This window comes from Streptomyces sp. NPDC017936 (genome assembly GCF_044328485.1).
Classification (GTDB): Bacteria; Actinomycetota; Actinomycetes; order Streptomycetales; family Streptomycetaceae; genus Streptomyces.
In genome coordinates, this window is sequence record NZ_JBIRHK010000004.1 from 275,118 (window position 1) to 330,289 (window position 55,172).

At 73.7% G+C, this 55,172-nt stretch carries 55 protein-coding genes (1 of these 55 only partly in view); 20 read left to right on the forward strand and 35 right to left on the reverse strand.

What is annotated here, in order from left to right:
• Positions 1-309: 309 nt before the first annotated feature.
• The 7 genes from ACH4F6_RS10670 to ACH4F6_RS10700 all read right to left on the reverse strand — a co-directional run bounded on the left by ACH4F6_RS10670 (position 310) and on the right by ACH4F6_RS10700 (position 8,739).
• Positions 310-2,010, reverse strand: coding sequence for a dipeptide ABC transporter ATP-binding protein (locus ACH4F6_RS10670; RefSeq protein ID WP_397959562.1), 1,701 nt, complete (start codon positions 2,008-2,010; stop codon positions 310-312).
• Complete coding sequence (locus tag ACH4F6_RS10675) at positions 2,007-3,005, reverse strand: ABC transporter permease (RefSeq protein ID WP_397959563.1); 999 nt, start codon at positions 3,003-3,005, stop codon at positions 2,007-2,009. Before ACH4F6_RS10675 ends, ACH4F6_RS10670 begins: the two co-directional genes overlap by 4 nt.
• Positions 3,002-4,156, reverse strand: coding sequence for an ABC transporter permease subunit (locus ACH4F6_RS10680; protein ID WP_397959564.1), 1,155 nt, complete (start codon positions 4,154-4,156; stop codon positions 3,002-3,004). Before ACH4F6_RS10680 ends, ACH4F6_RS10675 begins: the two co-directional genes overlap by 4 nt.
• 4 nt (positions 4,157-4,160) lie before the next feature.
• On the reverse strand, positions 4,161-5,879 hold the full coding sequence (locus tag ACH4F6_RS10685) for an ABC transporter substrate-binding protein (protein ID WP_397959565.1): 1,719 nt from the start codon (positions 5,877-5,879) through the stop codon (positions 4,161-4,163).
• Between the two features lie 245 nt (positions 5,880-6,124).
• Positions 6,125-6,220, reverse strand: a complete 96-nt coding sequence (locus ACH4F6_RS10690; RefSeq protein WP_397959566.1) for an Ms4533A family Cys-rich leader peptide — start codon at positions 6,218-6,220, stop codon at positions 6,125-6,127.
• A gap of 57 nt (positions 6,221-6,277) precedes the next feature.
• A complete protein-coding gene (locus ACH4F6_RS10695) occupies positions 6,278-7,540 on the reverse strand; it encodes a DUF3152 domain-containing protein (protein ID WP_397959567.1) in 1,263 nt (420 codons plus the stop codon).
• Positions 7,541-7,707: 167 nt separating this feature from the next.
• Positions 7,708-8,739 (reverse strand): alpha/beta fold hydrolase, encoded by a 1,032-nt coding sequence (locus ACH4F6_RS10700; RefSeq protein WP_397959568.1) that lies wholly within the window; start codon positions 8,737-8,739, stop codon positions 7,708-7,710.
• 197 nt (positions 8,740-8,936) lie between these two features.
• Here ACH4F6_RS10700 and ACH4F6_RS10705 point away from each other — a divergent pair, with 197 nt between their 5' ends.
• The 4 genes from ACH4F6_RS10705 (at position 8,937) to ACH4F6_RS10720 (ending at position 10,954) form a co-directional block, all read left to right on the forward strand.
• On the forward strand, positions 8,937-9,155 hold the full coding sequence (locus ACH4F6_RS10705) for a hypothetical protein (RefSeq protein ID WP_397959569.1): 219 nt from the start codon (positions 8,937-8,939) through the stop codon (positions 9,153-9,155).
• A 202-nt stretch (positions 9,156-9,357) separates the two neighbouring features.
• Complete coding sequence (locus tag ACH4F6_RS10710) at positions 9,358-9,999, forward strand: TetR/AcrR family transcriptional regulator (RefSeq protein WP_397959570.1); 642 nt, start codon at positions 9,358-9,360, stop codon at positions 9,997-9,999.
• Between the two features lie 230 nt (positions 10,000-10,229).
• A complete protein-coding gene (locus ACH4F6_RS10715) occupies positions 10,230-10,457 on the forward strand; it encodes a DUF3107 domain-containing protein (RefSeq protein WP_067248221.1) in 228 nt (75 codons plus the stop codon).
• Between the two features lie 224 nt (positions 10,458-10,681).
• A complete protein-coding gene (locus ACH4F6_RS10720) occupies positions 10,682-10,954 on the forward strand; it encodes a hypothetical protein (protein WP_397959571.1) in 273 nt (90 codons plus the stop codon).
• Positions 10,955-11,192: 238 nt separating this feature from the next.
• Here ACH4F6_RS10720 and ACH4F6_RS10725 read toward each other — a convergent pair whose 3' ends face one another.
• Positions 11,193-11,924: a ferritin-like fold-containing protein gene (locus ACH4F6_RS10725; protein ID WP_397959573.1), complete on the reverse strand. Its 732-nt coding sequence runs from the start codon at positions 11,922-11,924 to the stop codon at positions 11,193-11,195.
• A 521-nt stretch (positions 11,925-12,445) separates the two neighbouring features.
• Here ACH4F6_RS10725 and ACH4F6_RS10730 point away from each other — a divergent pair.
• On the forward strand, positions 12,446-14,998 hold the full coding sequence (locus tag ACH4F6_RS10730) for a DEAD/DEAH box helicase (RefSeq protein WP_397959575.1): 2,553 nt from the start codon (positions 12,446-12,448) through the stop codon (positions 14,996-14,998).
• Between the two features lie 194 nt (positions 14,999-15,192).
• The gene (locus ACH4F6_RS10735; protein ID WP_397959577.1) at positions 15,193-16,068 is read left to right on the forward strand and encodes an alpha/beta fold hydrolase; all 876 of its coding nucleotides are present in this window, start codon (positions 15,193-15,195) and stop codon (positions 16,066-16,068) included.
• Here ACH4F6_RS10735 and ACH4F6_RS10740 read toward each other — a convergent pair.
• A complete protein-coding gene (locus ACH4F6_RS10740) occupies positions 16,065-16,970 on the reverse strand; it encodes an NYN domain-containing protein (RefSeq protein ID WP_397959840.1) in 906 nt (301 codons plus the stop codon). The two genes, ACH4F6_RS10735 and ACH4F6_RS10740, sit on opposite strands and share 4 nt — an antisense overlap.
• Positions 16,971-17,186: 216 nt before the next feature.
• Here ACH4F6_RS10740 and ACH4F6_RS10745 point away from each other — a divergent pair, with 216 nt between their 5' ends.
• Positions 17,187-17,339, forward strand: coding sequence for a hypothetical protein (locus ACH4F6_RS10745; RefSeq protein WP_007384531.1), 153 nt, complete (start codon positions 17,187-17,189; stop codon positions 17,337-17,339).
• An 89-nt stretch (positions 17,340-17,428) separates the two neighbouring features.
• Here the strand turns inward: ACH4F6_RS10745 and ACH4F6_RS10750 are convergent, their stop codons facing one another.
• The 3 genes from ACH4F6_RS10750 to ACH4F6_RS10760 all read right to left on the reverse strand — a co-directional run bounded on the left by ACH4F6_RS10750 (position 17,429) and on the right by ACH4F6_RS10760 (position 19,938).
• A complete protein-coding gene (locus ACH4F6_RS10750; RefSeq protein WP_397959580.1) occupies positions 17,429-18,034 on the reverse strand; it encodes a MarC family protein in 606 nt (201 codons plus the stop codon).
• 51 nt (positions 18,035-18,085) lie between these two features.
• Positions 18,086-18,943, reverse strand: a complete 858-nt coding sequence (locus tag ACH4F6_RS10755) for a PHP domain-containing protein (RefSeq protein ID WP_397959582.1) — start codon at positions 18,941-18,943, stop codon at positions 18,086-18,088.
• A gap of 353 nt (positions 18,944-19,296) precedes the next feature.
• Positions 19,297-19,938: a DUF6758 family protein gene (locus tag ACH4F6_RS10760; RefSeq protein ID WP_397959584.1), complete on the reverse strand. Its 642-nt coding sequence runs from the start codon at positions 19,936-19,938 to the stop codon at positions 19,297-19,299.
• Positions 19,939-20,107: 169 nt separating this feature from the next.
• Between ACH4F6_RS10760 and ACH4F6_RS10765 the strand changes: the two genes are divergently transcribed.
• Positions 20,108-21,331 carry an MFS transporter gene (locus ACH4F6_RS10765; RefSeq protein ID WP_397959586.1) on the forward strand — a complete coding sequence of 408 codons (1,224 nt, stop codon included), beginning with the start codon at positions 20,108-20,110 and terminating at the stop codon, positions 21,329-21,331.
• 87 nt (positions 21,332-21,418) lie between these two features.
• Here the strand turns inward: ACH4F6_RS10765 and ACH4F6_RS10770 are convergent, their stop codons facing one another.
• On the reverse strand, positions 21,419-22,003 hold the full coding sequence (locus ACH4F6_RS10770) for a suppressor of fused domain protein (protein ID WP_397959588.1): 585 nt from the start codon (positions 22,001-22,003) through the stop codon (positions 21,419-21,421).
• A 566-nt stretch (positions 22,004-22,569) separates the two neighbouring features.
• Here ACH4F6_RS10770 and ACH4F6_RS10775 point away from each other — a divergent pair.
• Positions 22,570-23,685: a magnesium and cobalt transport protein CorA gene (locus ACH4F6_RS10775; protein WP_397959590.1), complete on the forward strand. Its 1,116-nt coding sequence runs from the start codon at positions 22,570-22,572 to the stop codon at positions 23,683-23,685.
• Positions 23,686-23,708: 23 nt separating this feature from the next.
• On the forward strand, positions 23,709-24,224 hold the full coding sequence (locus ACH4F6_RS10780) for a hypothetical protein (protein ID WP_397959592.1): 516 nt from the start codon (positions 23,709-23,711) through the stop codon (positions 24,222-24,224).
• Between the two features lie 121 nt (positions 24,225-24,345).
• On the opposite strand, the gene ACH4F6_RS10785 is transcribed toward ACH4F6_RS10780, so the two are convergent.
• A complete protein-coding gene (locus tag ACH4F6_RS10785; protein WP_397959594.1) occupies positions 24,346-25,101 on the reverse strand; it encodes a hypothetical protein in 756 nt (251 codons plus the stop codon).
• A 223-nt stretch (positions 25,102-25,324) separates the two neighbouring features.
• Between ACH4F6_RS10785 and ACH4F6_RS10790 the strand changes: the two genes are divergently transcribed.
• The 3 genes from ACH4F6_RS10790 to ACH4F6_RS10800 are packed head-to-tail and all read left to right on the forward strand — an operon-like array spanning position 25,325 to position 28,377.
• The gene (locus tag ACH4F6_RS10790) at positions 25,325-26,614 is read left to right on the forward strand and encodes a magnesium transporter MgtE N-terminal domain-containing protein (protein ID WP_397959596.1); all 1,290 of its coding nucleotides are present in this window, start codon (positions 25,325-25,327) and stop codon (positions 26,612-26,614) included.
• Positions 26,604-27,200, forward strand: coding sequence for a DUF1003 domain-containing protein (locus ACH4F6_RS10795; protein ID WP_397959598.1), 597 nt, complete (start codon positions 26,604-26,606; stop codon positions 27,198-27,200). The genes ACH4F6_RS10790 and ACH4F6_RS10795 overlap by 11 nt, the downstream gene beginning before the upstream one ends.
• Positions 27,201-27,243: 43 nt before the next feature.
• The gene (locus ACH4F6_RS10800; RefSeq protein ID WP_397959600.1) at positions 27,244-28,377 is read left to right on the forward strand and encodes an Mrp/NBP35 family ATP-binding protein; all 1,134 of its coding nucleotides are present in this window, start codon (positions 27,244-27,246) and stop codon (positions 28,375-28,377) included.
• A 91-nt stretch (positions 28,378-28,468) separates the two neighbouring features.
• On the opposite strand, the gene ACH4F6_RS10805 is transcribed toward ACH4F6_RS10800, so the two are convergent.
• The 5 genes from ACH4F6_RS10805 to sigE all read right to left on the reverse strand — a co-directional run bounded on the left by ACH4F6_RS10805 (position 28,469) and on the right by sigE (position 34,105).
• Positions 28,469-29,128, reverse strand: coding sequence for a hypothetical protein (locus ACH4F6_RS10805; RefSeq protein ID WP_397959602.1), 660 nt, complete (start codon positions 29,126-29,128; stop codon positions 28,469-28,471).
• Between the two features lie 170 nt (positions 29,129-29,298).
• Positions 29,299-29,742, reverse strand: coding sequence for a sec-independent translocase (locus ACH4F6_RS10810; RefSeq protein WP_397959604.1), 444 nt, complete (start codon positions 29,740-29,742; stop codon positions 29,299-29,301).
• Positions 29,743-29,942: 200 nt separating this feature from the next.
• Complete coding sequence (locus tag ACH4F6_RS10815; RefSeq protein ID WP_397959841.1) at positions 29,943-31,550, reverse strand: S1C family serine protease; 1,608 nt, start codon at positions 31,548-31,550, stop codon at positions 29,943-29,945.
• A gap of 873 nt (positions 31,551-32,423) precedes the next feature.
• Entirely contained in the window at positions 32,424-33,398 is a 975-nt protein-coding gene (locus ACH4F6_RS10820; RefSeq protein ID WP_397959606.1) for a zf-HC2 domain-containing protein, read from the reverse strand.
• A complete protein-coding gene (gene sigE, locus ACH4F6_RS10825; protein ID WP_397959608.1) occupies positions 33,395-34,105 on the reverse strand; it encodes an RNA polymerase sigma factor SigE in 711 nt (236 codons plus the stop codon). Before sigE ends, ACH4F6_RS10820 begins: the two co-directional genes overlap by 4 nt.
• 260 nt (positions 34,106-34,365) lie before the next feature.
• Between sigE and ACH4F6_RS10830 the strand changes: the two genes are divergently transcribed.
• The gene (locus tag ACH4F6_RS10830) at positions 34,366-35,040 is read left to right on the forward strand and encodes an O-methyltransferase (RefSeq protein WP_397959842.1); all 675 of its coding nucleotides are present in this window, start codon (positions 34,366-34,368) and stop codon (positions 35,038-35,040) included.
• A gap of 173 nt (positions 35,041-35,213) precedes the next feature.
• On the opposite strand, the gene ACH4F6_RS10835 is transcribed toward ACH4F6_RS10830, so the two are convergent.
• On the reverse strand, positions 35,214-35,381 hold the full coding sequence (locus tag ACH4F6_RS10835) for a DUF3117 domain-containing protein (RefSeq protein WP_003966491.1): 168 nt from the start codon (positions 35,379-35,381) through the stop codon (positions 35,214-35,216).
• 367 nt (positions 35,382-35,748) lie between these two features.
• Here ACH4F6_RS10835 and ACH4F6_RS10840 point away from each other — a divergent pair, with 367 nt between their 5' ends.
• Positions 35,749-36,552, forward strand: coding sequence for an enoyl-CoA hydratase/isomerase family protein (locus ACH4F6_RS10840; RefSeq protein WP_397959610.1), 804 nt, complete (start codon positions 35,749-35,751; stop codon positions 36,550-36,552).
• A gap of 33 nt (positions 36,553-36,585) precedes the next feature.
• Here the strand turns inward: ACH4F6_RS10840 and ACH4F6_RS10845 are convergent, their stop codons facing one another.
• On the reverse strand, positions 36,586-37,170 hold the full coding sequence (locus tag ACH4F6_RS10845) for a DNA-3-methyladenine glycosylase I (RefSeq protein ID WP_397959612.1): 585 nt from the start codon (positions 37,168-37,170) through the stop codon (positions 36,586-36,588).
• Entirely contained in the window at positions 37,167-37,523 is a 357-nt protein-coding gene (locus ACH4F6_RS10850) for a DivIVA domain-containing protein (RefSeq protein WP_397959614.1), read from the reverse strand. Before ACH4F6_RS10850 ends, ACH4F6_RS10845 begins: the two co-directional genes overlap by 4 nt.
• A gap of 125 nt (positions 37,524-37,648) precedes the next feature.
• Here ACH4F6_RS10850 and folP point away from each other — a divergent pair, with 125 nt between their 5' ends.
• Entirely contained in the window at positions 37,649-38,509 is an 861-nt protein-coding gene (folP, locus tag ACH4F6_RS10855) for a dihydropteroate synthase (protein ID WP_397959616.1), read from the forward strand.
• 66 nt (positions 38,510-38,575) lie between these two features.
• Here the strand turns inward: folP and ACH4F6_RS10860 are convergent, their stop codons facing one another.
• Entirely contained in the window at positions 38,576-39,334 is a 759-nt protein-coding gene (locus tag ACH4F6_RS10860) for a TIGR00730 family Rossman fold protein (protein ID WP_397959618.1), read from the reverse strand.
• 137 nt (positions 39,335-39,471) lie between these two features.
• Positions 39,472-40,551: a succinyl-diaminopimelate desuccinylase gene (gene dapE, locus ACH4F6_RS10865; protein WP_397959620.1), complete on the reverse strand. Its 1,080-nt coding sequence runs from the start codon at positions 40,549-40,551 to the stop codon at positions 39,472-39,474.
• A gap of 93 nt (positions 40,552-40,644) precedes the next feature.
• Between dapE and ACH4F6_RS10870 the strand changes: the two genes are divergently transcribed.
• Both ACH4F6_RS10870 and ACH4F6_RS10875 read left to right on the forward strand, forming a co-directional pair.
• Entirely contained in the window at positions 40,645-41,658 is a 1,014-nt protein-coding gene (locus ACH4F6_RS10870; protein ID WP_397959622.1) for a heavy metal transporter, read from the forward strand.
• A 335-nt stretch (positions 41,659-41,993) separates the two neighbouring features.
• The gene (locus ACH4F6_RS10875) at positions 41,994-42,428 is read left to right on the forward strand and encodes an ATP-binding protein (protein ID WP_397959624.1); all 435 of its coding nucleotides are present in this window, start codon (positions 41,994-41,996) and stop codon (positions 42,426-42,428) included.
• Between the two features lie 235 nt (positions 42,429-42,663).
• Here ACH4F6_RS10875 and ACH4F6_RS10880 read toward each other — a convergent pair whose 3' ends face one another.
• Positions 42,664-43,758, reverse strand: a complete 1,095-nt coding sequence (locus ACH4F6_RS10880) for a bifunctional succinyldiaminopimelate transaminase/glutamate-prephenate aminotransferase (protein ID WP_397959626.1) — start codon at positions 43,756-43,758, stop codon at positions 42,664-42,666.
• Between the two features lie 132 nt (positions 43,759-43,890).
• Complete coding sequence (gene fdxA, locus ACH4F6_RS10885; protein WP_003998156.1) at positions 43,891-44,211, reverse strand: ferredoxin; 321 nt, start codon at positions 44,209-44,211, stop codon at positions 43,891-43,893.
• Positions 44,212-44,352: 141 nt separating this feature from the next.
• Between fdxA and ACH4F6_RS10890 the strand changes: the two genes are divergently transcribed.
• Together ACH4F6_RS10890 and ACH4F6_RS10895 are read left to right on the forward strand one after the other, a co-directional pair.
• Positions 44,353-45,357: a GNAT family N-acetyltransferase gene (locus ACH4F6_RS10890; RefSeq protein WP_397959629.1), complete on the forward strand. Its 1,005-nt coding sequence runs from the start codon at positions 44,353-44,355 to the stop codon at positions 45,355-45,357.
• The gene (locus ACH4F6_RS10895) at positions 45,354-46,187 is read left to right on the forward strand and encodes a transglutaminase-like domain-containing protein (protein WP_397959631.1); all 834 of its coding nucleotides are present in this window, start codon (positions 45,354-45,356) and stop codon (positions 46,185-46,187) included. Before ACH4F6_RS10890 ends, ACH4F6_RS10895 begins: the two co-directional genes overlap by 4 nt.
• A 120-nt stretch (positions 46,188-46,307) precedes the next feature.
• On the opposite strand, the gene ACH4F6_RS10900 is transcribed toward ACH4F6_RS10895, so the two are convergent.
• The 9 genes from ACH4F6_RS10900 to ACH4F6_RS10940 form a co-directional block, all read right to left on the reverse strand.
• Positions 46,308-46,925: a response regulator gene (locus tag ACH4F6_RS10900; protein ID WP_397959633.1), complete on the reverse strand. Its 618-nt coding sequence runs from the start codon at positions 46,923-46,925 to the stop codon at positions 46,308-46,310.
• A complete protein-coding gene (locus ACH4F6_RS10905) occupies positions 46,922-48,085 on the reverse strand; it encodes a sensor histidine kinase (protein WP_397959635.1) in 1,164 nt (387 codons plus the stop codon). The genes ACH4F6_RS10900 and ACH4F6_RS10905 overlap by 4 nt, the downstream gene beginning before the upstream one ends.
• A complete protein-coding gene (locus tag ACH4F6_RS10910) occupies positions 48,082-48,822 on the reverse strand; it encodes an ABC transporter permease (RefSeq protein WP_397959637.1) in 741 nt (246 codons plus the stop codon). Before ACH4F6_RS10910 ends, ACH4F6_RS10905 begins: the two co-directional genes overlap by 4 nt.
• Complete coding sequence (locus ACH4F6_RS10915) at positions 48,819-49,742, reverse strand: ABC transporter ATP-binding protein (RefSeq protein WP_397959639.1); 924 nt, start codon at positions 49,740-49,742, stop codon at positions 48,819-48,821. Before ACH4F6_RS10915 ends, ACH4F6_RS10910 begins: the two co-directional genes overlap by 4 nt.
• Before the next feature lie 179 nt (positions 49,743-49,921).
• The gene (locus ACH4F6_RS10920) at positions 49,922-52,225 is read right to left on the reverse strand and encodes a hypothetical protein (RefSeq protein ID WP_397959641.1); all 2,304 of its coding nucleotides are present in this window, start codon (positions 52,223-52,225) and stop codon (positions 49,922-49,924) included.
• A gap of 154 nt (positions 52,226-52,379) precedes the next feature.
• The gene (locus ACH4F6_RS10925) at positions 52,380-52,790 is read right to left on the reverse strand and encodes a DUF6113 family protein (protein ID WP_397959643.1); all 411 of its coding nucleotides are present in this window, start codon (positions 52,788-52,790) and stop codon (positions 52,380-52,382) included.
• Positions 52,790-53,653, reverse strand: coding sequence for an N-acetyl-1-D-myo-inositol-2-amino-2-deoxy-alpha-D-glucopyranoside deacetylase (mshB, locus tag ACH4F6_RS10930; protein ID WP_397959645.1), 864 nt, complete (start codon positions 53,651-53,653; stop codon positions 52,790-52,792). Before mshB ends, ACH4F6_RS10925 begins: the two co-directional genes overlap by 1 nt.
• Positions 53,654-53,736: 83 nt before the next feature.
• The gene (locus ACH4F6_RS10935; RefSeq protein WP_397959647.1) at positions 53,737-54,606 is read right to left on the reverse strand and encodes a hypothetical protein; all 870 of its coding nucleotides are present in this window, start codon (positions 54,604-54,606) and stop codon (positions 53,737-53,739) included.
• 25 nt (positions 54,607-54,631) lie between these two features.
• Positions 54,632-55,172, reverse strand: partial view of a helix-turn-helix domain-containing protein gene (locus ACH4F6_RS10940; RefSeq protein WP_397959649.1) — the 3' portion only. 404 nt of this gene lie beyond the right edge of the window; the window shows 541 of its 945 coding nt (coding positions 405-945); the start codon falls outside the window, past its right edge; the stop codon is at positions 54,632-54,634.

The window sequence follows — 55,172 nt, forward strand, 5'->3', positions numbered from 1 at the left end:
GGGGGGGCGCGCGGGGGGGGGGGGGGGGGGGGGGGGGGGGGGGGGGGGGGGGGCCCGGCGGGGGGGGGGGGGGGGGGGGGCCGCCGGGGGGGGGGGGGGGGGGGGGGGGGGGGGGGGGCCCCCCCCCCCCCCACCAAAAGGGGTGAACGGTCGTAACTTTCCCGTGCGGGTCGCGTTCCGTCGCGCTAAGAGATCAGTCGGTCGCGAAACGTCACGTCACGCCCCCGCCGGCCCCGGGAGGCCGACGGCACGGGTCCCGCCACGGAACGGGGCAGCGCCTCTCGCGGACCGGCGGCCGCCCCGCACGCGTCACACCACCGCCGGCTCCCGCCGCTCGGCGCGCCGCCGGGCGGCGGCCTCCGGGTCGAGCGCCGGCACGGCGGCCAGGAGCTGCCGGGTGTAGGGGTCGCGCGGCGTGTCGTACACCTCGTCCGCGGGGCCCTCCTCGACGACGCGGCCCCGGCGCATCACCGCGACCCGGTCGCTGACCCGGCGCACGACGGCGAGGTCGTGCGCGACGAAGACGAGGGCGAGCCCGAGTTCGCGCTGCAACGCGCCGAGCAGCGCGACCACCTGGGCCTGGGTGGTCACGTCGAGCGCGGAGACCGGCTCGTCGCAGACGATGACGTGCGGGTCGGCGGCGAGCGCCCGCGCGATGCCCACGCGCTGGCGCTGACCGCCGCTGAACTCGTGCGGGTACCGGTCGTAGTGCGCCCCTTCGAGCCCCACGCGCTCCAGGAGCTCCGTCACACGCCCCCGGATGCGCGTCTCGTCCCGTTCCCCCCGCGCGCGCAGCGGGTCCGCGACGGACTCGCCGACGCTGCGGCGGGGGTTGAGGGAGGAGACGGGGTCCTGGAAGACCATCTGCACCGCCGGGTTCACGCCCGACACCGCACGGCCCTCGTGCCGGACCTCGCCGGCCGTCGGCTCCAGCAGGCCGACCAGCATCCGTCCCAGGGTCGTCTTGCCGCTGCCGCTCTCTCCGACGATCCCCAGGGTCTCGCCCCGGCGCAGCGTCAGCGACACGCCGTCCACGGCCGCGATCGCCCGCTTCCCGCGGCCGAACTCGCGGCGCAGTCCGGTCGCCTCGAGGACGACGTCCCCGCGCGTGCCCGACCGCCGGGCGTCCCCGGGCGCGCCCGTTCCCTCCCCGCCGGCGTCGCCCGCGTCCTCCCTCGGCACCTCCCCGCGCGGGCCCGCGTCCGCCCGCCGGACGTCCACCCGCGGCACCGCTTCCAGCAGCTCCCGCGTGTAGGGCTCCGCGGGCGTCCGCAGCACCTCGCCCACCGGACCGTGCTCGACAAGCCGTCCGTGCCGCATCACCAGCACGTCGTCGACGCTCTCGGCCGCGACCCCCACGTCGTGCGTGACCAGGAGCAGTCCCATGCCGGTCTCCCCGCGCAGCGTGTGCAGCAGGTCGAGGATCTGGGCCTGCACGGTCACGTCGAGGGCGGTGGTGGGTTCGTCGGCGATCAGCAGGTCGGGCTCGCAGGCCAGGGCCATGGCGATGAGCGCGCGCTGGCGCATGCCGCCGCTGAACTCGTGGGGCCGCGACCGCGCCCGCCGGGCGGCGTCCGCAATCCCCACCCTGTCCAGGACCGCCACGGCACGCGCGCGTGCCGCGCGTCGCGACACGCGCGTGTGCACGCGGTGCACCTCGGCGATCTGGTCGCCGATGGCGTGGTACGGATCCAGGGAGGACAGCGGGTCCTGGAAGACCATCGCGGCCCTGCCGCCCCGCAGCCGCCGCAACTCCTCGTCGGAGGCGGCCAGGACGTCGGTGCCGGCGACCCGCACCGAGCCGCCGACGGTGGCCCCCGTCCCCCGGTGCAGCCCCAGCAGGGCCGAGGCGACCGTGGACTTCCCGGAGCCGGACTCCCCGACCAGACCGAGGGCGGCGCCCTTCTCCAGCCGGAAGGAGAGACCGTCGACGGCGCGCAGCGCGCCGAACTCGACGGACAGGCCGGTGACGTCGACGAGGGACGGCACGGAGGTCCCCGTTCCGCTCATGCCAGCACCACCCGTCGGTCGGCCACCGCGTACAGGACGTCCGCGACGGCGTTGGCGAGGACCACGAAGAAACCGATGACCAGGACCGTGCCGACCACGACCGGCAGGTCGACGACGTTGACCGCGTGCACCAGCTCCTGCCCGACGCCCGGCAGCCCGAAGAGGGTCTCGGTGAGCACCGCGCCGCCGACGGCCGAGCCGAAGTTGTTGGCGTTCAGGGCGATGACCGGTGCGAACGCCCCGCGCAGCGCGTGCCGCCCGATGACGGCCCGTTCGCCGACGCCGTACGCGCGGAAGGTGCGGATGTGGTCCTCGGCGAGGGTCTCCAGCATCGACGCCCGGGTCAGCCGGGCGAAGGTGGCGGCCTCGATGAGGGCGAGGGAGAGCCAGGGCAGCAGCAGGTTCCAGGCCCACTGCTCGGGGTCGTCGGTGAGGTCCACGTACTGCGGGAAGGGCAGCAGTTCCAGTTCGCCGCAGACGACGATCATCAGGACCAGGCCGATCACGAAGACGGGCGTGGCCGTACCGGCGAGGGTGACGGCGGTCAGCACGCGTTCGGTGAGCCGGCCGCGCCGCCACGCCGAGAGGACGCCGGTGCCGACGCCGAGGACCAGCCAGATCACCATCGCGCCGGAGACCAGCGACAGGCTCACCGGCAGTTTGGTGAGGATCAGCCGCGTGACCTGCTGGTCGGTCTGGTACGAGAGGCCCAGGCAGGGCGCGGGGCAGTGCTCCACGGAGGTGCCCGTCGAGTAGTCCCGGCCGACGACCAGGCCCTGGAGGAAGTGTCCGTAGCGCGTGTACAGGGGGTCGTCGAGGTGGAGTTGCTGGGCCACCTGGCGCACCTGTTCCGGGGAGCAGCGCGGGCCGCAGGTGATCTGGGCGACGTCGCCGGGGGTGACGTAGAAGACGACGTAGACGATCACCGAGATGGCGAACAGGGTGAGGACGGTGCCGGTGGCGCGGCGCAGGGCGAAGCCCGCGAAGCCGGTCATGCCGTGTCTCCCTTCTCGGCGGGCCGGGCGGGACCGGCGGGACCGGCGGGCCGGGCGGGACCGGCGGGACCGGCGGGCCGGGCGGGACCGGCGGGCCGGGCGCTCGCGGCGTCCTCGCCGCGGGCGGACCCGTCCGCCTTCGCCGCCCGGACGGCGTCCGCCCTGGTCTCCCGCCTGCGTCCCGTTCCGACCCTCAGCCGGGACGCCGCGCGCGGGTCGAGCGCGGTGCGTACCCCGTCGCCGAGGACGGTCAGCGCGAGGACGGTCACGAAGAGCGCGCCGGCGGGAAGCAGCAGGTACTGCGGTGCCGCCTGGTACCAGACGTCGGCGGCGGTGAGCATCTGTCCCCACGAGGACGTGGGCGGCTTCACGCCGACGCCGAGGAAGGACAGGGCGGCCTCGACGGTGATGTTCTGCGGCACGAGCAGCGCCGCGTAGGTGATGACGGGCGCGGCCAGCCCGGGCAGCAGCTCACGGCGGGCGACGTGCCAGGTGCCCCAGCCGCTGAGCCGGGCCGCGAGGACGTGGTCCAGCCCTTTGAGCGTCAGGGTGCGCGCGCGGACGAGTTTGGCGATGTTGCCCCAGGAGAGCAGGCCGATGACCAGGGTGACCAGCACGGGCCGGGGGAAGTCGGACGGGACGATCGCGAGCAGCGCCAACGCCATGATCATCAGCGGCAGGGCGACGAAGACGTCGGTGATCCGGCTCAACGTCTGATCGACCCAGGTGTTCCCCAGGGCGGCCGCGATCCCCAGCGTGGTGCCGATGGCGACCTGGACGACGGTCGCGGCCAGGGCGACGCCCAGCGAGACCCGGGCGCCGTGGACGAGCCGGGCGAACAGGTCGCGTCCGGTCTGCGGCTCGACGCCGAGCCAGTGCTCGCCGCTGATGCCGCCCAGCGGGCCGATGGGCACACCGCCGCGCGCGGAGTCGATGAGGGCGGGGTGGTAGGTGGTGGGGTCCTGGCCCTCCAGGGCGGTGAGCAGCGGCGCGGCGAGTGCGACCAGGACGAGCAGCGCGACGACGACGGCCGCGACGAGCGCGGCGCGCTGCGCACGCAGCCGCCGCCAGAACTGACGGGCCCCCGAGGTCCCCGGGACGGACACGGGGTCCGTCCCGGGGGCTTCGGCGGCGAGAAGTGCCTCGCTCACGGTGCTACTTCACCGCGACCTGCGAGGGGTCCAGGACGCCGTCCCAGTCGCTGATGACGATGTTGCGGACGTCCTTGCCGTACAGCCGCTTGTAGACCGGGTGGAACAGCGGGACGGTCAGCGCCTGTCCGGCGATCTTCTCGTCCAGTGCGCCCCACCTCCTGGCGGCGGCGTCGAGGTCGGTCAGCTTGTTGATCGCGTCGATCTCGGCGTTGACCGCCTTGTCGTCGAGGAAGCCGGTGTTGAAGTTCGCACCGCCCTCGACGATCTGCCGGCCGTCGAAGATCGGGGCGAGGAAGGGACCGCCGGAGGGCCAGTCGGCGCCCCAGTGCGCCAGGAAGAAGCCCGGCTCGGTCTTCACGTCGTGGATCGTGTCGGAGTAGTCGTTCTCCTCCAGGCCCTGGAGCTCGACGGTGATGCCCGCCTTCTTGAGGGCGTCCTGGATCGCGGTCGCGATCTCGGGGCCGGTCTCGAAGTCCTGGCTGTTGGAGTGGGTGAGCGTGACGGTCAGCCCGTCGGGGTGGCCCGCCGCCTTCAGCAGCTCCTTCGCCTTGGCCGGGTCGCCGGTCCGGCCGGCCGGGTACAGGTCGTAGGGCGTGTGGCCGAAGGACTCCTGGTCCGGCAGGAAGGTCGTGGCGGCCTCGGCCAGCGACGAACCGCCGGCCGCGTTGACCACCGACGACCGGTCGATGGCGTACGAGATCGCCTGCCGCACCTTGACGTCGTCGAACGGCTTCACCTTCGGGTTGAACGCGAGGTAGTCGGTGTAGCCGAAGTGACCCGTCCCGACGCGCGCGGCCAGCTCCTTGTCACCGCTGACCTTGGCGAGTTCGGCGGGACCGAGGTTGGTGTCGGTCGTGATCGCGGCGGCGTCCGCGCCCTGGGACGCGGAGAGCCGCTGGTTGATCACGGAGGAGTCCAGTCCGGACCGCACGTCGATCGTGTCCGGGTACGCCTTGCGCTCCGCGTCCGTCGAGGCGGACCAGTGGGTGTTGCGCTCGAGGGTGAGCCGCTCGCCGTCGTTCTCGTTCTTGACGACCTTGTACGGCCCGGACGAGACGGGGTGCTTCTCGTACTCGGTGCCGGTGTCCTTGGCCTTGGGCACCGGCGCGAACTGCGTCTGGGTGGCCAGGTAGGGGAACTCGCCCTCGGGCTTGTTCAGGTGGAAGACGATGGTCCGGCTGTCCGGCGTCTCGATCGAGGCGAGCCCCTTCGGGTCCTTGTACGGCCCCTGGTAGTCGGCCCCGCCGATCAGCCAGTCGCGCAGGTAGGGGGCGCCGCCGGACAGCTCGGGCGCGAAGGACCGCTCGATGCCGTACTTGATGTCGGCCGCGGTGATCGCGGTCCCGTCCTCGTACGTGAGGCCCTCCTTGAGGGTGTACGTCCACACGGTGGCGTCCTTGCTGGGGCGCCCGGTGTCGGTGGCGAGGTCGGGGACGACCTCGGTGCCGGCGGCGCCGTTCTCGCGGTTGCGCGTGGTGAGCGTGCGGAAGACCAGGGAGGGCACCTTGCCGCCGCCGGAGGTGTAGAGGCGGGCGGGGTCGAAGTCCTGCTGCGGGTTGCGGTTCAGGATCGTGAGGGTGCCGCCCCGATGGGGCTTGGAGTCGCCACCGGAGGCCTTGGCATCGTTGTCCTCCGGCCCGCAGGCGGCGGCACCCGCTGCCACCACCAGGCTGACGGATGCCGCGGCCACGCGGCGCGCTGTGAGGGACGGTTGACGCATCGGGGTGACGACCTCTCGGTTGAGGAGTCTCGACGGCCGCCGCGACGGCACCTCGGGGGCGGCCGCGACGGCGGCCCCTCTGCGTATCCCGGCAGTTGAGACGAATTGACGAGGAGTGAGACGAACGTGGGCAGGCGTCCGCCCCGGCGCCGGTCGTCGGGATGCCGCGGACGAGCCGACCGCACAGCGGCCGGGTCACGGCAGGAGGAAGGGGGGTTCGCGACGCGCGCGCCTGGGGGCGGGCGTCAGCGACAGTGGATGTCGGCCACGCAGATCGCGGTCACGCCGATGAGCGCCAGCTCGATGGCGGCGCTGCTGTCGACGGCATGACGGGACCACATGGGCAGCAAATATGGATCAACTTCCGGGGCCTGTCAACGTGGTCGGTGAGCCGTTCGTCAACTCTTCGGATAGGGCCACGGGTTGGGCCGGCAGGTGATCCCGTCGTACTCCAGGAACTTGGTCTGCTGCTGCATGACCGGCGCGAGGTCGCCGTTCTTGTCGCAGGTCACGTGGCCGTGGCCGAGCCGGTGGCCGACCTCGTGGTTGATGAGCATCTGCCGGTAGGCGAACATCGCGTCGCCGTACGTCTGCGAGCCCTGCGCCCACCGGTAGGCGTTGATCATCACGCGCTCGGTGGCGGCCGAGTCGCAGGAGACGTTGTCCTCGGTGGTGTCCAGGCCGGATTTCGCGCACCAGTCGGCGGTGGTGCCGGGGCTGGCGAGCGTGATGACGAAGTCGGGCTTGCCCGAGTGGATCCGCTCGAAGGTCCGCGCGCCGCCGTGCGCCCAACTGCGGTCGTCGTTCAGCGTCCTGTGCACGGCCTGCGCGAAGAGCTCGGCGTCGAGGCCCAGCCCCTGCTCCACGTCCACGCGGTAGGTGTACTTGCGGCCCTCGCCGGGTGCCTTGTCGACGCCGGGCACCGCGTCGAACTTCCCCGAGCCCTTGACCGTGGCGCCGAGCGCGTATCTCCGGTCCATCTTCTGCTCGTACGTCAACGGCGTCACGCCGGCCGGCGCGGACGGGCTCGGCCGGTCGTCCCCGCGCGTGGCGGCGTCGCGGGCGTCACGGGCCGCCTGGTCCGTCGTCGACTGCGCCCGGGCGGAGTCGCCGTCCCGCGCGTCGGTGACCTGACCGGCCACCACGACGGCCAGCACGGTGGTGACGGCGGCGGCCGCGATGCCGGTGAACGTCCGCCCCTTGGCGCCCTTGGCCGTCACGGGCTCGCCGCCGGGCGGCGCGTCGTCGGCGGGGGCGCCCGGCCGCGGGACCGTGTCCCGGTCGGCGACGGAGGCGTACGGGTCGCGGGAGCCGTACGCGGCGAAGGGGTCCCGCGCGCTCCCGGGCGTGGGGACGGACGCGGGTCCGCGACGCGTGAAGACGTCGTCGTCCTCGGCGAAGGCGTCGAGGTACTCCTGGCGCGGTCCGCTCCGGGCCGGCGGCCGCTGACGGGGGATCAGGGGTCCGGTTCCGCTCGCCGTGCGTCCCCTCGACCCGCCTCGGCCGGCCGCGTCTTCACGCTGCTGGGGATGACCGCCACGGACCTGCGGGAAGCCGTGCGCGGGTGTGCCGTCCGGCAGCCGGGGCGTGCCGTGGGCCGGAGTGCCGTCGGACAGCCGGGGCGTGCCGTGGGCGGGTGTGCCGTCCGGCAGCCGGGGCACGCCGCGGGCCGGCGTCCCGTCGGCGGGCCGCCCCGCCTCCTGGACACGGCCACCGTCCGCGTCCCCCCGCGGGGAACCCGGTGACCCGGGTGCCGCGCTTCCCGCACCGCGCTGCGGCGCGCTCTTGGGCGCGGGCCCGCGCCGGCTGTGGCGTCCCACGACCCCCCTCAGCTCTCCGCACCGGCGGACCGGCCGGTGCGATCGGACAACGACCCGGCGCCCCCGCCGGTTCCCGGCCGCTTCGCCGGACCCGTCCCGGCCAGCAGCTCCTTGAACGCCATGGCCACCGTATCCGGATACTCCATCATCGCCACGTGCCCGGCGTCCGGCAGGGTGAGCAGACGGGAGTCGCGGAAACTGCGCGCGGCCCGCCGGGCCATGCGGAAGCCGACGAGCTGGTCGCGGCCGCCGTAGACGAGGAGCGTCGGGGCGAGGACCCGCTCGGCCTGGCGCCACAGCCCGTGCTGGCCGCCCAGCGTGTACGCGCTGACCAGCCCGCGCGCCGAGCGCGTCATCGCGTCCCAGAAGTACGGCAGCCCCAGCCGCCGCTCCATCTCCTCCACCGCGTGGCGGAACGCCTCGGGGCCGACCCGCCCGGGATCGCCGTAGCACAGGCTCATGACGCCCCGGACGCGCTGTTCGGCCGTCCACTCGCGGGTGAACCGCGTGAAGAGCGCGGCCACGCCGGGTATGCCGAGCAGGCCCGTGGGCACCGCGGTGCGCTGCACGCGCAGCTCCGGCAGGGCGGGCGACACCAGGGTGAGCGTCCGGACCAGGTCGGGCCGGACCGCGGCCACGCGCGTGGAGACCGCGCCGCCGAGGGAGTTGCCGAAGAGGTGGACGGGCCCGCGGCCGGAGGCGTCGAGGTGGCGGATGACGGCACGCGCGTGTGCCGTCACGGAGTAGTCGCCGTCGTCCGGCGGCGGGGAGTCGCCGAAGCCGGGCAGGTCGACGGCCTCGCTCTCGACGACCCCGTCGAGCAGCGCCATCAGCGCGGACCAGTTCTGCGAGGAACCACCGAGTCCGTGCACGTACAGCGCGGGTTCGAGCCCGTCGCGCGCGGGCGGCCTGGAGCGGACGGTGAGGGTGACGCCCGGGAGTCCGACCGATCGGAGCCGCTCGCCCTCGGCGACCCGGACGGACGCCGCCTTCGGCAGCACACTGGTGGGCGGCACGGACGGCAGCTCGGTCGACGACATGCCGCAATGTTACGAGACGATCACGTCCGGTCCGGTGTGTCCGCCGTCACAGAAGCCCGGTGGACGCGGTGACGATGGCGAGCCGATTCGCGGGCACATCGCATAGCGTCCGCAAAGGGTGTCTCCTAGGCTCGTACCGAGGGCACCCGCGTGTGAACCCTGCATCTTCAGGGACGTTCGTAGGAAGGGAGCCCACCATGGCCATCGACCCCACCGACCCCGAGACGTTCGAGGACGAGGACGACGCCACGGAGTTCGACGTCGAGGCCCCGGAGAACGACGCCGCCGAGCAGCAGGCGGACCTCGCGCCGGGGCGCGACGACCCGCTGGAGGGCGTCGATCCCGCCCGGGCGAACGAGGCCGACCTCGTCGAGCAGGCCCGCGTCGTCTCGCTCGACGAGGACGACTACCGCTGACGAGCGGCACCGCACGCCTGCCCGGACCCGGCGGCGAGAGGGCGGGATTCTGCCCTCAACGCCCCGGTTTGAAACCTTCCGCATGGCTTTTGCGATCGTCCGGTCCGTGAAATTCTGCGCTCGCACCGCGCGCGGCACGGTTACCGAAAAGTACGATGGCGGCGCGGCGGCACACCGCAAGAGGACGACTTTGGGAGGCGGCGTGACAGCCATCGAGCAAACTGAGGCGGCGCGCCCGCGAGGCACGCGCCTGCCGCGCCGTGCCCGACGGAACCAGCTGCTGGGCGCCGCCCAGGAAGTCTTCGTCGCGCAGGGCTACCACGCGGCCGCGATGGACGACATCGCCGAGCGTGCCGGCGTCAGCAAGCCGGTGCTCTACCAGCACTTCCCGGGCAAGCTCGACCTCTACCTCGCCCTGCTGGACCAGCACTGCGAGTCGCTCATCCAGGCCGTGCGGCGCGCGCTCGCCTCGACGAGCGACAACAAGCAGCGCGTCCGGGCCACCATGGACGCGTACTTCGCCTACGTCGAGGACGAGGGCGGCGCCTTCCGGCTGGTCTTCGAGTCCGACCTGACGAACGAGCCCGCGGTGCGCGAGCGCGTCGACAAGGTCACCAACGAGTGCGCCGAGGCGATCTGCGACGTCATCGCCGAGGACACGGGCCTCTCGCGGGCGGAGTCCATGCTGCTGGCCTCCGGTCTCGGCGGTCTCGCCCAGGTGGTGGCCCGCTCCTGGCTGCACAGCGACCGCAGCGTCCCGCGCGACGAGGCGGTGCAGCTGCTGGCCTCCCTGGCCTGGCGCGGGATCGCCGGCTTCCCGCTGCACGGCAGCGAACAGCACTGACACGCCGCCGCACGGCGCCGGGCGGACCGTCCGGTGCCGCACGGCGCCGGACCGCACCCGGTCCGCCTCCCGTGGCGCCGGGCGGGCCGCACGCCCCTCGGCCGTTTGTTCCCGTCCGGTGTTCGCTCCTGGCGTGGACGACCGCGCGGTGTCCGTCCCCTCACCGGGCTAATGTGTGCAGCGTACGGCGCGGACGCCCGCGCACCACTGACCGTCGGAGGGACATAGCCGTGGAGGTCAAGATCGGCGTGCAGCACGCGCCCCGCGAGATCGTTCTGGAGAGCGGTCAGACTCCCGAGGAGGTCGAGCGCGTGGTGGCCGATGCCCTGGCCGGCAAGTCGCAGCTGCTCAGCCTCGTGGACCAGCACGGCCGCAAGGTCCTGGTTCCGGCCGATCGCCTGGCCTACGTCGAGCTGGGCGAGCCCGCCCCGCGCAAGGTGGGCTTCGGCGCTCTCTGAGGGACGCACGGGGAAGGGCCCGGCGGCCGCAGCGGCCGCCGGGCCCTTCCCGCTTTCCCCCCCGGCGTCGTCGACGCCCCCTCCCCGGCGGCGCCTCCGCCCCCTCGACGGGATCTCCGCGGAAGGCACACGGCTCATCCCCACGGGGGGATTGCCTTCCGCAGGTCACGGGTATGACGGGCTACGACTTCGATGCACAGCCCGGCCGTCTGGGAGGGACCCGCATGATCTTGGAAGCGCTCGGCTCCGCTGTGCTCGGCCTGGTCCTCGCGTGGGCGGCGGTCCAACGCCTGTCCCACCGGCTCCCCACGCCCACCCTGGTGTACGCCACGGGCGTGGCCGGAGCCCTGTTCGGTGACTTCGTCACCCACAGCGCGCTGGGCCCCGGACCGGCCGCCCTGGTGAGCCTCCTCGGCGCGGCGGTCGTCGCCGCCGCCTCGCTCTCGCTGCTGCTGCGCCCCGCGGGCCGCCTCCGGCGACGATCCGCGCCGGCGTGACGACCGGCGCACGAACCGTCCATAGGCGCGCGGCCCGTGACACCTCCTGGTGACCGGCCGCGTGACACCCGCCGACGACCGGACCCGCAACGCCTTCGGGCAGCCGGCCCCGCGGCGCCCGCGGGCGCCCGGTGCCGTGACGCCTCCGGTCGCCGGTCCACGACGCCGTCGAGCGCGCACCCCGCGGTCCCGGGCGGGCCGGTCCGCCGGCCCCCGGTGACTCCCGCGGGCGGCGGTCTCAGGCGGCCAGCCCCAGCGCCGCCATCCGCTTGGTGTGCGCCTCGGTGATCCGCGAGAACATCCGGCCGACCTCCGCGAGGTCGAAGCCGTCCGCGACACCGCCCACGAGCATCGTCGACAACGCGTCCCGGTCCGCGACCACCCGCTGCGACTGCGACAGCGCCTCGCCCATCAGCCGCCGCGCCCACAGCGCGAGGCGCCCGCCCACGCGCGGATCGGCGTCGATCGCCGCGCGCACCCGGTCGACGGCGAAGCCGGCGTGCCCGGTGTCGTCGAGCACGGCCAGCACCAGGGCGCGGGTGTCGGAGTCCAGGCGCACGGCGACCTCGCGGTAGAAGTCGCTGGCGATCGAGTCGCCGACATAGGCCTTGACCAGGCCCTCCAGCCAGTCCGAGGGGGCCGTCTGCCGGTGGAAGCCGTCGAGCGCGGCGACGAACGGCTCCATCGCGCCCGTGGGCTCCTCGCCGATCTCCGTGAGCCGGTCGCGCAGCCGCTCGAAGTGGTGGAACTCGGCCGACGCCATCTTCGCCAGCTCCGCCTTGTCCTCCAGCGAGGGCGCCAGCTTGGCGTCCTCGGCGAGCCGTTCGAACGCCGCCAGCTCGCCGTACGCGAGCGCGCCGAGCAGGTCGACGACGGCGGCCCGGTACTGGGGGTCCGTGGAGGCGGTCGCCCAGTCCTGCGCTGCGATACCGGTGTTCTCAGGCTTGTCAGAGGTCGTCATGAAGCGCACAATAGCCCGCTCGCCGCATGACGGAAGTCCCTGGTCAGTCAGTGTGAGCACAACGACCCGACTGACCGTCCCCGTCGGTGTGACAACCACAACGTGACCGAATCGGCCGTCGCATGTGCGCGGATCCGGGGTATGGTGGTAATACGCCTGTTGGGTACGCCTCCGTATCCCGCCAGGCCGCACGTATGAGGATGCCCGGTCGGTGGCCCGATCGGCTCCGACCCGACAGCCCTCCCTGACCGTACGGCACTGTGCGTACGACGATCGGAGGGAACCCTCAGCGGTACGAGCGCTAGAGCGTCGGCAGAGGTCCCGTGTCATACGGCTTGCCGCGAGCGGTTCGCCCGTAAGGCAGCCGACGTCCCCGGCACGGTCCGTCCAAGACCCCCGCGCTCGCCTCGCACCGCGTACACAGAAGAGGCAGCACCCTGACTACGACGTTCCGAGAGCTCGGGATCCTCCCCGAGACCGCCGAGGCCCTGGAGGCCGTCGGCATCACCACTCCCTTCCCCATCCAGGAGATGACGCTCCCCGTGGCCCTGTCGGGCACGGACGTCATCGGCCAGGCCAAGACCGGCACCGGAAAGACGCTCGGCTTCGGCCTCCCGCTCCTCGAGCGCGTCACCGTCCCCGTCGACGTCGAGGCCGGCCGCGCCCGCCCCGAGGACCTGACCGACGCCCCGCAGGCGCTCGTCGTCGTCCCCACGCGCGAGCTGTGCACCCAGGTCACCAACGACCTCCTGACCGCGGGCAAGGTGCGCAACGTCCGCGTCGTCGCGATCTACGGCGGCCGGGCCTACGAGCCCCAGGTCGAGGCCCTGAAGAAGGGCGTCGACGTCGTCGTCGGCACCCCGGGCCGGCTGCTGGACCTGGCGGGCCAGAAGAAGCTGAACCTGAAGCACGTCAAGTCCCTCGTCCTCGACGAGGCCGACGAGATGCTCGACCTGGGCTTCCTGCCCGACGTCGAGAAGATCATCGCCATGCTGCCGGTGAAGCGGCAGACCATGCTGTTCTCGGCGACCATGCCGGGCGCGGTCATCGGTCTCGCGCGCCGCTACATGTCGCAGCCCACCCACATCCGCGCCACCGCGCCGGACGACGAGGGCGCGACGGTCGCGAACATCAAGCAGTTCGTCTACCGCGCGCACTCCATGGACAAGCCGGAGATGGTCGCCCGCATCCTCCAGGCCGAGGGCCGCGGACTGGCGATGATCTTCTGCCGTACGAAGCGCACGGCCGCCGACATCGCCGAGCAGCTCCAGCGCCGCGGCTTCGCCTCCGGCGCGGTCCACGGCGACCTCGGCCAGGGAGCCCGCGAGCAGGCGCTGCGCGCCTTCCGCAACGGCAAGGTCGACGTCCTCGTCTGCACCGACGTCGCCGCCCGCGGCATCGACGTCGAAGGCGTCACCCACGTCATCAACTACCAGTCGCCGGAGGACGAGAAGACGTACCTGCACCGCATCGGCCGCACGGGCCGCGCGGGCGCCAAGGGCACGGCGATCACCCTCGTCGACTGGGACGACATCCCGCGCTGGCAGCTGATCAACAAGGCGCTCGAGCTGGGCTTCAACGACCCGGTGGAGACGTACTCCACCTCCCCGCACCTCTTCGAGGAGCAGGGCATCCCCGCCGGCACGAAGGGCGTCCTGCCGCGTTCGGAGCGCACGCGCGCCGGGCTCGACGCGGAGGAGCTGGAGGACCTGGGCGAGCCGGGCGGCCGGGGCGGACACGGTCGCGGCGACCGCCGGGGCGGCCGGGACGAGTCCCGCTCCGCCGACCGGGAGCGCCCCGCCCGCACGCCGCGCCGCCGCCGTCGTACGCGCGGTGGATCCCCGCTCGACGCGACCACGGCTCCCGAGCAGACCCCCGTGGCGGAGGAGGCGGCCTCGGCCCGCACCCCGCGCCGGCGGCGCCGTACGCGCGGCGGGGCCGTGCAGGAGGGCGTGGCCGCCACGCCCTCGACGACGCCCGTCGAGTCCGCCGCTCCCGAGACCGGTGCCGCGGAAGCGGCCGTGACGACGGCCGAGGGCCCGGCTCTCGACGCGCCGGAGACCCCGGCGAAGCCGCGCCGCCGCCGCACCCGCCGAGGCGCGGACGCCCCGGTGGAGACGGTGACGGAGACGGCCGTGGAGACGGTCGTCACGGACACCGTCGCGAAGACCCCGGCCGCCGAGACCGCCGTCGACACGGCGGAAGCCGTGGAGGCCCAGCCGCGCCGCCGTACGCGCAAGGCGACGGCCGCGGCCGAGCCCGCCGTGGAGACGGCCGTGGCGCCGGAGGCGACCGCGGAGACCAAGCCGCGCCGCACCCGCAAGGCGACGGCCACCGCCGCCGAAGCCGCGGTCGACACGGCCGAGGCCGCGGAGGCCAAGCCGCGCCGCACCCGCAAGACGGCGGCCACGGCGGAAGCCGCGGTCGACACCGCCGAGGGCGCCGAGGCCAAGCCCCGCCGCCGCACCACCCGCAAGGCCACCCAGCCGGAGGCGACCACCGCCGACATCCCGGCCCAGGCCACCGCCGAACCCGAGGCCAAGCCCCGCCGCACCCGCAAGACCGCGGCCACCGCCCCGGCCGAAACCGCGGTGGACACGGCCGAGGCCGCGGAGACCAAGCCGAAGGTCCGGCGGACCCGCAAGACGGCCGCCACGGCGGAAGCCGCGGTCGACACCGCCGAGGGCACGGTGGTCAAGCCGCGCCGCACCCGCAAGACGGCCGCCGCGGCCGTCACGACCGTCGAGACCCCGGAGACGGCGCCCGAGGCCGCGGAGGCCAAGCCGCGCCGCACCCGCAAGACGGCGGCCGCCCCGGCCGAAGCCGCGGTCGACACCGCCGAGGGCGCCGAGGCCAAGCCCCGCCGCCGCACCACCCGCAAGGCCACCCAGCCGGAGGCGACCACCGCCGACATCCCGGCCCAGGCCACCGCCGAACCCGAGGCCAAGCCCCGCCGCACCCGCAAGACCGCGGCCACCGCCCCGGTCGAAACCGCGGTGGACACGGCCGAGGCCGCGGAGACCAAGCCGAAGGTCCGGCGGACCCGCAAGGCGACGGTCGCCGCGGAACCCGCGGACAGCTGATCGCCGGCAGCACCCCCGACGGCCCGGTTCCTCCCGCACGGAGGAGCCGGGCCGTCGGCGTTCCTCCCGGCGCGCCCCCGCGGACGGCAGCCGGACGGCCGGCGTGCCTGCGCCCGTCGGACACCGCCCCGTCCGCCGACCCGCCCGCCCCACCGCCCCGCCCCGTCGCCCCGCTCTCCCGGTAGCCTCGCCCCGTGACCACGCCGATCAGTTTCACTCCGCCCTCCGGTGCCCGCGCCTATCGCCTGAGGACCGCGCGCGGTGAGTTCGCCGTCGTCGACGCGCCCGTGGCCACCGGGGTCCGGCCCCGGGGCGTCGCCCTGCTGCTGCCCGGGTTCACCGGCAGCAAGGAGGACTTCCACCTCCTGCACGAGCCCCTCGCGGTGCGCGGGTACCGCACCCTCGCCGTCGACGGGCGCGGCCAGAACGAGTCGGACGGCCCCGCGGACGACGAATCCCCTTACGCACAGGACGAGTTGGCACGGGACGTGCTCGCGCAGGCGGCCGCCCTCGACACCCCCGTGCACCTCGTCGGGCACTCCCTGGGCGGTCAGATCGCCCGGGCCGCCGTGCTGCTGGACCACTCCCCCTTCGTCTCGTTCACCCTGCTCTCCTCGGGTCCGGCCGAGATCTCGCCGTCCCAGCGGCAGCGCGTGAAGCTGCTGCACGACGCCCTCGCGGCGATGACGATGTCCGAGGTCTGGGAGGCCATCCTGGCGATGGGTCCGCCGGAGGAGGTCGGCGGTCCCGCCCGCGGCTTCGGCGAGCTGGCGCTGCTGCGTCTGCGCTGGCTGAACCACAAGCCCGCCCAGCTCCTCGCCACCGGCCGCCAGTTGCTCGTCGAACCGGACCGGGTCGACGAACTCGCCGCCGTCCCGCTGCCCCTCCACGTCCTGTCGGGCGCGCGTGACGACACCTGGCCGGTGACCGTCCTGGACGACATGGCCGTACGTCTGCGCGCGCACCGCACCGTCGTCCCCGGCGCCGAGCACTCCCCCAACCAGGAACGGCCCCTGCCGACCGCCCACGCGCTGGCCGACTTCTGGGACCGGCACCCCCAGAAGGCCTAGTACTGCGTCTGGAGGTGCTCCCAGAACCCGTCGCGCAGCGCGCGCCGGAGGTCGGCCTGGCCGCGCAGGGAGTACTGCAGCATGCCCTCCGCCTCGACCAGGAGGTCCTGGTCGACGGAGCCGGGCAGGTAGGGGTGGCCGGGCAGGAGTTCTCCGAGGGAGTCCCGGCCCCGCGCCGCGAGCCACTTGGCGGCGATCTGCGCGCCGACGAAGCGGACGTCCTCGCGGGTGGGCCGGCCCGAGCCGACGGCCTCGTAGGCGGGGGCGGTTCGGCGTGAGACGTACGGCTTGAAGAACTCGAGGTCGAGGGTGCGCTGGCTGTCGACCTCCCACAGCAGGGGCTCGGCCTGGTTGCGGCCCTCCGGGGCCTCGATGCCCCAGAGGTGGACGCGGGCGCCGTAGCCCTGGGCCGCCTCGACCGCCGACACCAGGTCCTCGTCGCCGCCGAGGAGGGCCGCGTCGCTGATGGCGCGGTGCCGGGCGAGGGACTCCAGGTCGGTGCGGATCAGGGAGTCGACGCCCTTCTGCTGGTTGTTGGCGTTCAGGTTGCCCAACCGGACCTTCACGTCCGGGAGTTCGGCGATGGACTGCTGCTCGGCGGTGTGGATGCGGCGCCGCGCCCCGTCGTACCAGTAGACCCGGAGCAGCCGGCTGTCCGCGAAGATGCTGCGGGCCCGGTCGATGAGCGCCTCGATGAGCCCCTCGGCGTCCAGGTCGAAGGCCCGCCGGTCCTCGGTTCCGGCGACCAGCCGGCCCGCGGCCGCGTACAGGTAGCCCGCGTCGACGAAGATCGCATGGGTGGAGGGTGTCTTCGCCACCTCGGCGAGCATGCGCGTCAGCAGCTCGTTCGTGCGGTCGATGCGGGCGGCGAGGGCGGCGAGGTCGTCGTTCATCACCTCCATTGTCCCGGCGGTCACGCTGCGAACACAACCGGTCCCGTTCGGTCGACCCGAGGTTCCTTACCGGACGGTAATTAGTCGTTCGAAAAATTTCTTTAGCGTAGGGAATGTTTGTAACAAGCACCGCGTTGAATACGAACGGAACAGGGGGCACCGTCGTCCCGTGGGCCTCACACCAGTAGTTCTCCTCAGGAGGATGACCAGACGAAGGGAGAAGCCATGCGCTTCGAAATCATGCGACTCGACGACGTCGACGGCACGCCCGTGGACAGCACCGTCGTGGACGCCGCCTCCGTCAACCGGATCGTTCAGCAGGCCGCCGCCATAGGGCAGCGTCTGTGGATCCGTCCGGCCGACACCTCGGCCTCGTAACCCGCGGGTCCCCCTCTCCACGCTCCGGAGCCCCCGTACGGCATCACCCGAATGCCGTACGGGGGCTCCGCGCATGTCCGGGCGGGGGCTCAGCTCCCCCGGATCACCTGCGTGACGCCGTTGATGATCTGCTGCACGGCGATCGCGGAGAGCATCATGCCCGCGAGCCGGGTCACCAGGACCACGCCGCCGTCCTTGATGACCCGGATGATCAGCAGCGAGTAGCGCATCACCAGCCACAGCACGACGTGGATGGCGAGGATCGCCGTCCACACCGACACCTGCGTGCCGACGCCGTCCGCCTTCTGCACGGCCAGGATCACCGACACGATCGCCCCCGGGCCGGCCAGCAGCGGCATGCCCAGCGGGACGAGGGCGACGTTGACGTCCTTGGTCTGCTGGGGCTCGTCGGTCTTGCCCGTGAGCAGGTCCAGCGCGATCAGCAGGAGCAGCAGCCCGCCCGCGATCATCAGGGCGGGCACGGACACGTGCAGGTAGTCCAGGATCTGGTGCCCGAGGAGCCCGAAGACGGTGATCACACCGCCGGCCACGCAGACGGCCTGGAAGGCCATCCGCTTCTGCACCGCGCCGGGGCGTCCGGCGGTCAGCGCCAGGAAGATCGGGGTGATCCCGGGGGGATCCATGATGACGAAGAGGGTCAGGAAGAGGGAGCCGAAGACGGCGATGTCGAACATCAGTGCGGGGCCTTGCGGAAAAAGGTGACGGGGGACGTGCGGGGGCGGGTCTCAGGCCCCGCCGGTCCCGGGCACGGGGAACGCCCCCGTCGCGCGTCGCGTGATCTCCCCGTACACCTCGGGGTCGGTCGTGTACTCGCCGAGCACGCAGGTCTTGCGGCTGCCGTGGTAGTCACTGGACCCGGTCGCCAGCAGCCCCAGCTCCCGGGCCAGACCGCGCAGCCGTACGCGGGTGTCCGCGTCGTGGTCCATGTGGTCGACCTCGATGCCGTCCAGGCCCGCGGCGGCCAGCTCGGCGATCGCGGACTCGGGCACCGTGCGGCCCCGCTTGCTCGCGGCCGGGTGCGCGAAGACGGTGACCCCGCCGGCGGCCTTGACCAGCCGGATCGCCTCGAAGGGGTCGGTCTCGTGCTTCTCGACGTAGGCCCGGCCGCCGTCGGCCAGCCAGTCCTGCGTGAAGGCGTCGCTCACGGTCGGGACGACGCCCAGCTCCACCAGCGCGGTCGCGACGTGCGGCCGCCCGACGGAGCCCTCGCCGGCGATCCGCTCGACCTGCTCCCAGGTGACCGGGACGCCCAGCCCCTGGAGCCTGGCCACCATGCCCTTGGCCCGCGGCACCCGGTCGTCGCGCACCAGCTCCCGCTCGGCGAGCAGGGCGGGCTCCTCGGGGTCGAACAGGTAGGCCAGCATGTGCATGCTGATGCCGTCGATGCGGCAGGAGAGTTCGGCGCCGGTGACGAGCGTGAGGCCGGGCGGCAGCGCGGCGATCGCCTCGGCGTACCCGCGCGTGGTGTCGTGGTCGGTCAGCGCCACGACGTCCAGACCGGCCGCGGCCGCGCCCCGCACCAGTTCGGCCGGGGTGTCCGTACCGTCGGAGGCCGTGGAGTGGCAGTGCAGATCGATACGCACGACACGGACTCCAGGCGGCGACGGGGCGGAAGGGGACGCTCCAGCATAACGGGAAATCGAACGACCCTTGTCACACCCGCAGCCGAGGAGCACCCCCTACACGTACGCCACCCGCACACCTGCGGCGAAGGTCACTCGTCCGGACGGACGGGGGAACGCGCGACCCCGTCCCGAGGCCCCCGCGGAGAGCACCCCGCGCGCACGGCGAGATCATCCGCCCGGGGGCGCGGGTACCGGGCGACCGGCCCGCGGCGACGAGCCGTCGGCCCACCACGACCCGCAGCCGGCCCCACGACCGCGACCGCCGGCGCCCCGCGACCGCCGACGGCCGGCAGCCGCCCCCGCGCGGCGCGTCACGGTCTGAGCAGGCGCGGCGACAACGCTCCGCACGGCACCAGTTCCACCTCGGCTCCGGCGTCGCGCAGATCCGTCAGCACGAGCTCGTCGTACATCAGCAGCCCGGCGGGCTCGGGCCAGACGACGGCCCACAGCCACAGCCCCCGCGCCTCGCCCGCGAAGACCGCGCGGTCGTCCGGGGCGCCGGAGACGTGCCAGAGCGGCGTGGGGCGGCCGGCGGCCAGGACCTTGGCCTGGGGCGGCTTCTCGACGTTCAGGTAGGGGCCGGGATCGGGACCGTCGATGCCGGCGTACCGCGCGCCGAGGCCCACGCCGAGCTCCTCGGCGACGAGGATCAGCTCGCCCACGCCGCCGAGCGGACCGGGGCCGGAGCAGGCCACGGCGGAGGCACGGCCGCCGCTGCGGTCGTCACCGGCGTACGCCACGCCCGTGAACAGCCAGCCGACCGGCAGCGGCCACGGCATCCACACCGGCACCTGCGTGCGGTGCACCACGACACTGAGGGCCTCGACGCTGGGCGGGATCACGGGCTGCAGCGGATGCACCGTCCCGTGCACATCACACTGCCAGGAGTCGGAGAAGAGTCCGGGAGCCCTGACCCGGCCACCACACTTCGGGCAACTGGGTTCGCCCCTCATAGGGCCCCACGGTCCTACCCCATCCCCTCCGCGTCAAGGACGATCACCCGTCCGGGCGGCGGGCGCGTGGCGCGCGGTCGCCCCACCAGATAGATGCATCTTGCATTAATTAGCCGAGCTAACTTACTATGTGTAAACAGCAACCATCCACCTCGGGATTGGAGCAGGCATGGACCCCTTCGACGAGGGAGCCGGCGGCATCCTGAAGCAGCCCAAGGCGGTCTGGGCGACCGCGGGCGCGTCCGTCGTCGCCTTCATGGGCATCGGGCTCGTCGACCCGATCCTGCCGTCCATCGCCCAGGGTCTGGACGCCTCGGCCGGCCAGGTCTCCCTCCTCTTCACCTCCTACTTCCTGATCACCGCCTTCGCGATGCTGGTGACCGGCTTCGTCTCCAGCCGCGTCGGCGGCCGCAGGACGCTGCTCCTGGGCCTCGCCCTCGTCGTGGTGTTCGCCGGCCTCTCCGGCACCTCGGACACCGTCGGCCAGCTCGTCGGCTACCGCGCCGGCTGGGGCCTGGGCAACGCCCTCTTCGTCTCCACGGCCCTCGCGGTCATCGTCGGCGCGGCGGCGGGCGGCAGCGCCGCGGCGATCCTGCTCTACGAGTCCGCGCTGGGCCTCGGCATGGCGTGCGGGCCGCTGCTGGGCGCGCTGCTCGGCGACGCCAGCTGGCGCTACCCCTTCTTCGGCACCGCCGTCCTGATGGCGGTGGGCTTCCTGTGCATCGCGGCGTTCCTGAAGGAGCAGCCGAAGCCGGCCCGCAGGACCTCGCTGCTCGACCCGCTCAAGGCCCTCGGCCACGGCGGTCTCGCCTCGGCGGCGGCCTCGGCGTTCTTCTACAACTACACGTTCTTCACCGTGCTGGCCTTCACGCCGTTCGTGCTGAACATGACGCCCTACGCGTCGGGCGCGGTCTTCTTCGCCTGGGGCGTGCTGCTCGCCGTCTTCTCGGTCGTGGTGGCCCCGCGGCTCCAGGAGCGGTTCGGTTCGCTGAAGGTGCTCGGCTGCTCCCTCGTGCTGCTCGCCGCGGACGTGCTGGTCCTCGGCTACGGCGACCACACCACGGCCGTCGTCTGCACCGTCCTGTCCGGCGCCTTCATCGGCGTGAACAACACGGTCTACACGGAGCTGGCCCTGGGCGTCTCGGACGCGCCGCGCCCCGTGGCGAGCGCCGGCTACAACTTCGTGCGGTGGTTCGCCGCGGCGGCCGCGCCCTACTTCGCGCCGAAGATCGAGGAGTGGACCGACGTCCACGTCCCGTTCGTCGTGGCGGCGGTCACCGCGGTCGCGGGCGCCCTCGTGGTCGTCGTACGCCGCGGGGCGCTCACGCACGAGGCCGCGGAACTGGAGCCGGCGCACGCGGCGGAGGACGGGGTCGCCGCCTTCGCCGACTGAGCCGATTGAGGTAACGGAGCCGACCGAGCCGACGGGCAGTCAACTGACGCGTTCCGGCCTGCGCTTGGTGACCTTGCTCACGTGGCGTCAGTCCAGCGGGACGGACCTCCGGGACGGATCCCGGAGGTCCGTCCCGTTCGTCAGCCAGCGCTCCTGGAGGGCCTGGGCGCCGTGCACGCGCTTCCAGGCGGCCTCGTTCGGCGTCATCGGCAGCAGCGGCAGGAAGCGGACCGGATCGAGGGGCTCGTCGAGCTCCAGGTCCTCGACCAGGCCGCCCGGCTCGGCGACCAGCACCGACGTGAACGGCGCGCCGGGCCACAGGGGTTCACCGACGTCGAGGGAGGCACCGGGGGCCACGACCACACCCTCGACCTGCGGGGACGCGGCGAGCACGGCGAGCGGGCGGAGCACCTTGTCGGTGTCGGCGAGGCCGCCGCGCACCGACAGGACCAGCTCGGCGCGCGGGCCCCGGACCGGGTCGGCGACCATCGCGGTGGGGTCGCCCATCGGCTGCGCGGACATGCCGAGCGTGGCGTAGCGGACGACGTCGCCCTCGTGGAAACGCAGCACCTCGACACGGTCCGTACCGAGGAAGGTCACCGCGGCGCGGGCGTCCGGCTCACCCAGCGCCGTACGCAACCGGGCCTCGACCAAGGGGAGAACATCTGTCATGCCGCGAGAATAGAACTCGTCAGTACCGGGCAAAGCAACGCCTTGACACTTCCGGCGGCTGATACTCTTGCCCGGTGGTTCGGGGCAGCACGCAGAAGCGTCGCGATCAAGCCCCGACGCCGAAGGGATTCCCTCACGGGGGACCGGCTGGAGGAGGTGGGGCTGTCATGGATCGAAGTCGACCGTGCAGTACCACTCGCTCTTCCCGCCGCTGATGTAGCTCTGTGGCTCCGGCCGACCGCCGCCTCTCGCGCTCGCGTCTTCACACGGAAGAGCACTTCGTTTCGTTGTACCGGATCGACCGACCAACCGATCTGTCCGATCCGTCCGACCGGCCGATCATCCGATCTGTTCGATTCGTTTGATCCGTTCGGTCTGGTCTGTTCGGTCTTTCCGATCCGTCCGGTCCGAAGCAGTAGCTGAATCAGTAACGAAACTCGCCACCGCGACGGTGCGGTGCTCCCCGCTTTGTGGACGTGCCAAACATCCGCAGTCAGGACGTCCCCATTCCGGGTAGTTCCACCCGTCGCCGGCGCCTTTCGTCGCCCGTCGCGAAGGAGCCTGCCATGTCGATGATCCGCGACCTGCGTGCCGTGGTCCGCCCGTCCCGCCCCTCCCTGCGCAAGGACAGCGGCGCGTACGACACCACCCGCGACCCCGACACGCCCTCGGCCGTCGTCGACTGCGCCGTCTACCGCGACGGCGCGCGCGTGCGGACCGAGGCCCCGCTCACCCCGCACGAGGCGATGCGCCAGGTGCGGCGCGACGGCGGCTTCGTGTGGATCGGGCTGCACGAGCCGACCGAGTCCGAATTCGCCGGTATCGCGGGCGAGTTCGGGCTCCACCCGCTGGCCGTGGAGGACGCCGTCCAGGCCCACCAGCGCCCCAAGCTCGAGCGCTACGACGACTCCCTGTTCACGGTCTTCAAGACCATCCACTACGTCGAGCACGACCAGTTCGACGCCAACAGCGAGGTCGTCGAGACCGGCGAGGTCATGTGCTTCACCGGCAAGGACTTCTTCATCACCGTCCGGCACGGCGGCCAGGGCTCGCTGCGCGGGCTGCGCCACCGCCTCCAGGACGACCCCGAGCTGCTCGCCAAGGGCCCCTCGGCCGTGCTGCACGCCATCGCCGACCACGTCGTCGACGGCTACATCGCGGTCGCGGACGCCGTGCAGGTCGACATCGACGAGGTCGAGACCGAGGTCTTCTCGCCGGGCCGCAAGGGCAGCCCGCGCGGCACGGACGCCGGCCGGATCTACCAACTCAAGCGCGAGGTACTGGAGTTCAAGCGGGCGGTCTCGCCGCTGCTGCGGCCGATGCAGCTGCTGAGCGAGCGGCCCATGCGGCTGGTCGACCCCGACATCCAGAAGTACTTCCGGGACGTCGCCGACCACCTCGCCCGCGTCCAGGAACAGGTCATCGGCTTCGACGAGCTCCTCAACTCCATCCTCCAGGCCAACCTCGCGCAGGCGTCCGTCGCGCAGAACGAGGACATGCGCAAGATCACGTCCTGGGCCGCCATCATCGCCGTGCCGACGATGGTCTGCGGGGTGTACGGCATGAACTTCGACTACATGCCGGAGACGCACTGGAAGTACGGCTACCCCGTGATCATGTCGGTGACGGTCGCCCTCTGCCTGGGCATCCACCGCACGCTGAAGCGCAACGGCTGGCTGTGAGCGTGCCTCGATAGGCTGGGCCCATGACACGCGAGCTGCTCGACCAGGCCCTCGTCGAGGAGGCCACCAAGAAGTCCGGCCTCATCTGGGTCAAGGCCGCCGGACAGCCGGCCGCCCGGGCGCTCTGGCACGTCTGGCACGACGGCGCGGCCTGCCTGGTCGGCGACGGGCCCGGCGAGCAGCCGCTGCCGGGGCTGGCCGACGGCGCCCCGGCCGAGGTCACCGTCCGCAGCAAGGACAAGGGGGGCCGGCTGGTCTCCTGGACCGCGCGGGTCGTCCAGGTCGCCCCCGGCACCGAGGCGTGGGAGGCGGCCGTCGCCGAGCTCAAGGGCAAGCGGCTGAACGCGCCCGACGGCGAGGCGATGACCGGGCGGTGGGCGGCCGAGTGCCGGGTGCTGCGCCTGGAACCGACCGGCCGGACGCTGCCGTTGCCCGAGGGCTCCCTGGCCGAGGCCCCGGTGCCCTCGCCGGCCACGACCCGTCAGGCGATTCCCGCCGGGCTTCCGCGGCTGCTGCTGAAGAAGCGCAGACGCAAGTGACCGGCCGGACCCGGACGCGAGCCGCCGAGGACGCCGACGCCTGACCCCCGCGCCCACGACACCGGCCACTCCCCCGTGCCCCGCGCCCACGACACCGCCGGCCCCTTGCCGTGATCCGCGCTCAGGACGTCGGCAGCTCCTTGCCGTAGTCCACCGTCTCGCCCTTCGCCGGCTGCTCCAGGGCGAAGTCCTCGCCCCACGCGGAGAAGCTCAGCGTGCCGGCGCCGCCCGCGCGGACCAGGCGCAGCGGATACGGCTTGCCCTCCAGGGAGACGTCCAGCGTGCCGCCGGAGCCACCGTCGCCGGTGATGCGGATGGTGCGCACACCGGCCTGCTCGTGGTGCCCGTCCTTGTCCAGCGAGCCGTGCAGCGTCAGCAGGTCGCCGAGAAGGAGGTCCTTGTCCGTGAAGCCGCTGAACTTCTTGTACGACGGGTCGCCGGCCGGCACCTTCACGTACTTGCCGTCGAGCTTGTCCGCGGCCGCCGCGTCCGAGCCGCCGCCGGCCTTGTCGTCCTCGTTCTTCCAGAACGCGGCGTCCGCCTTCAGGTACAGCTGCTCACCGACCCGCAGCAGGTGGAAGGCCGCCCCCTCGGCGGTGACCGACCCGGTGCCGCCGTCCGGCTTCAGGCGCATGTCGAGCTTGTACGACTTCCCGCCGGCCACCACGGTCCCGGACAGCCGCACCGCGTCCACCGTGTCCGCGGCCGCCTTCGTCTTCGCCTGGATCTTGTCGGCCGACAGCTTGCCGACGCCGTTCGTGCCCGCGTCCGGGTCGTCGCTGCAGCCCGTCACGACCATGCCCGTCACGGCCATCGCGCACATCGCGCTCACCAGCCCGGCCCGGCGGCGGGTACGGCCCTGGGGAATCGCAGTCACAGAGGAGGCTGCCTTTCTGCGGGGAGGTCCTGAACGGCGTACCGCAGCGTACCGGGGTGGCCGCGCGGGAACGGAGCCAGTCCGTCCGGACCGCTCGCCAGAGCGCACCCGATCGGGACGGGCTAGCCTGAAGCCCGCACGAGCGGGCAATTGGGAAAAGGGCCTCACGGGAAACACCCCGGTGAACGCCCCGTACGAGCACCCACGAGAAGGAGGTGCGGCCATGGTCGCGGGCGTCCCCCGGATCTTCGTCTCGCACCTCGCCGGTGTCGCCGCCTTCGACCCCAACGGCGACCAGGTGGGCCGCGTGCGCGACCTGGTCGTGATGCTGCGCGTCGGGCGGCGGCCGCCGAGGCTGCTCGGGCTGGTCGTCGAACTGCCCACCCGCCGCCGCATCTTCCTGCCCATGACCCGGGTGACCAGCGTCGAGTCCGGCCAGGTCATCACCACCGGCGTGCTCAACGTCCGGCGCTTCGAGCAGCGGCCCACCGAGCGTCTCGTCTTCGGCGAACTGCTCGACCGGCGGGTCACGCTCGCCGAGACCGGCGAGGAGGTCACCGTCCTCGACCTGTCGGTGCAGCAGCTGCCGGCCCGCCGGGACTGGGAGATCGACCGGGTGTTCGTGCAGAAGGGGCGCAAGGCGGGCGCCTTCCGGCGCGGCAAGGGCGAGAAGCTGACCGTGGAGTGGTCGGCCGTCACCGGCTTCTCCCTGGAGGAGCACGGGCAGGGCGCGGAGAGCCTGCTCGCCACCTTCGAGCAGCTGCGCCCGGCCGACCTCGCCAACGTCCTGCACCACCTCTCCCCCAAGCGCCGCGCGGAGGTCGCCGCCGCGCTGGACGACGACCGCCTCGCCGACGTCCTGGAGGAGCTGCCGGAGGACGACCAGATCGAGATCCTCGGCAAGCTGAAGGAGGAGCGCGCGGCGGACGTCCTGGAGGCCATGGACCCCGACGACGCGGCCGACCTGCTCGCCGAGCTGCCCGAGGCGGACAAGGAACGGCTGCTGAGCCTGATGCAGCCCGACGACGCGGCCGACATGCGGCGCCTGATGTCGTACGAGGAGCACACCGCCGGCGGTCTGATGACGACCGAGCCGATCGTGCTGCGGCCCGACGCCACCGTCGCCGACGCCCTGGCCCGCGTCCGCAACCGCGACCTCTCCCCCGCCCTCGCCGCCCAGGTCTACGTGTGCCGGCCGCCCGACGAGACCCCCACCGGCAAGTACCTCGGCACGGTCCACTTCCAGCGCCTGCTGCGCGACCCGCCGTACACGCTGGTCAGCTCGCTCCTCGACGACGACCTGCAGTCGCTCGACCCCGACGCGGCGCTGCCCGTGGTCGCCGGGTTCTTCGCGACGTACGACATGGTCGCGGCGCCCGTCGTCGACGAGGCCGGGTCGCTGCTGGGCGCGGTGACCGTGGACGACGTGCTCGACCACCTGCTGCCGGAGGACTGGCGGGAGACGGAGTTCCACCTGGACGAGCCGCAGGGGGGTGGTCCGGATGGCGCCTGAGCGTGAGGGCGGCCGCGGGGAGCGCGTCCCGGTCGGCGCCACGGCCGCCACCCGTCCCCGCGTCCGGCTGGACCAGCCGCGCCCGCCGCGGCGCCGGTTCCTGCCCGAGTGGGACCCGGAGGCCTTCGGGCGGCTCTCGGAGCGCATCGCCCGCTTCCTGGGCACCGGGCGGTTCATCGTCTGGATGACGGTCGTCATCATCCTGTGGGTGGTGTGGAACGTCTTCGCGCCGACCGTCCTGCGCTTCGACGAGTACCCGTTCATCTTCCTGACGCTGATGCTGTCCCTCCAGGCCTCCTACGCGGCCCCGCTGATCCTGCTCGCGCAGAACCGGCAGGACGACCGCGACCGGGTCAACCTGGAGCAGGACCGCAAGCAGAACGAGCGGTCCATCGCCGACACCGAGTACCTCACCCGTGAGATCGCCGCCCTGCGCATCGGCCTCGGCGAGGTCGCCACCCGGGACTGGATCCGCTCGGAGCTCCAGGACATGGTCAAGGAGCTGGAGGGACGGCACGACGGGCACGGCGTATTCCCGACAGTCGCGGCAGAACGGTCGCACGGACGTGACGTAGACGACCGCTGACGGGCATCCCGGGGTGCCCGGGGAGCGCCGTACCATCGTGCTTATGGTTACGGAAGACGCGGTGCGCGAAGCACTGGCGACGGTGAACGACCCCGAGATCAACCGCCCCATCACCGAGCTGGGGATGGTCAAGTCGGTGGAGATCGGTGCGGACGGAGCGGTCGCGGTCACCGTGTACCTGACGGTCTCCGGCTGCCCGATGCGCGACACGATCACGCAGCGCGTCACCGAGGCGGTCTCCCGGGTCGAGGGCGTCACCCGCGTCGACGTCACGCTCGACGTGATGAGCGACGAGCAGCGCAAGGAGCTGGCGAGCGCCCTGCGCGGCGGCCAGACCGAGCGCGAGGTCCCCTTCGCCAAGCCCGGCTCCCTGACCCGTGTCTACGCGGTCGCCTCCGGCAAGGGCGGCGTCGGCAAGTCCTCGGTGACCGTGAACCTGGCGGCGGCGATGGCGGCCGACGGCCTGAAGGTCGGGGTCGTCGACGCCGACATCTACGGGCACAGCGTGCCGCGCATGCTGGGCGCCGACGGCCGTCCCACCCAGGTCGAGAACATGATCATGCCGCCGTCGGCGAACGGCGTGAAGGTCATCTCGATCGGCATGTTCACCCCGGGCAACGCGCCGGTCGTCTGGCGCGGCCCGATGCTGCACCGTGCGCTCCAGCAGTTCCTGGCGGACGTGTACTGGGGAGACCTGGACGTGCTCCTGCTGGACCTCCCGCCCGGCACCGGTGACATCGCGATCTCGGTGGCCCAGCTGGTCCCGAACGCCGAGATCCTGGTCGTCACGACGCCCCAGCAGGCCGCCGCCGAGGTGGCCGAGCGGGCCGGCTCCATCGCCGTCCAGACCCACCAGAAGATCGTCGGCGTGGTCGAGAACATGTCCGGCCTGCCCTGCCCGCACTGCGACGAGATGGTCGACGTGTTCGGCACGGGCGGCGGCCAGCTCGTCGCCGACGGCCTGACCCGGACGACGGGCGCCTCCGTCCCCGTCCTCGGCAGCATCCCGATCGACGTCCGTCTGCGCGAGGGCGGCGACGAGGGCAAGCCGGTCGTCCTGACGGACCCGGAGTCCCCGGCGGGCTCGGCGCTCCGCGCGATCGCGGGGAAGCTGGGAGGGCGCCAGCGCGGCCTCTCGGGGCTGTCCCTGGGCATCACGCCCAAGAACAAGTTCTGACACCTCGTACGACGACGGGGGCGCCGTCCGCGCTGGACGGCGCCCCCGTCGTCGTATCCGGAGCGTCGTGCCCGGGGTGTCGTGCCCGGGGTCAGGCGTACGCGCCGATGTCCTTGACCATGGCGAAGCCGAGCCCGTACGCGCTCATCCCCCTCCCGTACGCCCCCACGTGCACCCCTTCCTTCGTCGAGCCGGCCAGGACCCAGCCGAACTCGGACTCCCGGTAGTGGAAGGGGGTCGGCGCGCCGTCGACCGGGAGGGAGAGGACGGACCAGTCGGGGCCGGCGAGGTCGTCGGCCAGGACCCAGGCGGTCTCGGTCTGCTGGTCCAGCCAGTCGTCGCGCAGGCTGTGGTCCATCTGGCCGGGCCAGGTGAAGGAGAGCAGGCCCACGCCCGCGAGCCAGGCCGCCGAGGAGACCGACGTCGCCTCCAGGAGCCCCGTGCCGTCGGCGCTGCGGCGGGACGGGTTCGCCGCGACGGTCACGACGACCGCGAACCTCCCCCGGTCCTCGCCCGCCGTCTCGTGCCGCACGGAGGGCTCGTCACCGTGCCCGATCGAACCGTGCTCGACGGTCCCGTCGGCCGCCGTGCCGACCTGCATCAGCCAGCGCGGCCCCGTGAAGGCCTCGTCGAGGCCGTACCACGGGAAGGACGCCTCCAGGTACCCGTCGACCGTGCGCCGGGCGGTGCGGACCCGTGGTCCGCCCTCCGCGGCCGGCGCCTGTTCGACTGCCCGACTCGTCGTCTCCATCTGCCCGGACGCCTCCTCGCTCTCGCCGGACCGCCCCGGCCCGCCCCCCTTCGGGCGTACTCGTCCGGTCCGCACAACAACCAGGCAGCATAGCCACCCCGCTGCCGGCTGGGGGGACGCCGCCCGGCGCGTGCGGCGTGCGCCCCCTCACACCGGGGGGCGCGTGCGGCTCAGGTGGCGTCCGCGTCGAAGGGCGGACGGTCGTCCTTGCCCGGTTCCTCGGGCTTCTTCACCATGTCGACGCGTCCACCGGACGAAGCGGGGGAGGACGACGAGGACGAGGATTCCGGCTCGCGGCCGTGGACCGCGTCCGCGACCTCGGCCATCTCCTTCTTCAGGTCGAAGCCGTTGCGGATCTCCTTCAGCCCCAGTTCGTCGTTCTCCAGCTGCTTGCGGATGAACGTCTTGGGGTTGAGGTCCTCGAACTCGAAGTCCTTGAACTCCGGGCCGAGTTCCTGCCGGATGTCCTGCTTGGCGCTCTCCGAGAACTCACGGATCTTGCGGATCGTGCGCGTCACGTCCTGGATGACCTTCGGGAGCTTGTCCGGACCGAAGACGAGCACGGCCAGGACGATGATCGTCACCAGCTCGAGCACACCTATGTCATTGAACACCTGAAGCTCCTTGCGATGTCCGCGGTCCTCGGCCCTCGGTGGTCAGTTCGGGTCTTCCGTGGTCCGGGCCGGGACCACGGTACCTGTCGCACCTGTCCGACCGGTACCGTCCCGGGGCGTCCGCGTGTGCGCGGGCGACCTGTTTTCCCGTTGTTCGCCCGGTGGGAGCCTGTTCCGGCGCCCGGCCTGTGAACTTTCTGTCAATCCGAGGAGCCGAGCACCAGGGAGAGGCTGCGCTCCTTCCCGCCGCGTTCGACGGTCAGCTCCAGCCGGTCGCCGGGGCGGTGGGCGCGGGTCTTGACGATGAGTTCCTCGCCGGAGTGGACGCGCTGGCCGTCGACCTCGGTGATGACGTCGCCGGCCCGGATGCCGGCCCGGTCGCCGGGGCCGCCCGGGGTGACCGGCGAGCCGCCGTCGCCGCTCCGGGTGCCGACGCGGGCGCCGTCGCCGGCGTAGTCCATGTCGAGGGTGACGCCGATGACCGGGTGCGTCGCCTTGCCGGTGTTGATCAGCTCCTCCGCGACGCGCTTGCCCTGGTTGACCGGGATGGCGAAGCCCAGGCCGATCGAACCGGACTGCCCGCTGTCGGATCCGGTGCCGTCGCCGGCGGAACGGATCGCGGAGTTGATGCCGATGACGTGGCCCCGGGCGTCGAGGAGGGGGCCGCCGGAGTTGCCGGGGTTGATGGGCGCGTCGGTCTGCAACGCGTCCACGTACGACACGTCGCTGCCGTCGCCGCTCTCGCCGCCGGCCGTGATGGGCCGCTCCTTGGCGCTGATGATGCCGGAGGTGACCGTGCCCTCCAGGTCGAAGGGGGCGCCGATGGCGACGACCGGGTCGCCGACCCGGACGTTGTCGGAGTTGCCGAGGCGGAGGGGCTTCAGCCCCTTCACCCCGGTCACCTTCACCACGGCGAGGTCGTAGCCGCTGTCCCCGCCGACCACCTCGGCCTCGGCGGTCTGGCCGCCGTTGAACACGACCGTTATCCCGCCGCCGGAACCGGCGGGCTCGACGACGTGGTTGTTGGTGAGGATGTGGCCGAGCGAGTCGAGCACGAAGCCGGTACCGGTGCCGGACGCCTCGCTGCCGCTGACGTGCAGGGTGACGACGCTGGGCAGGGCGCGGGCGGCGATCCCGGCCACGCTGTCCGCGGCCCGCCCGGTGGGCTCCGCGGAGGCCTGCGGCAGCTGCACCCCGTCGAACCCGCCGTTGCGCTCCAGGTGGACGCCCACGACGCCGCCCAGCACGCCCGACAGGAGAGCGAGGACGAGCGCTCCTCCGGCCAGCTTCCTCCGGGTCCGCCGGCGCCGCTGCGCCTCCGTGGCGACGCCGGCCCCGGTCTGCTGGAGCGGCCCGGCCGCCCACGGGTCGTAGCGGCCCCAGGGGTCGCCCCCGGAGCCCGGGAGCGCCGGCGCTCCTCCCGGACGGTTCGCGGGCAGCCCGGCGGCCCCGGACGGAAGCGGCGCACCGGTGCCGGGCACGGGCACGGGCGTCGTGGCGGCGAGGGAACCGCCGACGCCGGGCGCGGGCACCGGCGAGGCGGGCGGAACGGTCCCACCGACGCCGGGCGCGGGCACCGGCGCCACGGGGGCGGGAGGCGCGGGTGCCTGCGTCCCGGGGGCGAGCGGCGGCGCCGCGCTTCGGGCCGGCGCGGCCGCCGCCGGGTGCTGTACGGGCGGCGCGGGCGCCCAGGGTCCCGGCTCACCGTAGGGCGGGGTGCCGTAGGGGTCGGGATCGTGCAGCGGCTTGGGCCGACCGCCCGGGTCCGACGGCCGGGGGGAGCCCGAGGCGTCCCCGGCGGACTCCACGGAGCCGGAACCCGTGGCGGACCCGGCGGACGCGATCTGCTCGGCAGCCGGGACGGACCCCCCGGACCCGGCAGGCTCACCGGCCTCACCGGGCCCGACGACCTCGGCGGACCCGGCCGCCGGAGCCGGCCCGCCGGAGCCGACCCCCTTCGGCGACCCGACGCCCGCGGCGAACCCACCGGACCGGGCAGGCTCACCGGCCTCACCGGGCCCGACGACCTCGGCGGACCCGGCCGCCGGAGCCGGCCCGCCGGAGCCGACCCCCTTCGGCGACCCGACGCCCGCGGCGAACCCACCGGACCGGGCAGGCTCGGCGCCCTCCGCCACCTCGGCGGACCGGGCAGGTTCGGTGACCTCCGCGCCCTCGGCGGACCCGGCGGGCGCGGCGCCCTCGGCGGACCCGGCGGGTTCAGCAGGCTCTGCAGGCTCTGCAGGAACAGCGAACGCGCCGGGTGCGGCGGTGGCCTCCGCATCCGTGGTCTCCGTCGACGGAGGCCGGGTGCTCACCGGCAGCGGGCGGCTCAGTTCGTAGTCACCGTCGTCGGTGACGCCGGCGGTCCCCCTGGCCGGTCCGCCGGTGTCCGGGTCCGCCGGTGCGGCCCCCGCGGGCCGCGCCAGCTCGAAGTCGCCCTCGGTGTTCTCGCGGCCGCTCTCCTGCCCGTCGGGGCTCTGCGGTCGAGGCCTGCTCCACCACTTCCCCTTCGTGGGCTTCCCCTCGTTCATGCTCTCCCCGCACTCGGGCCCCGTCCCGGCGTGACCGTGGGCGGGGGGCCGCAGCTCGTCGAACTCCGCCTCCGCGCCCGGCCACCGGGCACGGGCACGGTCTTCCCAGGATTCAACCAGGTTCGCGGGGCGCCCGGCGTCACAGCCGGGTCAGCGGGCGGTCCGCGCGGAGGGGGAGGCGGTGGGGGCGGAGGGGGTGCCGGGGACGGGTGCGGCGAGCAGTCCGGGCGCCGTGACCTCGGGAGCGGGGTTCCAGGAGGTGAGGGCGATCGGCGGGGTGCCGAGCGGACGTATCAGGGGGGACATGGCGGCCGCGCCGGCCACCACGGGTGTGGTGAGGCCGTGCAGGGTCTGGTCGGTGGTGCGTCCGGCGGCAGGGGCCGGCACACCGGGCAGCAGCGGCGCGGAGACCCGGGTCGGCGCGACCGGGGTCTCGCCGAGCAGCTGGCCGCCCTGGGCGAGCACCGGCCCGGCGGTACGGCGGCGCTGGTTGTCGGGGGCCGTCGCGGAGCCGGTGGCGGGGGTGCGGGCCGGTGTGACGTTGCTTCCGGAGCCGCCGCGGGCGTCGGTGTCGACCGGCGCGGCGCCGGTGTTCACCCCGCCCAGCGCGATCGCGGCCAGCGAGACCGCGCCGGCGGCGACGAAGGCGAACCGCAGGCCGCGGGAGCGCTCGGTGTCACGGCCGACGGGGTGGACGCGGAAGCCGCGCTGCGCGGCGGGCGTGAGCACCGGACCGTGCTCGGGGGCGGGGACGTAGCCGAAGCCGAACGGCTCGTCCCGCTTCACTCCGAAGACTCCGGACGCTTCGGCGCGGGTGCCGAAGCGGTCGCCGAATCCTCCCCCGAGCGGCATTCCGCCGCCCTCCGTGTCACCTCCCCCGGGGAGCCCCTGGAGACGGGCCAGGAAGCTCTCGGAGGGGGCGGGCGGGGCCACTTCCGCGAAGACGTTCTTCAGCCGGCGCTGGGCGTCGACCTCCGCCTTGCACTTGGGACAGGTCGCCAGGTGCGCCAGGACGCGCTCGCGGGTGTCATGACCGAGCTCGCCGTCCACGAGGGCCGAGAGCCGGTCACCGAGGTGCTGCTCCGCCAGCAGCCGCTCGGCGGGGTTGTGTCGGGATCCACTCACGCGGTCGCGCCCCCTCCTCCCAGAGCGGGCACGCGGGCCACGAAGGAGCGCCGCTCCGCGCGCGCCTCGGGCGAGCGGTGCGCGAGCGCCTTGCGGAGCTGCGAACGGCCGCGGTGGATCCGGGAGCGGACCGTGCCGAGCTTGACGCCGAGGGTCGCGGCGATCTCCTCGTACGACAGTCCTTCGATGTCGCAGAGGACGACGGCGGCGCGGAACTCCGGCGCCAGGGTGTCGAGGGCCTGCTGGACGTCCGCGTCGAAGTGGGCGTCGTTGAAGACCTGCTGCGGGGTGGGCTCCTTGCTGGCCAGCCGCTCCGCGGCGTCCTCGCCGAGCGCGTCGAAGCGGATGCGCTGCTTGCGGCGGACCATGTCCAGGAAGAGGTTGGTGGTGATGCGGTGCAGCCAGCCCTCGAAGGTGCCGGGCGTGTACGTCGACAGGGAGCGGAAGACGCGGACGAAGACCTCCTGGGTGAGGTCCTCGGCGTCGTGCTGGTTGCCGGTGAGACGGTAGGCGAGCCGGTAGACCCGGCCGCTGTGCATGCTGACGATCTCCTCCCACGTGGGCGGAGTCCACGCCTGCCCGTCCGCGTCGGTGGAGAAGGTCGCGGTCCGGTCGGCTCCGGCGGCGAGGCCGGTGGCGTGACTGTGGTCAGCGGTGTCGTTCACGGATTTCGGCCTGCCCGCCGACCCGAGAAAGCGCCGCAGCACTCCTCCCCGATCCACAGGCGCAGCCGCACCTCCCCTGTCGGCTCTGGTGGTGTCCAGCGGAGCCCCTACCATAGCCACCTCGCCCGTTAGCTCCGGATAAGCGGTTTTACGAGAATTTGATCTGGGCTGGCACGGCTCATGCGGCTGCGTCAGCACTTGCTCCGCGTCCCGTCCCTCGTCGTGATTCAACCGTGTCCCCCCGTCGTGCTTCCCACCCCTTCAAACGCCCGGTCCCATCTGCGGGTTCCCGGCGCCAACGGATACAGTCACGCCCAGGCAACCAGCGGGGACAGGAGAGGGTCATTACCGGCAACCGGCAGACGAGCTGGGCGTTCGCCGACGCCTATGTCGCCGAGGACGAAGCGCTGCACTGGGCCCGTGACCGGGCCCGCGAGGCAGGGCTGCGCTCGGTGTCGCCCAGCACGGGCGCCGCCCTGCGGTTGCTCGCCGCCACCGTGGACGCCAAGGCGGTCGCGGAGATCGGCACCGGCACCGGCGTCTCCGGGATCCACCTGCTGCACGGGATGCGCCCCGACGGCGTCCTGACCACGGTCGACCCCGAGCCCGAGCACCAGCAGTTCGCCCGGCAGGCCTTCCGCGCCTGCGGGTTCGCCAGCAACCGGGCCCGCTTCATCCCCGGCCGCGCGCTCGACGTCCTGCCCCGCCTCGCGGACGCCGGCTACGACCTCGTCTTCTGCGACGGCGACCGGCTGGAGGTCATGGACTACCTCGCCGAATCGTTGCGTCTGCTGCGCCCCGGCGGCCTGGTGGTGTTCGAGGGGGTCTTCACCAACGGCCGCACGGTCGACTCGGGCCCGCAGCCCACCGAGGTGATAAAGGTCCGTGAGCTGCTGCGCACCGTGCGCGAGAGCCAGGAGCTGGTGCCGTCGCTGCTGCCCGTGGGGGACGGGCTGCTGTGCGCGGTGAAGCGGTGAGCCGGCCGACGGGGCCGCCGCGCGCCGGGGAGCGGTGACCGGGCCGACGGGGCCGCCCGCGCCGTGAAGCGGCGACCGGGGTCCGTCCGGGTGAGGGGTGTGAGGGACGAAACAGTCGCCCCGGCACCCTGAGGGGGTGCCGGGGCGACTGAAAGGGTATGGTCGCTTGCGCGTCAGCCGACGACCTTCTTGAGGGCGTCGCCGAGCGCGTCGGCCTCGTCAGGGGTCAGCTCGACGACGAGCCGACCGCCGCCTTCGAGCGGAACGCGCATGACGATGCCCCGCCCCTCCTTGGTCACCTCGAGCGGGCCGTCGCCCGTCCGCGGCTTCATGGCCGCCATGCTCGTTCCCCTTCCTGAAACCAGCTCATCGTCAAAGCCGACGGCCCGTGAAGGGCACGCGCGGTCCAGCGAGGGACACGCGTCACCGGCATCGAACACATTGCTTCCCAGCCATTATCCCGCATCTCAGGACCCGATGACCAACATCAGTCGGCATCGCTTGGGCAACGCACGCGAGCAAAACCACTCAATTCGGGGATGTGGCTGCGATACTTCGCGCCCGCACGCACTTCCGCCGCCCGGAAATCGCCCCGAATTCTTTGACGCAGGTCACACGTCCCGCGCGGCCCCCTTCCTTCATGCTGTCCTTCGGAGACCGTCGTACCGGCCGGTACGACGGCATCGGCGACACCTGAGGGGACACTCCATGGCCGACACCGTGCTCTACGAGGTGAGCGACGGGCTCGCGACGATCACCCTGAACCGCCCGGAGGCGATGAACGCGCTGAACATCGCGACCAAGGTGGCCCTGCGGGACGCGGTGCGCTCGGCGGCCGAGGACGGTGCCGTCCGCGCGGTGCTGCTGACCGCCGCCGGTGACCGGGCGTTCTGCGTCGGCCAGGACCTCAAGGAGCACATCGGGCTGCTGGTGTCGGACCGGGAGACCGGCGCGGGCCAGACCATGCGCACGGTCAAGGAGCACTACAACCCGATCGTGCGGGCGCTGACCGAGGCGCCGAAGCCGGTGGTCGCCGCGGTGAACGGGGTGGCCGCGGGCGCCGGCCTCGGGTTCGCGCTGGCCGCCGACTACCGGATCGTCGCGGACACGGCGTCCTTCAACACCTCGTTCGCGGGGGTCGCGCTGACCGCCGACTCGGGCGTCTCCTGGACCCTGCCCCGCGTGATCGGCCCCGGCCGCGCCGCCGACCTGCTGCTCTTCCCGCGCAGCATCAAGGCCCAGGAGGCGTACGAGCTGGGCATCGCCAACCGGATCGTCCCGGCGGACTCGCTGCGCACCGCCGGCGAGCAGGTGGCGCGGATGCTGGCCGAGGGGCCGACGGTGGCGTACGCGGCGATCAAGGAGGCGATGGCGTACGGGTTCTCCCACTCGCTGGCCGAGACGCTGGAGAAGGAGGACGAGCTGCAGACGCGGGCGGGGCGGTCCGAGGACCACGGGATCGCGGTGCAGGCGTTCGTGAACAAGGAGACGCCGAAGTACCTGGGCCGCTGACCGGCGGCCGGCGGCCGCCGGGCGGGGCGGGCCTCAGCCCCGCCTCGCCGCGCAGGCCTCCAGGTGATCGTCGACCAGCCCGCACGCCTGCATCAGCGCGTACGCCGTCGTCGGTCCCACGAACCGCAGGCCCCGCTTCTTCAGCGCCTTGGACAGGGCCGTCGACTCGGGTGTGACCGCCGGGACGTCGGCGAGGGTCTTCGGGACCGGGCGGGCGGCCGGGTCGGGGGCGTGGGACCAGATCAGCTCGTCGAGGTCGCCGGGGGCCCAGTCGGTCAGCACGCGCGCGTTGGCGAGGGTGGCGTCGATCTTGGCGCGGTTGCGGATGATGCCCGGGTCGGCGAGGAGCCGCTCGCGGTCCTCGTCGGTGAAGGCGGCCACCGACGCGATCTCGAAGCCGGCGAAGGCGGCCCGGAAGCCGGGGCGGCGGCGCAGGATGGTGATCCAGGACAGGCCGGACTGGAAGGCCTCCAGGCTGAGGCGTTCGAAGAGGGCGTCGTCGCCGTGGACCGGGCGGCCCCACTCCTCGTCGTGGTAGCTGACGTAGTCCGGCGTGGACAGGGCCCAGGGGCAGCGCGGGACGCCGTCCGGGCCCGCGAGGGCGGCGCCGTCGCTCACCTCTGCTCCTCCCGCCCGGGCTTCTCCATGGAGACGTGCGGCTCGGGCCGCCGGGCGCCGGCCAGGTCGGACTCCAGCTGGGCGATGCGGGCGTCGCGTTCGGCGAGCTCGGCGCCGAGGCGGTTCAGGGCGTCGTCGACGTCGGCCATGCGGTAGCCGCGGGCGGCGAGCGGGAAGCGGAGGCGGTCGATGTCGGACCGGTGCAGGGGGCGGTCGGGGGGCAGCGGGTCGTGCAGCCGCTGCGGGGTGGCCTCCGGGAGCGGGCCGGTGCCCTCGCCGCCGCCCACCACGGCGAGTGTCACCGCGGCGACCACGACGGCGAGCGCGATGACCAGGAACAAGAACATAACCATCGGTGGGTCCCCACGCTCGCTGTGCTCGGTGTCGAATGTGTCAGGGTCCGATCGTGCCATGCGGGTGTGACGGTTAGGGTCGCAGGCGGCGGATGTCCGGAACGTACTGGGAGAGGTCACAGAGGATGCTCAGGCTGGGCAGGCGCGAGTTCGGCGCGCACGAGCCGGTGATCATGGCGATCGTGAACCGGACCCCGGACTCCTTCTACGACCAGGGGGCGACCTTCCGTGACGAGCCGGCGCTGGCGCGGGTCGAGCGGGCGGTCTCCGAAGGCGCCGCGATCATCGACATCGGCGGGGTGAAGGCCGGGCCCGGCGAGGAGGTGACCGCCGAGGAGGAGGCGCGGCGGACGGTCGGCTTCGTGGCCGAGGTGCGGCGGCGCTTCCCGGACGTCGTCATCAGCGTGGACACCTGGCGGGCCGAGGTCGGGGAGGCCGTCTGCGAGGCGGGCGCGGACCTGCTGAACGACGCGTGGGGCGGCGTGGACCCCGGTCTGGCGGAGGTCGCCGCGCGGTACGGCGTGGGGCTGGTGTGCACGCACGCCGGGGGCGCGGACCCGCGCACCCGCCCGCACCGGGTGGCGTACGACGACGTCATGGCCGACATCCTGCGGGTGACCCTGGGACTGGCCGAGCGGGCGGCCGGGCTGGGCGTGCCGAGGGAGTCGATCCTGATCGACCCCGGACACGACTTCAACAAGAACACCCGGCACAGCCTGGAGGCGACGCGACGGCTCGGGGAGATGGTGGAGACGGGCTGGCCGGTGCTGGTGTCCCTGTCCAACAAGGACTTCGTCGGGGAGACGCTGGACCGGCCGGTGAAGGAGCGGGTGCTGGGCACGCTGGCGACGACGGCCGTGTCGGCGTGGCTGGGGGCGCAGGTGTACCGGGTGCACGAGGTCGCGGAGACGCGTCAGGTGCTGGACATGGTGGCGTCGATCGCGGGGCACCGTCCGCCGGCGGTGGCGCGGCGGGGACTGGCCTGAGGTTCCGGCCGGCCGGGAGGCGGGCGCCCCGGCCCGCTCCCCGGCCGGGGACGCGCGGGAGGGGTCCTACCGCCCCGCCTCCTTGGACACCAGCCCCACCGCCTCCTCCACGTCGTCCGTGACGTGGAACAGCAGGAGGTCCTTCTCGGCCGCCTTGCCCTGGGCGACCAGGGTGTTCTTCAGCCAGTCGACCAGGCCGCCCCAGTACTCCGTGCCGAAGAGGACGATGGGGAAGCGGGTGACCTTCTGGGTCTGCACGAGGGTGAGGGCCTCGAAGAGCTCGTCCAGGGTGCCGAGGCCGCCGGGCAGGACCACGAAGCCCTGCGCGTACTTCACGAACATCATCTTGCGGACGAAGAAGTAGCGGAAGTTCAGGCCGACGTCGACGTAGCGGTTGAGTCCCTGCTCGAAGGGGAGCTCGATGCCCAGCCCCACCGAGACGCCGCCCGCCTCGCAGGCGCCCTTGTTGGCCGCCTCCATCGCGCCCGGCCCGCCGCCCGTGATGACCGCCCAGCCGGCCTTGACCAGGGCGCTGCCCAGCCGTACCCCCGCGTCGTACTCCGGGGAGTCCACCGGTGTGCGGGCCGAGCCGAACACGCTGATGGCCGGGGGGAGCTCGGCCAGGGTGCCGAAGCCCTCGATGAACTCCGACTGGATGCGCAGCACCCGCCAGGGGTCCGTGTGGACCCAGTCGGAGGGGGCGCGCTCGTCCAGCAGTCGCTGGTCCGTGGTGCTCGGCTGCACCTGGTCGCGCCTGAGGAGGACCGGTCCCAGGCGCTGTTCCTCCGGTGGCTGCTTCTTGCCCTCGGGGTTGCCGGTGGCCATGTGAGCTCCCTCCGCTTGCAGATGTTCCACCTCAGCGTAGATCTACGCGAGTTACGTGCGGGGGACGTCGGCGTGTCCGGCGTGAAGAGGCATCAGGTACGGACGCGCCCCAGGAGCCCCCTTCGCCCCTCTTCCCGTCACGCCGTGAGCCACGCCCGCAGCCGTTCCTCGCCCGCGAGGACCTTCGCCGTCTCGACGCGTTCGTCCCGCTTGTGCGCCAGGAGCGGGTTGCCGGGGCCGTAGTTGACCGCGGGCACGCCGAGCGCCGAGAAGCGGGAGACGTCCGTCCAGCCGTACTTGGGCCGCGGGGTGCCGCCCACCGCCTCGACGAAGGCCGCGGCGGCCGGGTGGGAGAGGCCGGGCAGGGCGCCGGGGCTGTGGTCGTCGACGACGAACTCCTCCACCCCGCAGTCCGCGAACACCTCGCGGACGTGGGCGACGGCCTCCTCGGGCGTGCGGTCGGGCGCGTAGCGGAAGTTGACCGTGACGACGCACTCGTCGGGGATGACGTTGCCCGCGACCCCGCCCGTGACGCCGACCGCGTTGAGGCCCTCGCGGTACTCCAGGCCGTCGATCACCGGGTGACGCGGCTCGTAGGAGGCGAGGCGGGCGAGGATCGGGGCGGCCGCGTGGATCGCGTTGGAGCCCATCCAGCTCCGGGCCGAGTGGGCCCGCTCGCCCCTGGTCTTCAGCAGGACCCGCAGGGTGCCCTGGCAGCCGCCCTCCACCTGGCCGTCGGACGGCTCCAGCAGCACCGCGAAGTCGCCCTCGAGCCACTCCGGGTGGGCCTCGACGACGTGCTTGAGGCCGTTCAGGTCGGCGGCGACCTCCTCGTTGTCGTAGAAGACGAAGGTCAGGTCCCGGTTCGGGGACGGGACCGTCGCCGCGATGCGCAGCTGCACCGCGACGCCCGCCTTCATGTCGCAGGTGCCGCAGCCCCACAGCACGCCGTCCGCGTCCAGCCGGGAGGGGACGTTGCCGGCGATGGGGACGGTGTCGATGTGGCCGGCGAGGACCACCCGCTCCGGACGGCCCAGGTGCGTACGGGCGACGACGTTGTTGCCGTACCGGTGCACGGTCAGGTGCGGCAGCCCGCGCAGGGCGGCTTCGATCGCGTCCGCGAGCGGCTTCTCGGTGCCGCTCTCCGACGGGAAGTCGACGAGCTGCGCGGTGAGCAGCGCGGCGTCCAGGGTGAGGTCAAGCGGGGTCTCGGCCATGCCGTCGACCCTAACGCGCCGACCGCGCGCCGGGGGGATCCCACCCGTCCCAGCCGTCTCCCCAGCTTCCGTACTCTCCAGTACCTTGTACGCGTGCCAGAGCCGTCACCCTCTTCCCAGCGCCGCGGCCGCCTCCTGCGTTTCGGGGCGGCCTGTGCGGCCCTGTCCGCCGTCACGGGCTACGTCGTGGTCCAGTACGTCACCGGTGGCGCCGGGGAACCGGCGTGCAGAGTCGTTTCCGCGGAGGGCGACGGGACGACGTACGCGTTCACGCCGGAGCAGGCGGTGAACGCGGCCACGATCGCGGCCGTCGGCACCGGGCGGGGCCTGCCCGAGCGGGCGGTGACCATCGCGCTCGCGACCGCGCTCCAGGAGTCGGCGCTGCGCAACCTCGACCACGGCGACCGCGACTCGCTCGGCCTCTTCCAGCAGCGGCCCTCGCAGGGCTGGGGCACCGCCCGGGAGGTCACCGACCCCGCCTACGCGGCCGGCGCCTTCTACGAGCACCTCGTCAAGGTGCCCGACTACACCGAGCTGCCGCTGACCGTGGCCGCGCAGCGCGTGCAGCGCAGCGGCTACCCGGAGGCGTACGCCAAGCACGAGCCGGACGCCGCGCTGCTGGCCGCCGCGCTCACGGGCGCCTCGGCGGCCACGCTGACCTGCGAGGGGCGTCCGGAGAGCGCGACGGCCACGGGGCCGGACGCGGTGCGCGCGGCGCTCGCACGGGACTTCGGGAGCGGCGCGCGCCAGGAGACGGACGCGCGGGACGCCGCCCGGGCCGGTGCGCGGGAGACGGCCGCTCCCGGCGCGGACGCGGACGTGCCCGCCGCCGAGACCAGCGGGCGGACCGTGACGCTGCCGGTCACCGACGGCACCGCCGCCGGACGCGGTGTCCGCGAGCGCGGCTGGCAGCTCGCCCACTGGGCGGTGGCCAACGCCTCGGCCCTGCACATCGAGCGCGTGACCTACGCCGGCCGGCAGTGGGTCGCCGGGAACACCGACAGCCGGTGGCGGGCCACCAGGAGCGGTGGGGCGGAGGCCGCGGGGGTCCCGGGCTCGGCGGTCGGGGCCGGGACGAGCGCCGTACGGATCGTCACCGCGCAGTAGTACGGGTCTTCGCCCGGGCGGGTCATGTGCGGCGGGCACGGGACGCCGTGGGGTCAGGTTTTCGCGCCCTCACCCCCGGGTCCGCGACATCCCTTGTGGGAAAAGGGCTCCGGGGTTCGGCGGACTTTCATATCGGGCACCGTTTGCCCGTTTTTATCCGCAGCCGATAATGCGACGCATTGCCAACTCTTTACGCCGGCCGTGCGCAACCTTCGCGGGCTTCGAGCGGTAGTCACTGCGTCCGGGCACCGGGGGGCCGACAGCCGGTCGGTCGACCACCGGGTGCCGTCGGACGGTTCAGCGTCATCTTCCGTCCCCTCAGTCCAAGGAGCATCATGTCCCTCCCCCTGACCCGCCGGATCGCCCGTGCCGCGCTGCTCGTCGCTGCGGGAGCGGCCGCCGGGGTCGGTGCGGCCGGCTCCGCCGGTGCGGCCCCCGGCCTGCCCGCCACCCCGGACCTCGGCGGTCTCACCGCCCTGGACGGGGCGAACGTCGGCACCACGGTCGACGGCGCCGCGCAGAACGTCACCGGGACCGCGGGCGAGGCCGGCGGCAAGGTGGTCGAGCAGGCGGTGCCCGCCGCGGGCGAGGCCGGCGGCAAGGCCGTGAAGAAGGCGACGCCGGCGGCGCAGAAGGCGGCCGGCGAGGCGGCGGGGTCCGCCGGCGGGGTCCTCGGCGACACGGCGTCGACGGCCACGAAGGGCGGCCTGCCGACGGGGTCGCCGGCCGGGGTCGGGCTGCCGGGCGCGCCCGCGCTGCCGCTCGGCTGAGCCACCGGGTCGCGGGGCGGCGGGGTCCGGGGTCGTTTCCCCGGGCCCCGTCTCCTTGTGCCGACCGTCGCCCGCGCCCGCGGGACCGGGGCGGGCGCGGAGAACCCGGCGCCGCGGGCCGGGCCCGTCCTCCCCCGCTCCCGGCTCCGCTCGGCGGGGGACCCCGCCGAGCCGCCGGAACGACGGCCCGCGGCGGTGACGGCAGCGACGGCCGGCCGGGTGGGACCGGGTCGGGTCAGGCCAGGCGGCGGACCGCCGCGCCCACCCGCTCGTCCGACGCGGTCAGCGCCACGCGGACGAACTTCTCGCCCGCCGGGCCGTAGAAGTCGCCCGGCGCGACCAGGACGCCCAGGTCGGCGAGGTGGGCGACCGTCTCCCAGCAGGACTCGTCCCGGGTGGCCCACAGGTACAGGCTGGCCTCGCTGTGCTCGATGCGGAAGCCGTGGCCGACGAGGGCGTCGCGCAGGAGGGCGCGGCGGGCGGCGTAGCGCTCGCGCTGCTCGTGGACGTGGGTGTCGTCGGAGAGGGCCGCCACGACCGCCGCCTGGGTGGGCGCCGACGTCATCATGCCGCCGTGCTTGCGGATCTCCAGCAGCGGTCCGAGGACGGCCGGGTCGCCCGCGAGGAAGGCCGCGCGGTAGCCGGCCAGGTTCGAGCGCTTCGACAGGGAGTGGACCGAGACGATGCCCTCGTACGAGCCGCCGTTGACGTCCGGGTGGAGGACCGAGACCGGGTCGGCCTCCCAGCCCAGCTCGATGTAGCACTCGTCGGAGAAGAGCAGGACGCCGTGTTCCCGGGCCCAGGCGACGATCCGGGTCAGGTCCGCCTTGGACAGCACCCGGCCGGTCGGGTTGGACGGGCTGTTCAGCCAGAGGAGCTTCAGGCCCTCGGGGTCCAGCTCCGTCGGGTCGTCGTAGACCTCGTACCCGGCGCGCGCCAGACGGGCGCCGACCTCGTACGTCGGGTAGGCCAGGCGCGGGTGGGCGACCCGGTCGCCGGGGCCGAGGCCCAGCTGGGTGGGGAGCCAGGCGACCAGTTCCTTGGAGCCGACGACCGGCAGGACGTGGTGGTGGGTGACCCCGCGGGCGCCCAGGCGGCGCTCCAGCCAGCCCGTGATCGCGTCCCGCAGGGCCGGGGTGCCCCAGACCGTCGGGTAGCCCGGGGAGTCCGCCGCGTCGACCAGGGCCTTCTGGATCAGCTCGGGGACCGGGTCGACCGGGGTGCCGACCGACAGGTCGACGATGCCCTCCGGGTGCGCGGCGGCCGTCTTCTTGTAGGGCTCGAGCTTGTCCCAGGGGAAGGTCGGAAGACGGCTGGAGAGTGCGGACACGGTGACTGGCTCACTTTCCTCGCTACGGCGCGCGGCCCGCACGGCGAACGCCTCGGTCCCGTACGGCGCGATCGGGGTCGACCGGGCCGTACGGGACCGAGGCGGCGCACGGTGTGCGGGCCGCTCGCGTGATTACTCGGCCTGCGGCGGCAGCGCGGCGACGAACGGGTGGTCGCGCTCGATCAGGCCCAGCTTGCTGGCGCCGCCGGGCGAGCCCAGCTCGTCGAAGAACTCGACGTTCGCCTTGTAGTAGTCCTTCCACTCCTCCGGCACGTCGTCCTCGTAGAAGATCGCCTCGACCGGGCAGACCGGCTCACAGGCACCGCAGTCGACGCATTCGTCCGGGTGGATGTACAAGGACCGGGAGCCCTCGTAGATGCAGTCGACCGGGCACTCCTCGATGCACGCCTTGTCCTTGACGTCGACACAAGGCTGCGCGATGACGTAGGTCACGCTGTGATTCCTCCTCGGTAGGGCGCTGGCGGGCCTCCCACAGGCCCCGCCGCCTGGCGCGCGGGAGCGCGGCGTCGTCGATGCCCGCCCCTAGTATCTCCGTTCCTGGGCATGATCCGAACAGGAGGGGTGAACTGACCTGTGGAATTCTCGGCCACCGGACGCCTCGTGGTCCGAATCACCACTGCTGACGTGGGCAAACGCGTCTCGGTACGGCGCTTGAGCGACGTCGGCGCCACCGGGGGGAAATTCACCGACACGGTGGGGGTTCTCACATCATGGGACGCCGGTGTGCTGGTGATCACACGAAAGGGCGGCGAGGTCGTCCGCATCGACGAGTCCTCGCTGGTCGCGGGGAAGGTGGTGCCGGCGGCTCCGGCCCGGCGCGGGGGGCCGGCCGCCTCGTACGGGGAGCTCGCGCGGGTCTGCGCGCGGGCCTGGCGGCCGGTGGAGAGCGAGCGGCTCGGCACGTGGGAGCTGCGGGCCGCCGCCGGGTTCACCCGCCGCGCGAACTCCGTACTCCCTCTGGGTGACCCCGGCGTGCCGCTCGACGAGGCCCTGGACGCCGTGCGGCGCTGGTACGGCGCGCGGGGTCTGCCCGCCTACGTGCAGGCCGCGACCGGCGCCGAGGGCACCGACGAGCCGCTGTGCGCGGAGCTGGAGCGGCGCGGGTGGGTGCGGGAGGTGACCGCGGAAGTGTGGATCGGGGCGCTGGCGCCGGTCGCGGACCGGGAGGCGCGGGGCGTGGTGCTCACCCGGGAGGCCGACGACGCGTGGCTGGCGCGGTACCGGCGCAAGGGGGTGAGCGAGGTGGCCCTGCAGGTGCTGGGGGGAGGGCCGTCGGTGTGGTTCGCGTCCGTGCCGGGCGACGAGGGGGCGGCTCCGGCCGCCATCGGCCGGTGTGTCGTGGACGGTCGGTGGGCCGGGTTCGCCGCGGTGGAGGTGGATCCGTCGCAGCGCCGGCGGGGCCTGGCGACGACCGTGATGGCGGCACTGGCCCGGCGCGCGCTGGACGAGGGCGCCTCGGCCGCGTGGCTGCAGGTCGAGGAGGACAACGCGGGGGCGCGGGCCCTGTACGCCGGGATGGGCTTCGGCGCGCACCACGCGTACCACCACTACCGGGAACCGGCGGCGGGCGCGCCGTGAGCGGGACCGGATCCGCCGGGAACCGGCGGCGGTTCGCCGAGGAGGCGCGGGCCGAGCGGCCCGATCTGGCCGTGCTGTGCCTGCTGCTGGCGGCGGAGGCGGACCCGACGCTGGACGAGGCCGGCATGGACGCCGCGCAGCTCGAGCTGGACCGGCTGGCCGGACAGCTGCCGTTCCGGCCGGGCGGGCCGGAGGCGTGGGCGGCGGCGTTGCGGGAACTGCTGGGTGAGCGCTACGGGTTCGGCGGCTCCGGCGCCGACTACCAGCGGCTGGAGTCCTCGCTGCTGCACGAGGTGCTGCGGCGCCGGCGGGGGCTGCCGATCCTGCTGTCCGTGGTGTGGATGGAGGTGGCGCGCCGGGCGGGGGCGCCGGTGTACGGGGTCGCCCTGCCGGGGCACTTCGTGGTGGGGTTCGGACCTCCCGGGACGCAGGTGCTCGTCGATCCCTTCGACGGAGGGCGGGTGCTGACGGGGCGTGACGCGGAGGTGCTGGTGGCGGGGGCGACGGGCGCCCCGCTGGACGCGTCGATGCTGGTGCCGGCGGAGCCGCTGGACGTGGTGCTGCGCATCCTGAACAACGTCCGGGCGTGGGCGGCGGCGCGGCCGGAGCGGACGGATGTGGCCCTGTGGGCGGTGGAGTTGTCGTTGCTGCTGCCCTCGCATCCGGCGCGGTTGCGGTACGAGCGGGCGCAGTTGCTGGTGCGGCGGGGTGACTTCGTGGCGGGCGCGGTGGAGTTGGAGGCGTACGCGGAGGTGGTGGAGGCCGTGGACGAGGCGGCCGCCGACCGCCTGCGCCACCAGGCGCGGGCCGCGCGCGCGAGGCTCAACTAGGGCCGGTCCGGCGGGCCGCGGGAGCGAGGGGGCTGATCGGCGCGGCTGAGCGGGGGCCGGTGCGTGCGGCTGCGGGGCGGAGGAGGGCGCCGACGCGACGGGGCTCCTTCCGTGCGGCGCTCACAGCCAGCCCTTCTCGCGTGCCACGCGGACCGCCTCCGCCCGGTTGCGTACGGCCAGTTTCTGTATCGCCGTCGACAGGTAGTTGCGGACGGTTCCCCGGGACAGGTGCAGGGCCGCCGCCAGCTCGGCGTTCGTGGAGCCGTCCGCCGCCGCCCTCAGCACCTCCCGCTCCCGGTCCGTCAGCGGGTTGGCGCCCTCGGCCAGGGCCGCCGCCGCGAGGGTGGGGTCGATGACGCGTTCGCCGGCGAGGACCCTGCGGACGGCGTCGGCGAGCTGGGCGGCGGGGGCGTCCTTGACCAGGAAGGCGTCGGCGCCGGCCTCCATGGCGCTGCGCAGGTAGCCGGGGCGGCCGAAGGTGGTGAGGACGACCAGTTTCAGCGCGGGGAACTCCTCGTGCAGCCGGGCCGCCGCCTCGATGCCGGTCGCGCCCGGCATCTCGATGTCGAGGAGGGCGACGTCGACGTCGTGCCGCCGCGCGGCCGGGAGGACCTCGTCGCCGCGCGCCACCTGGACGACCACCTCGATGTCGTCCTCCAGGCCGAGCAGGGCGGCGAGCGCCTCACGGACCATCGACTGGTCCTCCGCGAGCAGGACCTTGATCGTGGACGTCGTCATGCGCCGGATCCTATGTCCGCGCCGGTCGCGGCCGGGGCCCGGGCGACCAGGCGGAAGCCGTTCCTGGCGCTGCCGCCCGCCTCCAGGGTGCCGCCCGCCTTCTCCAGGCGTTCGGTGAGACCGGTCAGGCCGTTGCCGGGGCCGTCGCCGGAGCCGCCGGAGCCGTCGTCCTCGACGGAGAGTTCGAGGACCGGGCCGTCGAGGCTCTGGCGGCGCAGGAGTTCCACCGTGCAGCGGCCGGCGCCGCTGTGCCGTACGACGTTGGTGACCGCCTCGCGCAGCGCCCAGGCGAGGGCGGTCTCGCTGTCCTCGGGGACGCCGGCCAGGTCGGGTTCGGCGGGGATCCGGGCGGTGATGCCGGCCGTCGTCAGGGCGACCCGGGCGCCGGCGAGTTCGGCGGCGAGGCGGGGGCGCCGGTAACCGGTGACGGCCTCGCGGACGTCGGCCAGGGCCTGCCGGCTGACCTGTTCGATGTCGGCGACCTGCCGGGCCGCCCGGTCGGGGTGGTCCGGGAGCATGCGGCCCGCGAGCTCGCTCTTCAGGGTGATCAGGGACAGCGAGTGGCCCAGCAGGTCGTGCAGGTCGCGGGCGAGACGCAGCCGTTCCTCGTTGGCGGCGAGCTGGGCGACGGTGGCGCGGGCCTCGCGCAGGGCGACGGTGGTCCGGATGAGTTCCCGCACCCCGGACATCGAGAACCCGCCGAGGAGCGCCGGGAGCAGCAGCCCGACGAGGAACTCCCCGCCGTCCGGCACGGCGAGCGCGATCGCGGTGAGCCAGGCCGCCTCGGCCGGGATGACGAAGCGGGAGTACCTCATCGGCAGCGCCGCGCCGGAGGCGACGGACACGTACACGAAGAGCACGAGCCACTCCCGCCCGAGGGTGAGGGCGAGGACGGTCGCCTGGGCGGTGAGGACGGCCAGCGAGCCGAGCACCACGGTGTTCGTCTCGGCGCGTCCGGCGCGCAGGAGCAGGGCGAAGTACCAGGCGACAAAGGTGACCAGGCCGAGCCAGCCGAGCACGCGGACGCCGTCGCCGTGGCCGCCGTGCAGCAGGTCGCCGACGGGTGCGCTGAGGTAGGCCAGCCAGATGCCGGTCCACAGGAGCTTCATCACCCGCTGCCGGGTGTTGGCCGGGCGCTGTCCGATGCCGATGCCGCTCACGCCTTCAGCGTGTCCTTCCGGTACAGCCAGGCCGCGCCGCCGGTGAAGAGGACGAAGGAGACGACGAGGACCGCGATGTCCTGGACGCGGGGGGCCTGGCTCTGTTCGATGGCCTGACCCAGGGCAGCGTACGCGTGGGTGGGCACCCACCGCGCCACTTCCTGCAGCCAGCCCGGGAAGGTGGTCGTCGGCATCCACAGGCCGCCGAGGATCGACAGCCCGAAGTAGGTGATCATCGTGACCGGGCGGACGGCGTCGCCGGTGGCGAGGTAGCCGAGGGCGACGCCGAGGGCCGCGAAGACGAGGCTGCCGGCCCAGATCGCGCCGGTGAGCGCGAGCCACTGCCAGGCGTCCAGGCGTACGCCCTTCACGGCGGCGGCGACGGCGAAGACGACGACGATGGACGGCAGGCTGACGACGGCGGCGCTCGCGGTCTTGGCGAGGACGTAGCCGCGGCCCGGCAGCGGGGTCAGCCGCAGCTGGCGCACCCAGCCGCCGGCGCGTTCCTTGGAGATGCGCTCGCTGTTGCCCATGAGGACGGCCGTGAGGGCGCCGAAGGAGGCCATCGAGACCATCATGTAGGTGGGGAGGGTCAGTCCGGTGCCGTCGATCCTCGTGGTGCCGTCGGCGCTGCCCGCGATGAGCAGGAACAGCAGCGACGGGTAGATCACCGAGAAGAACAGGAACTTGCGGTTGCGCAGGGCGCGGACGAGTTCCAGTGTGATCAGGCCGTTCATGCGGTGCGTGCCTCCTCGGCTGCGGTGAGGGCGACGAAGGCCTGTTCCAGGCCGAGGCCGGCGACCTCGAGGTTGCGGGGGTACAGGCCGAGGCCGTAGAGGGCGTGGACGGTGGCGTCGGCGTCGGCGGACTGGATGCGGACGGTCCGGCCGGAGACGGTGAGGCCGGTGAGGAAGGGCAGGGCCCGCAGGGCGCTCTCGTCGATCGCGCCGTCCGGGTCGCCGTCCAGGTCGAAGGAGATCCGCCGGGCGCCGGCCTTGGCCTTGATCTCGGCGGCCGTGCCGTCGGCGAGCAGGCGGCCCCGGTGCAGGACGAGGACGCGATCGGCGATCGCGTCGGCCTCTTCCAGGTAGTGCGTGGCGAACAGGACCGTGCGGCCCTGGTCGGCCTGCTCGCGCATGGTGGCCCAGAACGCCCGGCGGGTGGTGACGTCCATGCCGGTGGTGGGCTCGTCGAGGACGATCAGGTCGCTGTCGCCCGCGGTGGCGAGGGCGAAGCGGACGCGCTGGGCCTGGCCGCCGGAGAGCTTGTCGACCTTGCGGTCGGCGATCCGGGTGATGCCGGCGCGGGCCAGCACGTCACCGGGCCGGTACGGCTTCGGGTGCAGGGAGCAGGCCAGGCGGACCAGTTCGGCGACGGTGACCTCGTCCATCAGCCCGCCGCTCTGCAGCATCGCGCCCACGCGGCCGGCGACGATCGCCTCGCGGGGGCTCGCGCCGAACACGCGGACCGCGCCGCTGTCGGCGTACTTGAGGCCGAGCAGCAGGTCGAGGGTGGTCGACTTGCCGGCCCCGTTGGGTCCGAGCAGCGCCACGGTCTGTCCCGGGTGCAGGGCGAGGCTCAGCCCGTCCACCGCCCGCACGTCCCCGAAGTCCTTGCTCACCCGGTCGAATTCGACCACCGGTGCTGTTGTCGTCATACGTCGATCGTCGCGCCCGGGGCCGGTCCGGCGGCAGTGTCGGACGTCCGCGGTGCCGCATGACGGATGTCATGCCGGGGGTGTGACACCGGTGCGCGCCGAAAGAGCCGGGAGTTCGCGCCCGGGACGCGCGAAGGGCACCCGGCGGGGCGCCGGGTGCCCTTCACGGGGGTGCCGCGTCAGTTCGGGTCGGTGTCGATGACGGCGACCCGGTCGGTCTTGCTCTTCAGCGCCAGGCGCAGGGCGCCGATCACGTCCTGCACGGTGACGTCCGTCTTCTGGCCGGTGGCGCGGGTGATCTTGACGCCGTCGAAGGTGCCGCCGTACAGCTCCTTCAGGGCGGCCTCGTCGTAGCTGTCGACGAGCTTGCCGTCGACGGCCTTGACCTCGAGGAACTTCCAGAGGGAGTTCTCCGGGCTGAACCGGACGGCGTGCGCCGCGTCGGTCTGGACCGTGACGGAGGCGGACATCGCCGGCTCGGCGAACTCCTTCATCATCCGGTCGACCTCGGCGTCGGACACCGTGGGCTGCCTGGTGGTCGTGGGCACCTGCACCGCGGTGGCGGCGCCGCCCTCGACCTGCGTGCGGTAGGCGGCCACGACGGCCGTCTGGGCCTTGGCCGCGTCGATGCCCTTGCCCGCCTTACCGTAGACGGCGACGGCCTTGCCCCGCTCGAACTTGATCGTGCCGTCGGCGGACGAGCCGGAGCCGCCCGCGGCGCTCTCCAGCGCGGCCTTGAGCTTCTCCTCGTCGACCGGCATGACCGGTTCGATCTCGCGGTGCCGGCCGAACAGCGAGCCGATCACCGAGACGGGGTTGTAGTCGCTCGTGGCGGCCTTGTCGACCGTGGCCTGCATGTCGAACTGCAGGCCGGCCTGGTCGGGCTTGAGGGTGACGGTGTCGCCGCCCACGGACAGCTTCAGCGCCTGGTCCACCCGGGAGTCGAAGGCCCCGTCGAGCTTCTTGACGGCGTCGTCGCGGGTGCCGCCGATGTCGACGCCGAGCACCGTGGTGCCCTTGGGCACGTCGGAGTGGTTCATCAGCAGCCCGGCGCCGTAGGCGCCGGCCGCGCCGACGACCACCAGGCCGCCGAGCAGGACCAGCTTGCTGCGGCCCTTCTTCTTTTTCTTCTGCGGGGCGGCCGCGGGCGCGTTCCGGCCGGACGGGTCGGGCTGCCGCGGTCCGCCGGCGGGCGCACCCGGCGCACCCGGCGCGCCCGGCGCGAACGGCCCGCCGGGGCCGGCGCCCTGGCCGGGCGGGGGCACGATCGGGATGCCGCTGGTGACGGTCTGGCCGGAGACGTTGTCGTGGCGGCCGTAGCCGGCGCCCGGGCCGCCTTCGGAGACCGGCTTCTGCGGGGTGAGGATCGCGGTGTCGTCGCTGAGCCCGCCGCCGGGGGGACGGCCGGTGCCGGGGCCGCCCTGGGCTCCGGGGCCGGCGGGGGCGCCGGGTGCGTACGGTGCGCCCACGGGGCCGGTGGCGGCGCCGTTGACCGGCGGCACCATCGGGCCGTCGCCGGTGACCGGGCCGCCGGTGGGGCCGGCGGGGCCCTGCGGGCCGCCCCTGCCGCCGGGGCCGTCCGGCCCGTTGAAGTCGTGGGGGCCGCCGGGCGCGCCGGGACCGCCGGGGACGCCGCCCCGGCCGTCGGTCCCGGTGAAGCCGTTCCGGCCGCCGTCGTCCGGGAAGTACGCCAGGTCGTCGCGGCGCGGCTCGGCGCCGCCGTCCTGCGCCGGACGCGCGCCGCCGTTCAGCGGGCCCGCGGCGAGCGCCTCGGTCACGTCGAAGGAGCCGGTGCCGCCGCCGTGTCCCGGAGCCACGGGACCGCCGGTGGCACCGGACAGCCCGGCGCCGTTCGTGCCGCCGGGGCGGGGGGCGCCCGGCACGGACGGGGAGCCGACGGCACCGCCGGGGCGTGCGCCGCCCGGACGCGCGCCGCCGGGCGCACCGGCGCCGTTGCCGCCGGGGGCGCCCGTGCCCGGGCCGGTGCCGGCGCCGGAACCGGCCGCGGTCCCCGCGCCGTTGGCGGGGCCGCCGCCCTGGCCGCCCTTGCCCGGCGAGGACTTGCGCGGCGCGAACCAGTCGCTCGTCTTCTCGTCGGCCGCCGGCGCCTGCTCGGCGGGCGTCTCGGCGCTGCCCGCGGCGGACGCGGAGCCGCCGGCGGGTGCGGACGCCGGCGCGGCGCCCGCCGCCGGGGCGGAGCCCGCCGCCTGCGGCTCGGCGCCGCCGTCGCCCGCGGCCTCCGTGTCCGTGACGGGCTTGCGCACGACGACCGGCGGAATGGGCCGCGACCCGGGGATGTTGATCCGGATCCGGGTCGTCAGCGTGGTCTCGGTCTTGCGTTCCTCCGGCCGCGCGGCCGAACGACCGGCGTCCGCGCCGCCGTCGGACACCACCGGGATGCCGTAGGGCGGGGTGCCCGAGGGGTATGCGGCTCCCCCGCGCCCGTTGGGCCCGGAGGACGGACTGTCAGTTTCACGACTCAAGGCAGGTTCTCCAGGTTGGCTCCGCCGCCCGCCACGACCTCACGGGCAGCTCGGCGGCGCGCACCACCATACTGGCCACTTCTGACGCGTATCCCGCGACCGCCGCTGAAACCCACACCGGACTCGCACGGCCACGCCACGGCGAAGTGGTACGTCACTTGCCAAGTCGGACGTCGTCGCCGACCGGTTGCCGCCCCGGGCCGAGGGTGGCGCAGATCACAGCCAGGGCCATGCCGCCGAGGAGGAAGAGGTAGGAGCCGATTCCCGCGCCGAACAGGAAGTCGCCCTCGGGGCGGCCCGAGGTGAGCAGGACGACGGCGATCATCCAGCCGGCGGCGGGCGCGACGGCCCCGGCCCGGCTGCCCAGGGCGCGTGCCCCGCCGAGGAAGAGGCCGGCGGCGCCCGCGAGCGCGAGCAGCAGCCCGCCCGGGAACCAGCCGGACTGGACGAGCGCCCCGGCGACGCCGGTGACCGCGCCGAGCAGCAGGAGGCCCAGGCAGGCGGCGGCCCGTCCGCCGGAGGGCGGCCGCAGGGGCTGGGCGAGCATCGGTCCGCGGTCGGACATCAGGCCACCCCCTCGGTCCCGGCGAACAGGTCGCTCTCCCTCTCCTGCGGCCGCGTCCCGCGCACCAGCTCGTAGTACTCGGTGGTGAACAGCGGCTGCGCCAGTTCGTTGGAGAGGACGAAGGAGCGGCCGTCGGGGGCGACCTCGATCTGGGTGGCGTGCGCGCGCATCGCGGCGGTCTTCGCGGCCGCGTACGCGGCGCCGTCGACGGCGGTGGTGATCCGCTCGTCGTCCACCACGCCCGGTACGTCGGTGACGGCGGCGCTCCTGGTGAAGGGCAGGGCGGGCAGCTCCTCGCGGAGCCGGGCGAAGGCGGCCTCGGCGACGGAGCGCGGGACGCGGTTGTAGTAGACCTTGGGGACGGTCCAGCCGGCCTCGGCCGCGAGGTCCACGGCCCGCAGGGCGACGCGGTGGGCCTGGACGTGGTCGGGGTGGCCGTAGCCGCCCTGCTCGTCGTAGGCGACGACGACCTGGGGGCGCACCTCCAGGATCACCTCGGCCAGCGCGGCGGCGGCCTCGTCGACGTCGGCCTGCCAGAAGCAGGCGGGGTCGTCGTTGTCGGGGACGCCCATCATCCCGGAGTCGCCGTACCGGCCCGCGCCGCCCAGCAGCCGGAAGTCGCCGACGCCCAGGGCGGCCATGGCGTCGGTGAGCTCGCGCAGGCGGTGCTCGCCGAGGGCGGCGCCGGTGAGGTGCCGCAGGTGCGGCGGGATGACCTCGCCGCGCTCCCCGAGCGTGCAGGTGACCAGCGTCACCCGGGCGCCCTCGGCCGCGTAGCGGGCCATGGTCGCGCCGTTGTTGATCGACTCGTCGTCCGGGTGCGCGTGCACCAGCAGCAGACGCCGGTCGGGCAGTTCCGTCATGGGGCCAACCCTACGAGGCGCGGCGCCGCCACCGGCAGCGGGAGCCAGTGGCGGCGGTCAGAGGTCCGCCGGCCCCCGAGGGCTCAGGCGCTGTCCTCCCGCTCCGCGAAGATGCCCTCGGCGGAGTCCACGGTGATCGCCCGCGTCAGCCACTCGCGCGAGAGGTCGGGGTCGTCGCAGCCGGCGATGCGCTCGCGGACCGCGTCGGAGACGTCGAGACCACGCGCCTCCAGGACGAGCAGGATGTCCTCCGCGCGCCGCTGGGCACGGATCTCTTCGGAGATGGACGACTTGTAGAAGGAGAGGTCCACGGCCACCAGGTTCCTCCAGAAATCTGCGGCCCGGCGAACGCTGTCCAGGCCTCGTGCGGTGAATTCGACGATGGGATCGGCGACGGATTCGGGAACGTCGCGCAGAGCGGTGGACAGGGCCTTCAGTATCCCATCGACGCCGGAATCCTTCGCGTGCGTGATGGCCGACAACGCGGCCAGTGCCAGATCGGCGCGCGCCTCGTCCGGGTCGGTGATGCGGGGCATGTTGTGCGGACCGGCCACGAGCGGGCGCAGTGTCAGCGCGGCCCACCGTTCAGGACCGATGCGCACGGTTCGGGCAGCCCACTCGGCCGTTGTCCGGTCCTGGCAGACCACCAGCAGCAGGGGTGGGGTTTTGTACTTCGTGTACAGGTAGGACAGGTAGTAGGCCCAGCTGGCGGGCTTCTTCGGGTCCCTCGCGTTCTGTGCTTCGACGGCCAGCAGGAGCGGGGCGTCTCCGTCGAAACGCAGCAGTGTGTCGACACGGCGTTCGACGGGCTGGCTCTCCGTGACGTCGGTGGGCAGAACGGTGACAGCCGTGGGCTGGATGACGGGGAGGCCGAGGACCTTGGAGACGCCCGTGAACAGGCCGGGGTACTCCTGGAAGATGCGGTGCATCGCCTCGTGCGGCGAGTTGACCATGTGGTTCCTTTGCTCGGGTGGGTCTTCAGAGGGCCGCGGCCGACCGCTCCCGGCAGTCGCGGCAGCGGCCGCCGGGAGCGGGTGTGCGGATGCCGCGGTCACAGCCGTCGCAGTTCCGCATCGGGTACACGGGCGGCTGCGGAGCGGCCGGCGCCCGGAACGGGGGCGGGGGCGGGAGCTGGGCGGCGAGGCGGTGGGCCAGGAGAGCGGCGGGACGGCGTACGCCCTCGGCCGGCAGGGCGGCGGTCAGGGCGTGGCGTACGGCGGCGGGGGTGGCGTCCCGCTCCAGCCAGGCGGCGACGCCGGGGGTCAGGTGGGCCGTGTCGCAGGCGGAGAGGAGCAGCCGGGGGTCGTGGCGGTGGAGGTCCGCGAGGAGGTCGGCGGCGGACCGGAGGAGGGCGGGGGCGGGGTACGCGGGGCTCGGCACGTCGGGGAGCGGCCTGCGGGGCGCTCGCTTCTCGCGCGCCGCCCGCGTGGGGTGCGCTCCGCCGTCCTCACCCGCCTCCCGCCGCCGCGGTGCCGCCGTGGTCCGGGTCTCCGGCTGGTCGTGCGCCTCGGGGTGGTGG

Excerpts from the sequence above, each read along its gene's own strand:
- ACH4F6_RS10670 (WP_397959562.1), bottom strand. The coding sequence starts at position 2,010 with ATGAGCGGAACGGGGACCTCCGTGCCGTCCCTCGTCGACGTCACCGGC.
- ACH4F6_RS10675 (WP_397959563.1), bottom strand. The coding sequence starts at position 3,005 with ATGACCGGCTTCGCGGGCTTCGCCCTGCGCCGCGCCACCGGCACCGTC.
- ACH4F6_RS10685 (WP_397959565.1), bottom strand. The coding sequence starts at position 5,879 with ATGCGTCAACCGTCCCTCACAGCGCGCCGCGTGGCCGCGGCATCCGTC.
- ACH4F6_RS10690 (WP_397959566.1), bottom strand. The coding sequence starts at position 6,220 with ATGTGGTCCCGTCATGCCGTCGACAGCAGCGCCGCCATCGAGCTGGCG.
- ACH4F6_RS10700 (WP_397959568.1), bottom strand. The coding sequence starts at position 8,739 with ATGTCGTCGACCGAGCTGCCGTCCGTGCCGCCCACCAGTGTGCTGCCG.
- ACH4F6_RS10705 (WP_397959569.1), top strand. The coding sequence starts at position 8,937 with ATGGCCATCGACCCCACCGACCCCGAGACGTTCGAGGACGAGGACGAC.
- ACH4F6_RS10720 (WP_397959571.1), top strand. The coding sequence starts at position 10,682 with ATGATCTTGGAAGCGCTCGGCTCCGCTGTGCTCGGCCTGGTCCTCGCG.
- ACH4F6_RS10730 (WP_397959575.1), top strand. The coding sequence starts at position 12,446 with ATGACGCTCCCCGTGGCCCTGTCGGGCACGGACGTCATCGGCCAGGCC.
- ACH4F6_RS10740 (WP_397959840.1), bottom strand. The coding sequence starts at position 16,970 with ATGGAGGTGATGAACGACGACCTCGCCGCCCTCGCCGCCCGCATCGAC.
- ACH4F6_RS10745 (WP_007384531.1), top strand. The coding sequence starts at position 17,187 with ATGCGCTTCGAAATCATGCGACTCGACGACGTCGACGGCACGCCCGTG.
- ACH4F6_RS10750 (WP_397959580.1), bottom strand. The coding sequence starts at position 18,034 with ATGTTCGACATCGCCGTCTTCGGCTCCCTCTTCCTGACCCTCTTCGTC.
- ACH4F6_RS10760 (WP_397959584.1), bottom strand. The coding sequence starts at position 19,938 with ATGAGGGGCGAACCCAGTTGCCCGAAGTGTGGTGGCCGGGTCAGGGCT.
- ACH4F6_RS10765 (WP_397959586.1), top strand. The coding sequence starts at position 20,108 with ATGGACCCCTTCGACGAGGGAGCCGGCGGCATCCTGAAGCAGCCCAAG.
- ACH4F6_RS10770 (WP_397959588.1), bottom strand. The coding sequence starts at position 22,003 with ATGACAGATGTTCTCCCCTTGGTCGAGGCCCGGTTGCGTACGGCGCTG.
- ACH4F6_RS10775 (WP_397959590.1), top strand. The coding sequence starts at position 22,570 with ATGTCGATGATCCGCGACCTGCGTGCCGTGGTCCGCCCGTCCCGCCCC.
- ACH4F6_RS10780 (WP_397959592.1), top strand. The coding sequence starts at position 23,709 with ATGACACGCGAGCTGCTCGACCAGGCCCTCGTCGAGGAGGCCACCAAG.
- ACH4F6_RS10790 (WP_397959596.1), top strand. The coding sequence starts at position 25,325 with ATGGTCGCGGGCGTCCCCCGGATCTTCGTCTCGCACCTCGCCGGTGTC.
- ACH4F6_RS10795 (WP_397959598.1), top strand. The coding sequence starts at position 26,604 with ATGGCGCCTGAGCGTGAGGGCGGCCGCGGGGAGCGCGTCCCGGTCGGC.
- ACH4F6_RS10800 (WP_397959600.1), top strand. The coding sequence starts at position 27,244 with ATGGTTACGGAAGACGCGGTGCGCGAAGCACTGGCGACGGTGAACGAC.
- ACH4F6_RS10805 (WP_397959602.1), bottom strand. The coding sequence starts at position 29,128 with ATGGAGACGACGAGTCGGGCAGTCGAACAGGCGCCGGCCGCGGAGGGC.
- ACH4F6_RS10835 (WP_003966491.1), bottom strand. The coding sequence starts at position 35,381 with ATGGCGGCCATGAAGCCGCGGACGGGCGACGGCCCGCTCGAGGTGACC.
- ACH4F6_RS10840 (WP_397959610.1), top strand. The coding sequence starts at position 35,749 with ATGGCCGACACCGTGCTCTACGAGGTGAGCGACGGGCTCGCGACGATC.
- ACH4F6_RS10850 (WP_397959614.1), bottom strand. The coding sequence starts at position 37,523 with ATGGTTATGTTCTTGTTCCTGGTCATCGCGCTCGCCGTCGTGGTCGCC.
- folP (WP_397959616.1), top strand. The coding sequence starts at position 37,649 with ATGCTCAGGCTGGGCAGGCGCGAGTTCGGCGCGCACGAGCCGGTGATC.
- ACH4F6_RS10860 (WP_397959618.1), bottom strand. The coding sequence starts at position 39,334 with ATGGCCACCGGCAACCCCGAGGGCAAGAAGCAGCCACCGGAGGAACAG.
- dapE (WP_397959620.1), bottom strand. The coding sequence starts at position 40,551 with ATGGCCGAGACCCCGCTTGACCTCACCCTGGACGCCGCGCTGCTCACC.
- ACH4F6_RS10875 (WP_397959624.1), top strand. The coding sequence starts at position 41,994 with ATGTCCCTCCCCCTGACCCGCCGGATCGCCCGTGCCGCGCTGCTCGTC.
- ACH4F6_RS10900 (WP_397959633.1), bottom strand. The coding sequence starts at position 46,925 with ATGACGACGTCCACGATCAAGGTCCTGCTCGCGGAGGACCAGTCGATG.
- ACH4F6_RS10910 (WP_397959637.1), bottom strand. The coding sequence starts at position 48,822 with ATGAACGGCCTGATCACACTGGAACTCGTCCGCGCCCTGCGCAACCGC.
- ACH4F6_RS10915 (WP_397959639.1), bottom strand. The coding sequence starts at position 49,742 with ATGACGACAACAGCACCGGTGGTCGAATTCGACCGGGTGAGCAAGGAC.
- ACH4F6_RS10925 (WP_397959643.1), bottom strand. The coding sequence starts at position 52,790 with ATGTCCGACCGCGGACCGATGCTCGCCCAGCCCCTGCGGCCGCCCTCC.
- mshB (WP_397959645.1), bottom strand. The coding sequence starts at position 53,653 with ATGACGGAACTGCCCGACCGGCGTCTGCTGCTGGTGCACGCGCACCCG.
- ACH4F6_RS10935 (WP_397959647.1), bottom strand. The coding sequence starts at position 54,606 with ATGGTCAACTCGCCGCACGAGGCGATGCACCGCATCTTCCAGGAGTAC.